A 57,671-nucleotide genomic window follows, 5' to 3' on the forward strand; every position below is an offset into this window, starting at 1 on the left:
TTGGGCCCCCAATCGCAGCGCCGGACGCGGCAAGGTTACCCATTCCGTTCCCGTTATCGACGTTTCCCCCAACAATGACTGGTCACAGGTTCGCGTGTTCTATCGCCCGATCGGCGAATTGGGCACCAAGGTTTATCTGACCCAGGGCTTCGTCTATCGTCCTGGCACGTCGGGAACCGGCCGCAGCATGTTGTCGCAGCCCGCGTCGCACAGCGCCGGCCATGCCGATGCCTCGCCGACCACCGACGCGCTGGTGCAGAATGTGGCCCTGGGCGACACCGCCACCCCGGCGATGATGCGAATCGAAACGACCCCGACCCAGCCGAAGAGTGAGCCGCCCGCCGCCGCCCCGGTCAAGAGCCCCGAGACAGCCGCAATTGTCGCCACCCCGGCCAAGGCGGTCGAGCCTGCTCCCGTCGTCGCCGCTCCGGTCAAGGCGGTTGCCCCCGCCCCTGTCGTCGCTGCCGCTCCGGTCAAGAGTCTCGAACCCAATCAGGTCGTCGCCAGCCCGGTTCCGGCGGCGCAGCCGGGTCCGGTCCGTCCGGCCGACCCCGGTCGGGTCGATGTTTCGCGGTGGGCCGAGCAGGCCTGAGCAAACGCGCCCCTCCAATCCTTTTCGCCCAAACCGGGGGATGGATTACCATCCCCCGATTTTATGTCCGATGGCTGTGATTCGGGCGACCTCGGACGAAAAGCTACCATATCCAGCGGTCCCTCCCCGGCCTGTGTCGCTTTGACCCTTTGAGAAATACAGGTTTGGCGTTATCAATACGGCCCAATAGGGTAGGGAAAGAACGACCCGCGGGAGATAGTGTTGTCCATGCCTGGTCCTCAGAGCCGACCGATCGCTGTTGTCATTGCCGAAAAGAACCCGCTGCTGCAAAGCAGTCTGGTGAAATTACTGGGCGGTGACGAGCGATTCACCATTGCCGGGGTTGCCAATGACGGGCAACGTTTCCTCGAACTGCTCGACAAGACCGCCTTTCGGGTCGGCGTGATCGGTTGGGAAATGCCCGTGGTTGACGGTCGCGGCGTGCTGCAATCGTTGCGCGGCCGCACCGACGCCCCCCGTCTGATCGTCTATACCGGCAGCGCCAATCCCGACGTTCCCCGTCAGGCGATGACGCTGGGCGCTGCGGGCTTCTGTTCGAAGCGCGAACCGCCCGAACAATTGGTCGATACCATCCTGGCGGTGGCGACGGGACGGATGGTGTTTCCGTTCATCGACGTCGCCAGTCTGGCCAGCGATCCGCTGGCCGGCCTGACCCCGCGCGAGCGGGAATTGCTGGCTGCCCTGGCCGGTGGCCTGACCAATCAACAGATGGCGACTCAGCTCGACATCTCGCTCAATACCGTCAAATTCCACCTGAAAAACCTCTACGACAAGCTTGCGGTCGGCAACCGCGCCCAGGCCGTCGCTTTCTTCCTCAAAGGGCGCGAGCCGCGCTGACCCCGGTCGGCCGGGGGGCCGACCGCGTCGTTCCGGTTCATCTCGGGTGGCAATCTGCCAATGGAGACACGCCGATGACCTATGACAAAACAACCCGAACCCTGCACCGCTTCCTGGCGGCCGGGATCATCCTGCAAATTCTGCTCAGTCTGGTGATGAGCCATCCCAAGCCCGGCTATACCGGCAACTGGCTGTTCACCCTCCACTCGTGGGCGGGCCTCGCCGTGGGCGTGCTGCTGGTGGTGCACTGGGTCAAGTCGCTGCCGAAATACCGCGCGACCCCGCATTACCTGTTCCCGTGGACGACGAAGGCCGGGATCGACGCCGTGATCGCCGACGCCCGCCTGTACATCCAGGCCGCCAAAGAGCGCAAGATTCCCGAATCCGACGTCCCCACCCCGCTCCCCGGCGCAATCCAGGGGATCGGCCTGATCGTCGCCAGCGCGCTGGCCTTCACCGGCTTCATCATCTATTTCAGCCTGTATCCGAACGGACAGATCAGCGCCTTTGGCTGGCTGGCCAAGGAACTGCACGAACTGCTCGCTTCGGTGCTGTGGACCTTCCTGATCGTCCATGTCGGCGCGGCGGTGCTGCACCAGATCTATGGGCAGCCGTTGATCACCCAGATGTTCCGCCACAAGGAAGACTGAGCCTGACGGCTCGGGACAAGCGCGGGCGTTTCGCCCGCGCTTTTTTTATGGGCTGGCTCTTCAAACATCCCAACCCTCGATCTGCCGGTTATCGGGCTATCGCCCGAACCCATCTGGAGCGGTGCTCCAGACCTCCTTCATTTTCCGGAATCAATCATTGGGAGGTTTGGAGGGAATCCTCCAAGCCGGGCCGGGGCGGCAGCCCCGCAAGGGTGAGTCTTTATGATCGCTCAGGCTCCCGCCCGCATCGCCTGCCAGATCCGCACCGCCTGAACCGTTTCGGCGACGTCGTGGACGCGCAGAATCTGGACCCCGGCATCAAGACCAGCCAGATTGGCGGCCAGCGTGCCAGGCAGACGCTGGCGCGGCGGCTCGCCTTGGCTTAGATGGGCGACAAAGCTTTTGCGCGACACGCCCAGCAGAACCGGGCAGCCGAACCGATGGAGCAGAGCCAGCGACCCCAGAATCTGGGCGTTGTGCTCGGCTGTCTTGCCAAAGCCGATCCCGGGATCGACGCAAAGACGGGCGCGCTCGATCCCGGCCCGCTCCGCCGCCGCGATCCGCTCTTCCATCTGGTCGAGCATATCGAGGGGCGCGCAGGCGTAACGCGGATCGGCCTGCATCGTACGGGGATCGTCGCCCAGCATATGCATCAGACAGACCGCCGCCCCGCTGGCGGCGGCAACGACGAGCGATTGGGGATCACCCGCCAGTCCGGTGACGTCGTTGATAATGCGGGCCCCGGCGGCAACGGCTGCCCCCATCACCCGGGCATGGCGGGTATCAATCGAGACGACGATACCGCGTTCGGCCAGGGCGCGGACCACCGGCACCACCCGGCCTTCCTCGTCCTCGGGCGAGACCGGATCGGCCCCGGGACGGGTGGATTCTCCACCAACATCAATGATCGTCGCTCCGGCCTCGACCAGAGCCAGGGCGCGGGCGATGGCCGGTTCGGTGCCGAACGCCTCGCCCCCGTCGGAAAAGCTGTCGGGAGTAACGTTGACGATCCCCATCACCGACGGGGCATCCATCGCCACGCCGCCCCAGGCGGGACGACGGCGGCCGATCCGATGCAGACAATCCGAGACATGACGGCACAGGTCGGGATGCTCGCGCTCGGCCCAGCCCACCAGTTCGGCAAAGGGGGCAACCGCCAGATCGGCCCCGCCTTCGGGGCGGCGCAGGATCACCGCGACGGCGGTAAAAGCCAGGGCTCCATCACCGATCGGCCAGCCGTGACCGGCGATCACCGCGGCGGCGGCCTGCTCGCCCCCGACGATGGCAGTGGGAAGAAGATAGAGCGAGCGGGCAAGATCGACCCCCTCCAGCGCGAAGCCCCGCGGGAGAGCGGGGCTTCGGTGGAAGGCGGATGCGACCGGGGTAACGGTCGCCACCGGATCAGGCCCGCGGCTCGGGCTCGGGACCAAAGCCCCGACCAGCCGTGGGACCCGAGGTCGGCACCGACGAGCGACGCGGCACGTCGCGCGGGTGATATTCGGTGCCGTCGGGACGGATGATCGGATCGCCCTTGATCAGAGTGTCGATATCATCCTTGGACAAGGTCTCGTATTCCAGCAGGCCCCGGGCGATCGTCTCAAGATCGGCCCGATACTTGGCGAGGATTTCGCGGGCGGTGGTCTCACCCTCCTCGACAAAGCGACGAACCTCGGAATCGATCATGGTCGCGGTGGTCTCCGAGATATTCTTGGTCTGGGTAACCGAGTGGCCGAGGAAGATTTCTTCCTGGTTCTCGTTATAACGGAGCGGCCCCAGCTTTTCCGAGAAACCGTATTCGGTCACCAGCTTGCGGGCCAGTTCGGTCGCACGCTGGATGTCGTTCGAAGCGCCGGTGGTCACCGCATCGAGACCGAAGATCATTTCCTCGGCAACACGGCCGCCGAAGAACGAGGCGATCATCGACTTGATCTGGCGCAGCGACAGAGAATAACGGTCGCGTTCCGGCAAGGACATCGTCAGACCCAACGCCCGGCCGCGCGGAATGATGGTGACCTTGTGCAGCGGCTCGTGCCCCAACACATGCATCATCACCAAAGCGTGCCCGGCTTCGTGATAGGCGGTGAGCTTCTTCTCGTCCTCGCTCATCACCATCGAGCGACGCTCGGCCCCCATCATCACCTTGTCCTTGGCCGCTTCGAAATCGACCATGCCGACCACCCGCTTCCCGGCGCGGGCGGCGAGCAACGCCGCTTCGTTGACCAGATTGGCGAGATCGGCACCAGAGAAACCGGGAGTCCCACGGGCAATGATCCGGGCATCGACGTCAGGCGACAGCGGAACCTTGCGCATATGGACCCGGATGATCTTTTCGCGCCCGGCGATATCGGGATTGGGCACCACGACCTGACGGTCAAAGCGGCCGGGACGCAGCAAGGCGGGATCGAGCACGTCGGGACGGTTGGTCGCGGCGATCAGGATCACGCCTTCGTTGGATTCGAAGCCGTCCATCTCGACCAGCAACTGGTTGAGGGTCTGCTCGCGCTCGTCATTGCCGCCGCCAAGGCCGGCACCGCGATGACGGCCGACCGCATCGATTTCGTCGATGAAGATGATGCACGGCGCGTTCTTCTTGCCCTGTTCGAACATGTCGCGGACGCGGGACGCACCGACACCGACGAACATCTCGACGAAATCCGAGCCGGAAATGGTGAAGAACGGAACGTTGGCTTCACCGGCGATGGCGCGGGCCAGCAGGGTCTTACCCGTACCGGGCGGGCCGACCAGCAGGCAGCCCTTGGGAATCTTGCCACCCAGGCGCTGGAACTTCTGCGGGTCCTTGAGGAATTCGACGATTTCCTCAAGCTCCTGCTTGGCCTCGTCGATTCCCGCGACGTCTTCGAAGGTGACCCGTCCGGTCTTCTCGGTCAGCAGGCGGGCGCGGCTTTTGCCGAATCCCATCGCCTTACCGCCGCCCGATTGCATCTGGCGCATGAAGAAAATCCACACCGCGACCAGCAGCAGCATCGGGAACCACGACACCAGCAGGCTCCACACCGTCGGCGTGTTCTCTGCCGGAGGCTGCGCGGTGATCCGCACATTCTGGGCCCGCAGCTTATCGACGACCTGAGAATTGTCCGGCAGATAGGTCGAGAACGTCCGCCCATCGCCGTAATGACCGTTCAGGGTGTTGCCCTGAATGGTGACGTCGGCAACGCTTCCGCGCTCGACATCGGTGAGGAAGTCGGAGAACGAGACCTGTCCGGTCCCGCGCGGGGGCGACGATGCCTGGAAGAGGTTGAAGAGCATCACCAGCAGCACCGCGATGATGACCCACAACGCCAGGTTCTTGCTGAAATTCAAGGTTGGGTCCTTCCTGGTTTGGCGCAACCGGCGCCGGAAGCCGGATCGCACGCCGAAGACATCCCCCAGGATATGGGGTTTGAACCGAATGGCACAAGCCTAAGCCCCGCTGCGGTCAGGCTTTGCGCCGGGGCCGGTTCCAGTCCGCAGACACCGTATCGTGCGCCCTTTCGGTTATAAACGAGGTGGGGCACCGCGCAAACACCCTGCTGATCGCGCAGGGCGGGAATCGTCGGCCGGGCACAGGCGGGAATGGCAAGGCGGCGCGCCCGCTCGGCCAGATCGCGGCCGGGCGACGGCCCCAGCGCACCAAGCCGCAGTCCGGACGGGGCCGAGGGAGCAAGCGAGACAACAAAGCGGCGGTCCCACACCAGTTTAGCCCCGGGGCAAAGCGCGACCGGCGCGGCCACTCGCGCCGGTTCGCGACAGATGACCCAGCCGCCCGGTTCGGCGACGATCCGACACCCGGCCAGGGTCACCCCACCGCTGGCGGGAGCGGCCAAGGTCGCGGCCAGCCGCTCCAATCGTTCGAGACGGGGCGGCAGAGGCTCGCCGCCGACCACGGCCAGCAGCCGGGCCAGCAGCCGCAACGCCACCTCCTCGGACAGAGACGCCAGCCCCTCCGCCGCCAGTACCGCGAACCCGGCCGGATGCAACTGGACAAGCCGTGCCGCCGCCCGCGCCACCTCCCGCTCCAGACTGGCCCGCGCCCGCCCCAGCCGCGCCGCCGTCGCCGCCAGCCGGGCCGGACTCAACCCCTCGGCGGCCAGGGTCGGGGCAAGCTGGCGCAGCCGCACCCGGGCATAGGCCGGATCGGCGTTGGACGGATCATCGACCCAGGATTGACCGCGTTCGATCAGGGTGGCGCGCAGCCGGGCACGGGGAATATCGAGCAGAGGGCGGAGACTCTGCCCCCACCGCGTCGGCCTCTGAGGAGACATCGCCGCCAGACCGTCCAGCCCCGAGCCCCGCCCCAGCCGCAGCAACAGCGTCTCGGCCTGATCCTCGCGGTGATGTGCCAGCAAAAGGTGAAGGATGCCCGCTTCGGCGCAATATTGGCCGAGCAGATCGTACCGCGCCGCCCGGGCCACCGCCTGGATATCGGCGGCGGGGCGCTCCCCCTCGCGGACCAGAATCTGGTGGGCGATCCCGCGCGCCGCCAGCCATTGACCGACCTTGGCCGCCTCGGCCGCCGAGTCCGGGCGCAAGCGATGATCGACGGTGAGAGCGACCACACTCCCCCCCGTGCCGCTGCCCACGCGGCGGCGAGCAAGGTCAGAGCCAGACTGTCCGGCCCACCGGATACTGCGACGGCAAGACGCGGCCGAGGCTCGAACGGCCCCAGCGACAGCATCAATGCGGCAAAATCCTGGTCGGAGATGGCGTTTTCATCCATCCTTCCAGCATAGCCGCCTCCACGCGCCATGTCTCGACAAGCTGGGGCGACTGGTCAACACTGTTCGCCTTTCCCATCAAGCACGAGGGAGCCTCATGCGCAAGCTCATCATCGGCGCCAGCGTTCTGCTGGCGGTGATCGTCGGCGGGTTGTTCTACCTGTTCTCGTCGATCGACGGCATTGTCAAAACCGTCATTGAACGGGTCGGAACCCAGGTCACCGGGGTCAAGGTCTCGGTCGGGTCGGTCGCGATCCGTCTGTCCGAGGGCAAGGCCGCGATCAAGGGCCTTACAATCGCCAACCCGCCCGGTTTCTCCGCCAATCCGGCGATCAAGTTCGGCGAAGTCGCGGTCACGCTCGACACCGGCACACTGAACCGCAATCCAATCGTGATCTCTGAAATCCTGGTCGCCACCCCGGCGGTCGCGCTCGAAGTGTCGCCCACCAGCGGCAGCAACCTCGACGTTCTGCGCCGCAATATCGCGGGCGCGGATCAGGCCAAACCGGCGGCCGGTGCCGACCAGCCGGTTCAGAGCGAAGCGGCGAAAACCGAAGCCGCCAAGACCGAACCGGCCAAGGGATCGGACAGAAAGGTCGTGATCGACCGTCTGGCGATCACCGGGGGCGAGGTCGATCTGGCCCTCGGCGGGCTCCCCAGCGTTCCCGGCGCTCCCACCACGGCGGCAAACGCCAAGATCGCCGATATCGTCCTGACCGATATCGGCCGGGCCGAGGGCGGAGCCACCGCCGTTCAGGTCGGTCAGAAGGTGCTGGACGCCCTGATCGGCGGGGCGATCAAATCTTCGGGCAATTCCGATGGCCTGCTGGGCGACATCGGCGAGAAGATCAAGGAAGCGATTCCGGCTGAAAAGCTGAAGGCGCTGCCCGGTCAGGCCGGCGAAGCTCTCAAAGGGCTGCTCGGCAAATAAAGAAGGCGGGTTGGGCGCTGGACGATCCCGGGGGATCTCCAGCGTCCGGCAGTCTGCTTAGAACACCGCGGTAACGACGACGATTGTCGCCACCACCATTGCAATCACGATTCCGGTCACCGCCGCCGTCTGACGGCCGATCTTCTCGGCTTCGACCACATGTTCCTCGGCCTCGAACTGGATACGGCGGACTTCTTCCTCGGCTGCGTGATATTGCGCCTGGGCCCACTGGAACTCTTTCTCGTCCTTGGCCCGCTCCTCGGGATTTTCCAGCAGGTTGTAGAGTTCGACGATCGAGCCCTTGCGGACGATGCGGGGAATTTCCTTTTCCAGTTCCTTGCGCTTGTCGCGACCGTGATAGGCGTCGATCACCGGCTTTAACGATACCGCCATCCACGTCGCCAACCCCGGCAGGGCTTCCGGCCCCAGCCGGTATTGCAGCACCGCGTACAGATTGAGCACCGCCATCATCATCACGGATTCGTTGGGATCGCTGAACAGGTTCAGATTGCGATCGATGTCCGACCGCATCCGCGCCCCCAGAAATCCGGCGATATGGCGATCGATCGGCGGCTGCTTGCTTTCGCCGCGCCGGGTGGCGGCGAGGTTGAGCGCGGGAAGCAGTTCCTTGACCTCGACGACGTAATCCTCGCCGATCAGCGCGCTTTGCAGCGGCAGGGCGTCGTTCATCTCGTACAGGCAGCGTTCGAGACCGAATCCCATTCCGGTCTGGGTCAGATAGCCGCGCAATTCGCGGAAATTCGACTCCATCAGCGAATTGTCGGGCTGATAATCCTCGCCGCGCAGTTCGAACCACAGCTTCGGCACTTCGCGGATGATCATCTCGGTCAGCAGGCGGGTATCGCCCCGGCTGGCCACCACCGCCGCCAGTGCCGAACCGAAGCCGTCCGGCATCGCGTAAAAGCCCTTGTAGCGGATCGGCGCTGATTTATCGAGTGCGATCAATACCTTGCACAGCATCAGATCGGTGGCGCTCTTTTTGTCGGTCGTCGTGTTGAGCGAGAGACGGACGATTTCGGCGACAATCGCCGCCTTATCCTTGTCTTCGACCGCACGGCGCAGCCACAGTTCCAGCTTGCCTTCGATCACCGGCGGGATCGCCTGATCCCAATTCTTCGCCATTGCCTGCGATAATTCGCGGCAATTGTAATATTCCTTGCCCATGAAGGGAAAACCGCGGGCGGCACGCTTTTCGCCGCGCGGCTGCAACGGCGACATCCGCCGCCCCGACATCCACAGGTCAAGATCCTCGGCGGTCCAGCGCTGGTCGCCATCGTCGCACAGCAGGCCGCGCAACACTTCGATCAGCGCCATTGGCAGCCGTTCGTCGCCGATCAGGGTGTTGTAGCTGCCCAATTGGATTTTGGCGCTCAAGATCGCTTCGTCGGACAGGTTGGCGACCGGATTGCGTCCCATCAGCAGGATCGCAACGGTCACCCCCAGCGAGTAGAGATCATCGGCATAGGTGCCGCTGCCACGCGCGATCGGGTTGCACATCCCGGATTCGATCGTCTCGAACAGCACCGGCTGGTCGAAGCCGGGCGGCGCGGCAACGCAATCGCCAAAGGCCAGCCGCTCGCCATTGGCGTCCATCGCGAACAGGTTGGTCGGGCGGACGGCACGATGGGTGATCCCGCGCGAGGTCATCTCGCGGATCGCGCTCGATAGCGGCTCGATCACCTTCTTGGCGATCACGTATTCGTCGAAGCGTTTCACCTCGCCCCGCAGCGAGGTCATGATCCGCCGCCCGGCCGGGCGCTCATAGACCACCGTCATGCAACGGCGACCGGCGGGGGGCCAGTTCATCGCCCCCCATTCGACCAGTTGCTGCATCCCCGGCGAACTGACGCCCTTCAGCGCCCGCATCACGGTGACGCGGGGCGGAAGCTCGGGCTTGCAGATCAGGGCATACATCGGCCGGTTGGGGTCGCGCTTATCCTCGGCGGCAAACGCGTCCGCCGAGGGCGTCGACAAATCAACCAGAGGCTGGGTCGAGCGGATCAGAAAGCGATCGCGCAACAACCCAGGTGGGCCAGCCGGTCGGATTTCCTCGGCCTGAAGGGCCGGATCTTCTCCGACATCGACATCCTCTTCGGCTTCCGCCATCGCCCCCACCCGATTGTCATCGGTTCCTTATAGCACTTTATGGAGGGATGGCTCACCCGGCAATCAGGTCGAAAAGGGATCCTGGACCAGGATGGTGTCCTCGCGCTCGGGGCTGGTCGAGAGCAACGCCACAGGCGCTTCGATCAGTTCCTCGATCCGGCGGATGTACTTGATCGCGCTGGCGGGCAGATCTTTCCACGACCGGGCACCACGGGTGCTTTCGCTCCAGCCCGGCAGGGTCTCGTAGATCGGCTCGACCAGCGGCTGCTCGGCCATCGAGGCGGGCAGATGACGCAGCACCTTGTCGCCCAGGCGATAGCCGATGCAGATCTTCAGTTCTTCGAACCCGTCCAGCACGTCAAGCTTGGTCAGCGCGATGCCGTCGATGCCGCCGACCTTGACCGCCTGACGGACCAGCACCGCATCGAACCAGCCACAGCGGCGACGACGCCCGGTGACGGTGCCGAATTCGTGGCCGCGATCGCCGATCCGCTCGCCGATCGGGTCGAACAGTTCGGTCGGGAACGGCCCGGCACCGACGCGGGTGGTGTAGGCCTTGCAGATGCCCAGCACATAGCCGACCTGCCCCGGACCAACGCCCGAGCCGGTTCCGGCATTGCCCGACACCGTCGAGGACGAGGTGACGAAGGGATAGGTGCCGTGATCGACGTCGAGCATCGCGCCCTGAGCACCTTCGAACAGCACCCGCTTGCGGGTGTGGCGCAATTCGTCAAGACGCTGCCACACCACGTCGGCGAACGGCAGAATGCGCGGCGCGACCGCCAGCAGCTTCTCCAGCAGCTCCTGACCGTCGATCTCGGCGGCACCTAGCCCGCGCAGCAGCGCGTTGTGGTGACGCAGCAGCCCCTCGATCCGGGCTTCCAGCGTGGCACGGCAATTCAGATCGCAGACGCGGATGGCACGACGGCCGACCCGGTCCTCATAGGCGGGGCCGATGCCACGCCCGGTGGTGCCGATCTTGGCCGCGCCGCTGGCTTCCTCGCGGGCCCGGTCGATCTGCGCGTGCAGCGGCAGGATCAGACAGGCATTCTCGGCAATCTTCAGCACGTCGGGGGTAATCACGACGCCCTGCGCGCTGAGCCGGTCGATTTCGTCGAGCAGCGCCCACGGATCGATCACGACACCGTTGCCGATCAGGCTGAGCTTGCCCCGGACCACGCCCGACGGCAGCAGCGACAGCTTGTAGGTGATGCCGTTGATGACCAGGGTATGCCCGGCATTATGGCCGCCCTGGAACCGCACCACCACGTCGGCACGCTCGGACAGCCAGTCGACGACCTTGCCCTTGCCCTCGTCGCCCCACTGGGCGCCGACTACTGCGACGTTCGCCATTCTTGTCCCTGCCTTGCTAAAGTACGTCGATAAGTCCGTCCGGGCCGAGCCGATGGCCACAGCCCAAACGGTGCGCTTCGGCCGCCGCGTCGGCGCCGTCGTCCAACCCGGCGACGGTCACCCATCCCTGGTCATGCAATTGCTGAATCCTGGACCGCGCTGTGCCCGCCGGGACGAACACCCGTCCGGGAGCACGGGGAGCGGGCAGCGTCGCCAGCACCGAATCCATGAACACGGTGGCCCCCACCGCGGGTTCGATCCCACCGGCGAGATAGCGGCCGCCCCGGCCCAGTTCGGCCCCGAGATTGCGGGCATACAGCGTAAAGCCGACGCCGCAATGATATTCGAACCCCCGATTCTCGACCGGATCGACGGTCAGGGGCAGATCGGGCAGAGCGGCGCGAACGCGGGCGACAACCCCGGCCAGCCGTTCGCGCTCGGCGGCGGCGGCGGGCGGCAACGCCAACGCCTGCAACGCGGCCAGGGCGCGGTCAACCGGACCGGCGGCGGCGATCAGCGACTGAAGCAGCCCGGCGGCGGCCCCGCCGATTTCGGCGACCGTCGCGGAATCCTTATGATCAAGGGCAGCGCGGAGAGCGTCGGCCACCTCGCCGTCCAGCCCCAGTTCGGCAAACAAAGCCGGGACCAGGGTCGGCAGCGACAGATCGACGGTAACCCCCTCGACCCCCAGTTCGGACAAAGCGGCCCCGATCAGAACCAGCACCTCGGCATCGGCGGCGGCGGCGTCCGAACCGATCAGTTCGATCCCGGCCTGGGCGAACTGGCGATCGGCGCGCAACTGGCTGCCTTTGACCCGCAGCACCTGCCCGGCATAGGACAGGCGCAGCGGACGGGGCGCGCTCGTCAGCCGGGTGGTAGCGATACGGGCAACCTGCGGCGTCATGTCGGCGCGCAGCCCCATGATCTTCTGGCTCTGCGGGTCCATCACCCGGAAGGTCTGGGCCGAGGCGGCGACGGCGGGGCCGTCGAGCAGGCTTTCCTCGAACTCGATCAACGGCGGCTTGACCCGGTCATACCCCTGGGCGGCGAACAGGCGCATCAGCCGTTCGACCACGCCCGCCTCGTGGGCGGCGTCGGGAGACAACATGTCACGCAAGCCGGCGGGCAACAGGGCCCGGTGGGCAAAATCAGTCATCGGCGGTGTCGCAACCTGGAACAGGGGCAGCCGGACAGGGCCGCCCGGTCACCCGACGGTCGGGTAACAGCGGATGTACCGCGTTTACCCCGGCGCGGCAAACGGAAATGCGGCGGGGACGGCAAATCCGCCCCTGGGATCGCGGGGCCGCGTCTGGCAAAGGGCGCGGAAATGAAGTACCCAGAGAGGGATTCATATTTATAGAGCGATCGGAGGGCTGACGATGACAGGGTCCCAGAGCGGCCGGGTGCTGATCGTGGCCGGGTCGGATTCCGGCGGTGGAGCCGGGATTCAGGCCGACCTGAAGACCGTCACCTGCCTGGGCGGCTATGGTGCCAGCGCCATCACCGCGCTGACGGCGCAGAACACGATGGGCGTCTTTGCCGTCGAAGCGGTGCCGCCCGCCTTTGTCCGCCGCCAGATCGATCTGGTGATCGACGATATCGGCGCCGATTGCATCAAGACCGGGATGCTGGCTTCGGCCGAGATCATCGCGGCGGTGGCCGATTCGCTCGACCGCGTCCCCGACGTTCCGCTGGTGCTCGATCCGGTGATGGTCGCCAAGGGCGGCGCGGCCCTGCTCGACCCGGCGGCGGTCGATACCCTGATCCGCCGCCTGCTGCCGCGCGCCCATGTGCTGACCCCCAATCTGCCCGAGGCCGAGGCTTTGCTGGGCCGCCCGATCCCCGATGCGGCAGCGATGGAGATCGCGGCCCGCGATCTGCTCCGCTTCGGCTCGCGGGCGGTGCTGCTGAAAGGCGGCCATCTCGACGGCGACGATCTGATCGACCTGCTGGCCGATGCCGATGGAGTGCGGGTGTTCTCGGGGCGGCGGCTGCCCGGAACATCGACTCACGGCACCGGTTGCACCCTGGCCTCGGCGATCGCCACCGGACTGGCCCAGGGGCTGGACCTCGTCGCTTCGGTCGAGCGCGGCCGCGCCTATGTCCGCCGCGCCATCGAAACCGCTCCCGGCCTCGGCCATGGCCACGGCCCGCTCAACCACGGCCACACCGTGGCGGCGTTTTAGAATTCGTTCGGGATTAAAGGGAAACAGCTCGCCCGTCGTGGCCGGGCTTGACCCGGCCACCCAGATGGCCCCCCGGGTCAAACCCGGGGGTGACGGTCCCAAAATCTGACGCACGCTGACCCGCCGCGTTGTCAGTCCGCCGCTTCGACCCAGCCATGCAGGCGGACCCGATCGGGGAACGGAGCCTCGCCCCGCGCCCAGGCGGCACCGGAATCGGGATGGTCGAACACCGCTTTAAGCGCCGGAGCAAACTCCAGCGCCGAACAATCCAGCCCGACCCGATACAGCGGCCGGGTCATCCCCTGCCCCACCGCGTCGTAAAGCTGGCGCGGCAGGCTCAGGGCGCGGTGGCGGATTGGCGGACCGCCCTCGGGCGGGTCGATCTTGGCGAAGGTCGCCATGCACCAGCGTGGATCGGGTTGATAGAGCCCCCGGCATTTCAGCGGCCGAACCGGATAGATCGCGCAGGCTCCGTCAGCCAGGAACGGACAGATCCGCCCGCCGGACCACGCGGCCAGCCGCTCGCGCAGAACGTCCGCATCCGGGCGATGGCGCAGATCGGCGGCGATCGCCAGCGCCTCGATGGTCGAAACCTCGACCGGCTGATGGCAGCACCAGCCGCACCCGGCGGCGCAGGCGGCGGACTCGCCGTCAACGGCGGCGCGACGCTCTGCCCACAGACGGTCGGCGGCGCGGTGACAGGCGGGAACGGCGGCCAGCACGGCCTCGACGCCGTCAGCCAAAGCGGCGGCAACGATCTCTTGCGCAAGGTGGTGGGCAGCATCAAGCCAATGCCGCTCAGGATTGATCGGGTCCATCGCCAGATTATACCAAAGGGGAGGCTTCTTCGCCATTTCCCCGCCGGTCCCGCTTGACGGGTGGGGGGCCGCCCCGGCATTCTGCCGCCACGGATTTCATCAGTGGACCGGATCCGATTCGTGCCGCCGCGCGCCGGGTGGGCCGGCCCACCAAACCTCTTGACCTGGGCGGGTGCCGGCCATGTTCCTGCTGATCGATAATTACGATAGCTTCACCTACAACCTTTGGCATTATCTGGGCGAGTTGGGGGCCGATGTCGAAGTGCGGCGCAATGATGCGCTGACCGTCGATCAGGCCCTGGCGCTCCAGCCCCAGGGGATCGTGATCTCGCCCGGTCCGTGCGATCCCGACCGCGCCGGAATCTGTCTCGACCTGATCGCCGCCGCCGCCACGGCGCGGGTGCCGCTGTTCGGGGTCTGCCTCGGCCATCAATCGATCGGCCAGGCCTTCGGCGGCAAGGTGATCCGCGCGCCTCAACCGCTCCACGGCAAGATCAGCGATGTCAGCCATGACGGCACCGGGGTTTTCGCCGGTCTGCCCTCGCCGTTCCGCGCCACCCGCTACCACTCGCTGGTGGTCGAGCGCGAAACCTTCCCCGACTGCCTGCACATCTCGGCCTGGACCGACGACGGTCTGGTGATGGGTCTGGCTCACCGCGAACTGCCGATCTGGGGGGTGCAGTTCCACCCGGAAAGCATCGAGACCGAACACGGTCACCAGATGATCCGCAATTTCCTCGATTCCACCACGGGCCGCCCGGGGCGCGCCCACCTCGACGGGGCCGCCGCCTGATGAGCATTCAGACCATTCCTCCCGCCGCCCCCGTCACGATCAAGGACGTTCTGGGCCGTCTGGGCGCGGGACAGACCCTGTCGGAGTCCGAAGCCGAGGCGGTATTCGAGATCATCATGTCGGGTGACGCCACCCCGGCCCAGATCGGCGGCCTGCTGATGGCGCTCCGGGTCCGGGGCGAAACGGTCGAGGAAATCACCGGCGCCGCCCGCATCATGCGGTCGAAGGCGCTGCATATCGAGGCTCCGCCCGGCGCGATCGACACCTGCGGCACCGGCGGCGATGGGTCGGGCACCTATAACATCTCGACCGCCGCCGCGTTCGTCGTCGCCGCCTGCGGCGTGCCAGTGGCCAAGCATGGCAACCGCGCGCTGTCGTCGAAATCGGGCTCGGCCGACGTCCTGACCGCGCTGGGGATCAAGATCGATGCCGAGATCGATCTGGTGGTGGAATCGCTCAACACCATCAATATCGGCTTCCTGATGGCACCGCGTCATCACAACGCGATGCGCCATGTCGGCGGCCCCCGCGTCGAGCTGGGGACACGTACCATCTTCAATCTGCTCGGGCCGCTGGCCAATCCCGCCGGCACCCGCCGTCAGGTGATGGGCGTGTTCTCCGAACGCTGGGTCGAGCCGCTGGCCCATGTGCTGGGCCGCCTCGGTGCCGACCATGCCTGGGTCGTCCACGGATCGGACGGGCTGGACGAATTGACCACCACCGGCCCCACCACCGTTGCCGAGTTCAAGGATGGCGCGGTTCGGGTCTTCACCGTGACCCCGGAACAGGCCGGGCTGGCCCGCGCCGTGCCCGACGATCTGAAAGGCGGCGATGCTGCAATCAACGCTGCCGCGTTGCGGGCGGTGCTGGCGGGTGAACCCGGCCCCTATCGCGATATCGTCGTGCTGAACGCCGCCGCCGCTTTGGTGGTGGCCGGGCACGCCCCCGATCTTGCCGCCGCCGCCCGGCTGGCCGAACAGGCCATCGACAGCCGCGCCGCCATCACCACGCTCGACCGCATGATCGCCATCTCCAACCGGAATTCCTGACACCATGTCCGATACCCCGACCGTCCTGGACCGCATCTGTGGCGAGAAACGCAAGCAGGTGGCCGAGCTGAAAGGCCGCCGCACCATTCAAGAATTGCTGAAGCGGGCCGAGGATCAGGCCCCGCCGCGCGGCTTTGCCCAGTCGATGCAGACCCAGATCGACAAGATCGGCTTTGGCATCATCGCCGAGATCAAGAAGGCGTCGCCCTCGGCCGGGGTGATCCGCCCCAATTTCCAGCCCGCCCAGTTGGCCCGCGCCTATCAACGCGGTGGTGCCGCCTGTCTGTCGGTGTTAACCGACCAGCGCTTTTTCCAGGGCAGCGACGCCGATCTCGGCGCGGCGCGCTCGGCCTGCGATCTGCCGGTGCTGCGCAAGGATTTCATGGTCGATCCCTATCAGATCGTCGAGGCCCGGGCGTTGGGAGCCGATTGCGTTCTGCTGATCGTCGCCGCCCTGACCGACACCGAACTGGAGCAGATGGAGGGGATCGCCCTTGGCTATGGCATGGACGTCATCCTCGAAGTCCATGACGAAGCCGAACTGGCCCGTGCGGTAAAGCTGAAATCGCCGCTGATCGGCATCAACAACCGCGACCTCAAGATCATGAAGACCGACCTCGCCACCAGCGAACGGCTGGTGCCGCTGCTGCCCGAAGGCAAGATCGCGATCTCGGAAAGCGGGCTGGAAGGCCCAGGCGACCTGAAGCGGATGGCCGCGCTGGGCGTCCGTCGTTTCCTAATCGGCGAGGCGCTGATGCGTCGCACCGATGTCGAGCAGGCGCTGAAGGTGATGCTGGCCGGAGCCGGGGCAACCCTGTCGGCCTGAGGCCCTGACGCCCCCGCCCGGGGGCGCAGAACCTGCTTGACGCAAAAAGAGAACGGGGATAGAACGAAACCGGGACCGTTTGGTCTTTGTTCCGGCTTCGGCCGCTGCGAAAGGATGCCCGGCATGCTGACCCGCAAGCAGTACGAACTGTTGATGTTTATCGACCAGCGCTTGCGCGCGACCGGCGTGTCGCCGTCCTTCGACGAAATGAAGGACGCGCTTGATCTGAAGTCGAAATCGGGCATCCACCGTCTGATTACCGGGCTGGAGGAACGCGGCTTCATCCGCCGCCTCGCCCACCGCGCCCGCGCCCTCGAGGTGCTGCGGATGCCCGACAACGCCGCCGATCAGCCTTTGCCGCCGCCGACGCGGGCGTTCTCTCCGACCGTGATCAAGGGCAGCTTCTCGCAGGTGCTGCCCGGCGCGGCGGTGGCCGGTCCCTCCGACGCGATCACCCTTCCGCTTTACGGCAAGATCGCCGCCGGAACCCCGATCGAGGCGTTGCGCGACCATTCCAGCAGCATCGACGTTCCCGGCCTGATGCTGGGCAACGGCAATCACTACGCCCTGACCGTCGAGGGCGATTCGATGATTGATGCCGGTATCCTTGACGGTGACGTCGTGGTGGTGCGCAGTTGCGAAATTGCCGATGCCGGAACCATCGTCGTCGCGCTGGTCGATGATGTCGAGGTGACCTTGAAGCGTCTGCGCCGCAAGGGGGCGTCGATCGCACTCGAACCCGCCAACAAGAAATACGAGACCCGAATCTTTCCCCCTGATCGGGTCAAGGTTCAGGGCCGATTAGTCGGCCTGCTGCGGAGGTACTGACCATGGCCTCCCGTCGTCCCCTGCGCTTCGGCTTCACTGTCGACGGGCAGCCGTCGACGGGAGACAGTGCCGATATGCGCGTAACCTATCACGGCCGTTTCAATCGAAAAGCCGCCGAAGCCGACGCCCGTCGCCGGTTCGAGGAATGGCGTAATATCGGCAATCCACTGATCCGTCGCTGGTCCGCCGATCAGATTGTGCTCACCTAGAAGGCTGACTGATTTTTTTGCAAAAAGAACGGGCAGACCAAAACTCGGGCTTGCTGGGGCGGCCTTTTGTAATATAATTTCGCGCACCCATGGGTTTTGGAGTTTCTTTATGCAGCGGGTCAAGCTCGACCGCATTGATCGTCGAATTCTCGCCGATCTGCAAGCCGACGGCCGGATGACCAATGTCGAACTGGCGCGACGATCAGGAATATCGGCCCCGCCCTGCTTAAGGCGGGTGCGGGCCTTGGAAGAAGCGGGGTATGTCCGGGGCTACCACGCCGATATTGATCCGGCGGCGCTGGGCTACAATGTCACGATTTTCGCCCATGTCGGCCTCAGCTCTCAGGCCGAAAGCGACCTGAAGGCGTTTGAGGATCTCGCCAACACCTGGCCCGAAGTGCGCGAATGCCACATGCTGGCGGGCGAGATGGATTTCCTGCTGAAAATCGTCGCCCACGATTGGGACGATTATCAGCGGTTCCTGACCACCCGCCTGACCGCCGCCCCCAATATCAGCCACGTCAAAAGCGCGCTGGCGATCCGCAGCGCCAAGGTCCAGCCCGGCGTGCCGATCGAACTCGACGCCCCTGGCGATTTCGACCCGATCGCCGAGGACGAGTAAGACCAACCGGCCAAATCGAGGGTTGGCCGGTATAACCCGACCGCTTCCGTCATGCCCCTGCCCGACAACATGGGCATGACGGATCGGTCCTGATCGCGCTTACTTCCCCCGCGCGGCCGCCCTCACCCGGCGCAGACGGTCGAGATCGACCGAACCGAGATCGGGATAGACCGCCAAGGCCCCGGTGAAATCATCGCCCCCGGTATAGACGCTTTCGGTCACCACCACGTCCAACCCGGCGGTACGGGCGGCCTGAACCCCGTGCGCGGAATCCTCGATCACCAGACATTGCCGCGCCGGGACCCCCAACCGATCCAGCACCATGTGATAGACCGAGGGATCGGGCTTCTTCTTCGGGGTATCCTCGCCGCTGACGACGACATCGAACCAGTCGCACCGCTTGGGCCCCAGCAGCGCGACAATATTGGCGCGGCTGGTGGTGGTGGCCAACGCCAGCTTCAGCCCCTCGGCCCGAGCCTGCGCGATCAGCGGCAGGATTCCCGGCCGGAGCGACAGCGCGCCTTCGGACGCCATCCGGGTGTAATGGGCGGTTTTGGCGGCATGCAGGGTCGCGACCAATTCATCGGAGACATCGGGCGCAAACGCCCGCAAACGCTCGCGTCCGCCCGCAACCTTCAGCAGGTCGCGGTACAGCGGACGATCCCAATGCCAGTCGAGACCGTTTTCGATAAAGGCATGATTGAAGGAGTCGCGGTGGACTTCCTCGGTTTCGGCGAGGGTACCGTCAACGTCGAAGATCAGGGCAGCCAGGCTCATGAAGGGGGGTTCCAGTCCGGTGGGGCCAGTTCGAAACCGGCGAAGGAGAAAGCGGGGGAAACGGTGCAGCCAACCAGGCTCCACGCCCCAAGCGGCACAGCGGCCTGCCATACGCCTGGAGCGACGATGCCTTGGGGAAGGTGGCCCTGGGCCAGATCGGGACCGAGGATCAGCGAATGCTCGGCCCGGCCGTCGTCGGACAGACGCAGCCGCAACGGCGCTCCGGCATGGAAATGCCAGATCTCGGTGGCGTCGATCCGATGCCAGTGCGACCGCTCACCCTCGCGCAGCAGATACAAAATCGCGGTTCCAGCCCCGCGCTGGTCGGGCGCATCGGGACTGTGCCGCCACGTTTCGGCATAATGACCGCCTTCGGGATGAGGCTTCAGCCCCAGGCGGGCAATGATTTCTTCGGCCGAACTCATGCGACGGGAACCGTTGCCGCGACCGACGGGCGCTGCGACAGCACGGCATACCACGCCGCCAGGGCGGGATAGCGCGCGCGCCAGTCCAGGTCGGGGAAGCGGAAATCGAGATAGCCCAGCACGGCGACCACCGCGATCTGGCCGATCAGGAAGGTATCCCCCCAACCGGCGACCTCGTCTTCCAACTGGGCCAGCCCGCGCGCGGCGGCGGCCTCCTGCCGTTCGATCCAGACCGGCCAACGCTTGTCCTCGGGGCGCATCATCGTCTCGACCCGCTTTGCCAGCAGGGCGTCGAGAATACCGTCGCCCAGCGCCTCCAGCCGCTTTTGCGTCCAGCGGGCACCACCTGCGGGCGGAACCAGCTTCTGTCCGTCATGAAGCGAATCGAGATATTCGCAGATCACCGGCGAATCGTAGATCGCCTCGCCCCCGTCAGCGATCAAAGCGGGCACCTTACCCAGCGGATTGTCGTGAATGACGTCGGTGGCGGGGTCCCAGACATTGGTCGGAACCGCCTCGATCCGGTCGGCCAGCCCAGTCTCAAAGGCGACAATCCAGACCTTGCGAGCATAAGGCGAGGTGGCGGAGGTGCGCAGCTTCATCGGTGCCTCGTTCGGCCAAAGGGGGAGATACAGGTTTGGCCGCCCCGCTCCGGGTGTCAAGGCCCCCATCTGAACTGTCATCAGTTTAGGCCCTAGGCACAGTGCCCGGCATGGGTCACAATCGGCACCGCTTGAAGGCCAGCCCGGCGACGACGTTCTAAGGAGACCCCACCATGACCACCGCGACATCCCCCCGCGCCGCTGTCTTGCGCGAGGTGGTCGGCACCTTTGCCGACCGAGCCCATTTCGAGTCGGCGGTGGATGCCCTGATCCGCGCGGGGTTCGAGCGACACCGCCTGTCGGTACTGGCCTCGCATGAATCGCTTGAGGTCGCCGAGACCGGAGAACGCTCGTGGCGCGACGGTCTGGTCGCCCTGGTCGGCGAGTTGAAGTATGAAGGCCCGCTGGTCGCCGCCGGAATGATCGCGATCGCCGCCGGTCCGGTCGGAGCCGCGATCGCCGGGCTGATCGCCGCCGGTGTCGGCGGGGCCGCGATCAAGGAAGTCCTGGACGAAGTGTCGTCCCTGCCGGATTCCGCCGATTTCGCCCGCGCGCTTGCCGCCGGAAGCGTCATCTTGTGGGTCGGCATCGAGTCGAGCCAGGAAGAAGAATCCGCCTCCCACCTGCTGCGCGCGGCGGGCGGGGCCAATGTCCATCTGTTCGAACGATCCGGTACCCTTCCGGCCTGACCTCCGGCTGAGTCCCCCCTGACGGAGCAAAAACAAGAATGAGCACGACTTTTAACACCTCCAGCGCCAGCGAAGAGCAGACCACCGGCACCTCCGCGCTGGAACGCGATACGCTGCTGATGCACGCCTCGGGGCGCCCCGGCAAGATCGAGATCGTTCCGACCAAGCCGATGGCGACCCAGCGCGATCTGTCGCTCGCCTATTCCCCCGGCGTCGCCTTTCCCTGTCTGCACATCGCCCGCGACCCGTCGCTGGCCTACGATTACACCGCGAAGGGCAATCTGGTCGCGGTGATCTCGAACGGCACCGCCGTTCTTGGCCTGGGCGACCTTGGGGCGCTGGCCAGCAAGCCGGTGATGGAAGGCAAGGCGGTTCTGTTCAAGCGCTTTGCCGATGTCGATTCGATCGACCTTGAGGTCGATACCCACGATGTCGACGAGTTCATCAATTGCGTCCGCTACCTGGCCCCCAGCTTCGGCGGCATCAACCTTGAAGACATCAAGGCCCCGGAATGCTTCATCATCGAGCAGCGCCTGCGCGAGTTGATGCCGATTCCGGTGTTCCATGACGATCAGCACGGCACCGCGATCATCTCGTCGGCGGGCCTGATCAACGCGCTGGACCTGACCGGCCGCACCATGGCCGAAACCAAGGTGGTGGTGAACGGCGCGGGCGCGGCGGGCATCGCCTGCCTTGAACTGATCAAGAGCCTGGGCATCCGCCACGAGAACGTGACCCTGTGCGACACCAAGGGGGTGATCTATCAGGGCCGGTCCGAGGGGATGAACCAGTGGAAGTCGGCCCATGCCATCGACACCCCGGCCCGCACCCTGGCCGAGGCCCTGGAAGGTGCCGACGTGTTCTTCGGCCTGTCGGTCAAGGGCGCGGTGACCCAGGACATGATCAAGACGATGGCCCCCCGCCCGATCATCTTCGCGATGGCCAACCCCGATCCGGAAATCACCCCGGAAGAGGTCAAGGCGGTGTGCCCTGATGCGATCGTCGCCACCGGACGCTCGGATTATCCCAACCAGATCAACAACGTGTTGGGCTTTCCCTATATCTTCCGCGGCGCGCTTGACGTCCGCGCCTCGACCATCAACGAGGCGATGAAGGTTGCCGCCGCCAAGGCGATCGCCGCCCTGGCCCGCGAGGATGTGCCCGACGAGGTCGATGCCGCCTATTCCGGCCGCCGCCTCCGCTACGGATCCGATTACATCATCCCGGTGCCGTTCGATCCCCGCCTGATCTCCGCCGTCCCCCCCGCCGTCGCCAAGGCGGCGATGGATAGCGGCGTTGCCCGTCGCCCGATTATCGACATGCCCGGCTACAGCCGCGACCTGTCGGCCCGGCTCGACCCGGTCGCCGCCGGAATGCAGACGATCACCGAGGCGGTTCGCGCCAATCCGAGACGGGTGGTGTTCGCCGAGGGCGAAGAGGAAAAGCAGATCCGCGCCGCCGTCGCCTTCAGCAATGCCGGTCTCGGCCACCCGATCCTGATCGGGCGCGAGGACCGCATCCGCGAGACGATGCGCTCGATCGGCCTGCCCGCCGCCGAATCGCTTGAAATCGTCAATGCCCGTCTGTCGCCGCGGACCAAGGACTATACCGACCTGCTGTACCGCCGCCTTCAGCGCAAGGGCGCGCTGTATCGCGACGCCCAGCGTCTGGTCAACCAGGAGCGCAACATCTTCGGCGCGCTGATGGTCGAATCCGGCGATGCCGACGCGATGGTCACCGGCCTGACCCGCAATTACTGGCAGGCGTTCGACGAGATCAAGCGGGTGATCGACCCCGCGCCGGGCGAATTGATGTTCGGCATGACGATCTTCGTTGCCAAGGGACGGGTGGTGTTCGTCGCCGATACCACCGTGCTGGAACGCCCGACCCCGGTTCAGTTGGCCGATATCGCGGTGCAGACCGCGCACAAGGCCCGCCAGATGGGCCACGAGCCGCGCGTCGCGATGATCAGCTACTCGACCTTCGGCAATCCCAGCAACAACCGGGCCGAGCGCGTCCGCGAGGCGGTCGATATCCTCGACGCCCGCAAGGTCGATTTCGTCTATGACGGCGAGATGAGCCCCGACGTCGCCCTCGACCCCGAATTGCTCAGCCACTACCCGTTCTCGCGGCTGAAGGAACCGGCCAACGTGCTGGTGATGCCCGGTCTCTATTCGGCCACGATCAGCTCGAAGCTGTTGCAGAAGCTGGGGGCGGTGCCGGTGATCGGTCCGATCCTGGTCGGTCTGTCGCGGCCGATTCAGGTCACGTCGATGGATGCCAGCGCCAACGACATCGTTACCATGGCGGTGCTGGCCTGCCACGACGCCCTGAAGCGTGAAACGGTGAAATAGGGCGACGATGATCAACCGCAATCCCGCCGCCGTCGGCCGACTGCTGTCGGTGGCGGTATTGCTGTCCAGCCCGACCGGAATCGTCCTTTTGGTTCTGGCCGCCCAGGGATCGGTCCATGTCGCCTGGGCCGTCCTGGTCTGGCTGGGGGTCACCCTGATTCTGGCGTTGCTGGTGCGGGCTCATCTGACCCGGCTGGCGGCGCTGGCCGAGTGGGTCCGTTCGATGGCGATGGGGGCCGAACCCGGCCCCCCGCCCGGCCGTGACGATGTCACCCTGGCCGGAACCGCGATCGCCGTCGGCGGGCTGCGCCGGGTATGGCAGCAAAAAACCGCCGAGTTGACCAGCACCGCCCGCTGGAACGAAAGTCTGCTCGACAATCTGCCCGATCCGCTGCTGCTGCTTGATCCCACCCGCCGGGTGGTCCGCGCCAACAAAGCGGCGCGGCTGCTGTTCGGCCGTGAATTGGGCGGGCGTGACATCACCTCGTTCCTGCGTCATCCCTCGGTGCTGGAAGCGATCGAGGCAGTCCTGGCCGGGGCGTCCGGCCGGGAATGCGAGTTCACCCAGCCGGTGCCGCTGGAGCGGGTGTTCCTCGCCCGCGTCGTCCTCCCCGTCGGCTTGCCCCCCGACGGTGCCGCTGCGATGTTGACCCTGCACGATCTGACCGATCTGAAGCGGATCGAGCGGATGCGGGCCGATTTCGTCGCCAATGCCAGCCACGAATTGCGTACGCCCTTGGCCGCCGTCGCCGGGTTCATCGAGACGTTGCGCGGTCCCGCTCGCGATGATGAAGAGGCGCGCGACCGCTTTCTGGCCATCATGGCCGAACAGGCCCAGCGGATGAGCCGCCTGATCGCCGATCTGTTATCGCTGTCGCGGATCGAACTGAACGAACACACCCCTCCCAGCGAGAAGGTCGATCTTGGGCGGCTGCTGATCACCGCCGCCGAGGTGCTGCGCCCGCTGGCGCAAGGGCGCGGGATGGAAATCGTGCTGGAGATCGCCCCCGATCTCGACGACATCGTTGGACAGCCGGACGAACTGGCCCAGCTTTTCCAGAACCTGCTCGACAACGCCCTCAAATACGGCCGGGAAAACAGCGCGGTCCGGGTCGTGGCGTGTGCCGCCGCCCCGGCCGATCTGCCGGTCAATGCCGGTCCCGCGCTGAAATCCGGCCCGGCGGTCAAGGTTTCGGTGCGCGATCAGGGCGAAGGCATCGCCCGCGAGCACCTGCCCCGCCTGACCGAACGCTTTTACCGCGCCGATACCGCCCGCTCGCGCCGGATGGGCGGCACCGGACTCGGCCTCGCCATCGTCAAGCACATCGTCAACCGCCATCGCGGCCTGTTGACAATCGACAGCGTCGTCGGCCAGGGCTCGACCTTCACCGTCTGGCTCCCCGCCGCCGAACGCTAAGGAGCGCCTGCACCGGACAGGCCATCTGCGGAAGACATCGTTTCGGGGGCTTGCGCCTCCGAACGGGTCAGGACGGTGGCCCGGCCGCGCAGCGGAACCCGGTTAAGCCTCGGCGACGACCGGGTTGCGCAGGATGCCGATTCCCTCGATCTCGATTTCGCTGACATCGCCCGGGCGCAGGAACAGCTGCGGGGTCCGCGCCACGCCGACCCCGGACGGCGTGCCCGAGACGATGATGTCGCCGGGCTCCAACGTCATCACTTCGCTTAAGAACACGATCAGAGTGGCGATATCGAAGATCATGTCATCGGTGGTCGAATCCTGCACCGTCTGACCGTTGAGCCGGGACTGAATCCGCAAGCCCCGCCCACCCGGCGGCAAGTCGTCGGGGGTGACGAACACCGGACCGAATGCCCCGGTGGCGTCGAAATTCTTCCCCATCGTCCATTGGGTCGATTTGCCCTGATAATCGCGCACCGAGCCATCATTGAAGGCCGAATAGCCCGCGACGTGACCAAGCGCGTCGGCCTGGGCGATATGCCGCCCGCCAGTGCCGATCACCGCGACCAGTTCGGCTTCGTAATCGAGCTTTTCCGAGACGCGCGGACGCACCAGCGCCGCCCCGTCCCCGATCAGGGTCGAGGGAAAACGGACGAAGATGGTCGGGTAGGTCGGCAGCGGGTTGCCGGTCTCGCGGGCATGGGCGGCATAATTAAGCCCGACGCAGAGAATCTTGCCCGGCCGCGCCAGCGGCGGGGCAAGCGTCACCGTTGCGAGATCGACCACGGGAGCCGATTCCAGCAGCGCCGCGCCGACCGCCACCAGATCGGCCCCGGCCTTGATCAGGCTTTCCAGACTGCCGGGATAACCGGGCGCGCCCTCGCTCAGGCCATGAAACACCCCGTCCGCCGCCGCGGCGGCCAGTCCCGCCCGGCCATCCGTGCTGTACACCGCAAAGCGCATCGTTTTCGTCTCCCTCGATCAACCCGGCCCAGCATAACACTTGGGCCCGGTCCGGTTCAGCCGATCCGGTGCAAAGCGGGTCCGTGCCGTTTCAGCCAGTCGCGCGCCGGGCGGTGATCGCCGTTCAGCCGCTCGACCACGGCCCAGAAGGCCGGGCCGTGATTCATCTCGACCAGATGGGCGACTTCGTGGGCGGCGACATAGGTCAGCACCCAATCCGGGGCCAGCACCAGCCGCCAGGAAAAGGATAGCGCCCCCGCAGCCGAGCAACTGCCCCAGCGCGATTTGGTATCACGCACCGTGACACGGCCGACCGGGCGCCCCACTTGGGCGGCAAGGGTCCGGGCACGATGGGCCAGCAGCAACGCCGCCTCGGCGCGGAGGAACGCCCCAACCCGCCGGGGCACCTGATCGAGCGGACCGCCCAGGCGGATGTCCCCAGCTTCGGCGCGGACCTTGCGCGGCGCGGCCGGATCGTGGCGGATCAGATGCGGCACCCCCAGCAGCGGCACCACCGCGCCGGGCACCAGGGCCAGCGTTGGCGGTGCGGCGACGAGCCGGGCGGCCAGCCAATCGTGTTGCAACCGGGCGAAGCGTTCGGCCTCGCGCACCGGGGCTCCCACCGGCAGCACCAGCACCGCCGCCCCGGCGGGGTCGAGCCGCAGACTGAGCCGCTTCGCCCGCGCCGAACGCCGCACCTGGATGGTGACGGGGCGACCGGCGATGTCGATCACCAACGGCGGATCGTTGGGCGGACTCACCCGGCCGCGACGCCTGTGGGCGCCACCTCCAGATTCAGGGCAGCGGCCATCAAGGCGCGGGTGTAGGCGGTGGAAGGGGCCGAGAACAATTGTTCCGCCGGGCCGGATTCGACCACTTTGCCGTCCTTCATCACCACCAGATGATCGGCCAACGCCCGCACCACCCGCAGATCGTGGCTGATGAACAGATAGGCGATGGAATGGCGGGCCTGAAGCTCGCGCAGCAGGGTGACGATCTGCGACTGGACCGAGACGTCAAGCGCGCTGGTCGGCTCGTCCAGCACGATGAAAGCGGGCTTCAGCACGATCGCCCGCGCAATCGCGATCCGCTGCCGCTGACCGCCGGAAAATTCGTGGGGATAGCGATCGGCAAAGGCGGGATCGAGCCCGACCTCGTCCAGCGCCTCGTCGATCAGGCGACGACGCTCGGCCCGGGTGGCGGCGAGGCGGTGAACCTCCAGCCCCTCGCCGACGATCTCCTCGACCGACAGACGAGGCGACAGCGAGCCATAGGGGTCCTGGAACACCATCTGCATTCCGCGCCGCAAGGGACGCAAATCGGCGGCGCTCATCCGCTCGATCGGGCAGCCCTCGAAGCGGATCGCGCCTTCGGATTTCAGCAGCCGCAGCAAGGCGAGCCCCAGCGTGGTCTTGCCCGAGCCGGATTCCCCAACGATGCCGACGGTCTGGCCGCGCCGTACCCGAACCGACACCCCGTCCACCGCTTTCAGATAGCCGGTGGTGCGGCCGAACAGCCCACCCTTGCGCGGGAACCACACCTTGATGTCGTCGGCGGCGATCACGTCGGGCGCGTCGGCGGCAGGAATCAGCGGATGGCCGCCCGGCTCGGCCGCCAGCAGCTTGCGGGTATAGGGATGAACCGGCGCGGTAAAGACCTGCTCGACCGGGCCGGTCTCGACGATCTCGCCCCCGGTCATCACGCAGACGCGATCGGCGATTTTCCGCACGATGCCAAGATCATGGGTGATGAACAGCATCGCCATCCCGAACCGGGCCTGAAGCTCCTTCAGCAGCGTCAGAATCTGGGCCTGGATGGTGACATCAAGCGCGGTGGTCGGTTCGTCGGCGATCAGCAGATCGGGCTGGTTGGCCAGCGCCATCGCGATCATCACCCGCTGGCGCTGCCCGCCCGACAATTCATGCGGCAACGCCCCCAGACGGCTTTCAGCGTCGGGAATGCCGACCAGCGCCAGCATCTCCAGCACCCGGCCGCGTAACACCTCGCCGCGCAGCCCCTGATGCAGTTCCAGCACCTCGGCGACCTGCTTGCCGATCGTATGGAGCGGGTTCAGCGAGGTCATCGGCTCCTGGAACACCATCGACACCTTGGCCCCGCGCACGGCCCGCAACACCGGCTCGGGCGCGCCGACCAGCTCGGTCCCGTCCAGGCGGATGCTGCCGCTGGGATGGTGGGCACGGGGATAGGGCAGCAATTGCAGGATCGACAGCGCCGTCACCGACTTACCCGAACCGGACTCGCCGACCAGCGCCAGGGTCTCGCCCTTGGCCAGGGTGAAGGAAACGCCGCGCACCGCTTCGACCGCCTCGGCACCGCTGCCAAAGGTCACCGACAGGGTATCGACGGCAAGAATCGGGGCAGAAGCACTCATCAGCGGGTCTTCCTCGGGTCAAAGGCATCGCGCACCGCTTCGCCGACGAACACCAGCAGCGACAGCAACGCCGCCACCACCACGAATCCGGTCAGGCCGAGCCACGGCGCCTGGAGGTTCTCCTTGCCCTGGCGCAGCAGATCGCCCAGCGAGGCCGAGCCGGGCGGCAGCCCCAGCCCGAGGAAATCGAGCGCGGTCAGCGACACGATCGACGAACTGAGGATGAAGGGCAGAAAGGTCAGGGTCGCCACCATCGCATTGGGCAGAACGTGGCGGATCATGATCCGGGCATCGGACACGCCGAGCGCGCGGGCGGCACGGACATAATCGAAATTGCGGGCACGCAGGAACTCGGCGCGGACCACCCCGACCAGACTGGTCCAGGAGAACAGCACCAGCACCAGCAGCAAGGTCCAGAAGCCCGGAGTGATGATCGAGGCGACGATGATCAGCACCAGCAATTCGGGCAGCCCGCCCCAGATTTCGAGAAAACGCTGGAACAACAGATCGGTCCAGCCGCCGAAATAGCCTTGCACCGCCCCGGCGGCAACGCCGATCGCGGCGCTGACCCCTGTCAGCGCCAGCCCGAACAGAATCGACAGCCGCAATCCATAGATCAGCCGGGCCAGCACGTCGCGGCCCTGATCGTCGGTGCCCAGCCAATTGCCCTGTCCGGGCGGAGCCGGATGGGTGCCGCCTCGGTCGAAATTGATCGAACCGTTGTTGAAGCGGATCGGCGGCCACACCGCCCAGCCATGGTCGGCGATATTGGCGGCGATCATCGGATCACGGTAATCGGCAAAGGTGGCGAAATCGCCCCCGAACGTCGTTTCGGGGTAATCGCGGGCGACCGGGACATAGAATGCGCCGTCATAGACCACCAGGATCGGGCGGTCGTTGGCGACCAGTTCGGCGGCCAGGGTGACGGCGAACACGGCCAGAAAGATCCACAAGGACCAGAAGCCACGCCGGTTGCGGCGAAACGCGGCGAGACGGCGGCGGTCGAGCGGCGACAGTCTCATCTGGCGTCAGCCCTCCCTGGTTTCGAAATCGATGCGGGGATCGACCCAATGCAGGGTCAGGTCGCCGGCGAGATTGAGCAGCAGCCCGAGCAGGCTGAAGGCGTACAAGGTGCCGAACATCACCGGATAATCGCGGTTGCTGACCGCCTCGAACCCCAACAGGCCGATTCCGTCGAGCGAGAAGATGATCTCGACCAGCAGCGAGCCGGTAAACAGGATCGCGACCAGGGCGCGGGGAAAGCCCGCGACGATCAGCAGCATCGCGTTGCGGAAGACATGGCCGTACAGCACGCCCCGCTCGGTCAGGCCCTTGGCCCGGGCGGTAATGACATATTGCTTCCCGATTTCTTCGAGGAAGGCGTTCTTGGTCAGCATCGTCAGACCGGCAAAGCCGCCGACGACCAGCGCCGTCACCGGCAAAGCGAGGTGGTGGAGATAATCGAGCAGACGGGCGACGAACCCGGCCCCCTCCATCCCCGGGGAGGTCAGACCGCGCAGCGGGAACCACGACAGATAGCTGCCGCCCGCGAACAGCACGATCAGCAGGATCGCGAACAGAAAGCCCGGCACGGCATAGCCGATGATCACCGCCCACGAGGTGGCGATATCAAAACGCGAGCCGTCGCGGGTGGCCTTGGCGATCCCCAGCGGAATCGACACCAGATAGATAATCAGGGTGCTCCACAGACCGAGCGAGACCGATACCGGCATCTTCTCGATCACCAATTGGGTGACCGGCACGTCGCGATAGAAGCTGTTGCCGAAATCGAACCGGGCGAAATTGCCGATCATCAGCCAGAAGCGTTCAAGCGGCGGCTTATCAAAACCGAATTGGCGCTCGATTTCCTTGACGAAGGCGGGGTCCAACCCCTGGGCACCGCGATAGGCTCCCGAGCCGCCCTCCTGCCCGGCCCAGGCCTGCGGCCGACTGCCTCCGCTTTCGGCCCCGCCCGCCCCCGAGACGCGGGCGGCGGCATCGACCGCCGTGCCCTGAATCTTCGCCAGCATCAGTTCGACCGGCCCGCCGGGAGCGAATTGCGCCACCGCGAAATTGACCAGGATGATGCCGAACAGAGTCAGCGGGATCAGCAGCAGGCGACGCAGCGTATAAGCGATCATTTCTTCGCCGCATCCTTGGCCCACCACGCCATCGGACGCACCCCAGAAGCGGGAGTGATCGCGGGACGACCGAACTTGTCCCACCACGCCACCCGGTCAACCCCCAGATGCCATTGCGGGATCACGTAATGGTTCCACAGCAGGACGCGGTCGAGTGCCCTGGCCCGCGCCACCAGGGTTTCGCGATCGGGCGCGGCGATCAGCGCGGCAACCAGGGCATCGATTGCCGGATTCTTGATTCCGGCCAGATTCTGTCCGCCGACCGCGTCAGCGGCGGCGCTACCCCAAAAGCTCGCCTGCTCGTTGCCGGGCGATTGCGACTGACCCCACACCTGGACCACCATGTCGTAATCGTACTGATCGACCCGGTTCTTGTACTGGGCGGTATCGACAACGCGGACGTTGGCCTCGATCCCCAGGCGTTCGAGATTGCGGGCGAAGGGAAGCGCGATCCGCTCCCACACCGGCTGAACCAGCAGGATTTCGAACACGAAGGGACGGCCATCCTTGACCAGCTTGCCGTTCTGGACCGTCCAGCCCGCCTCTTCCAACAACCGCATCGCCGCGCGCAGATTGGCGCGGATGTTGCCGTCGCCCTCGGTCTCCGGCGGCTTGTAGACGCTGGTAAAGACCTGGGGCGGCACCTTGTCGCGCAACGGCTCCAGCACCTCCAGTTCCTTCGGCCCCGGCAGGCCGGTCGCAGCCATGTCGGAATTGGCGAAGAAGCTGGTGGTGCGCTTGTACTGGCCATAGAACAGGGTCTTGTTGGTCCATTCGAAATCGAAGGCGTAGGCCAGCGCCTCGCGGACCTTGGCATCCTGGAACAGGGGACGGCGCAGGTTATAGACATAGGCCTGCATCCCGGCCGGACGCTGGTTGGGGAAGGCTTCCTTTAAGCCCCGCCCGTCCTTCAGCCCCGACCAATCCTGATAGCCGGTGGCCCATTTCTTGGCCTCCATCTCCAGCCGCCAATCGTACTCGCCCGCCTTGAACGCTTCGAGCGCCACCGTGGTATCGCGATAGCTGTCATAGCGGATACGGTCGAAATTGTACTGGCCCCGGCGCACCGGCAAATCGGCCCCCCAGTAATCCTTGACCCGGACCCAGGTGACGGTCCGCCCGGTCTCGAACGGCCCGGCCTTGTAAGGACCGCTGCCCAGCGGCGGTTCCAGGGTGGTGGCGGCGAAGTCGCGTCCCTTCCAGTAATGCTTGGGCAGCACCGGCAACTGGCCCAGAATCAGTGGCAATTCACGATTGTCGCCCGGCTTGAAGGTAAAGCGGACCTTGCGCTCGCCCACCTTCTCGACCTTATCGACGGCGGCATAATAGAAGCGATAGCGGGGATGGCCCTTGGTCTTCAGGATGTCGAACGAGAAGACGACATCGTCGGCGGTGATCGGCTTGCCGTCGTGCCAGCGCGCCTTGGGCCGCAGGGTGAACGCCACCCACGAACGGTCGGCGGGAAACTCGATCGATTCGGCCAGCAGACCGTATTCGGAAAACGGCTCGTCGGCGGATTCGATCATCAACGTCTCGAACGGCAGATCGGATCCGCCTGCCGCCTCGCCCTTGACGGTGAAGGGGTTGAGGGTATCCCACCCCCCCGTTTCAGCCAGCCGGATTTCGCCGCCCTTGGGGGCGTTGGGATTGACATAGTCGAACTGGGAAAAAGCCCGCCGGATATTTCGGTGCACCATGCATCGCCGCGCCGTGCACCGGGACCGGAACCTCGGCGGCAAGGGTGACGGGGGAACCGAACAGGGCAAGGCTGACGACAAGGCAAAGAGCGACAACAAGACGCATGCGATCACCGGATCGGTCAGGAGGGGGCGGCCAAGTGTGGCCGGATTAATCGTCGAGGGCAAGCAGAGGTGATAGAGCAGCGTTGACGCAACGCCATTCGGCTGCGACGATATATATCGGGAGGAAGAGACGTACAGCCCTATGACCGCCGAAGCCGAGAAGACCCCCCCGCCACCACCCGAATCGAACGTCTTCGCCACCTTGCGCGGAGGCGGACGGATTTGGGCGATCGGTGCCATTCGCGGCGAGGTCGCCCGTCTCCATGCGCTGCACACCCGCCTGGCCGCCGAGTGCAAACCGGGCGATCAGCTGGTCTATCTCGGCGATTATCTCGGCCACAGCCCCTCGGTGGTGCAAACCGTCGATGAAATCCTGCTGTTCCGCCGCGCTTATATCGCCCGGCCCGGTGTCGGGCTTGACGATGTCGTCTATCTGCGCGGCTCTCAGGAAGAGATGTGGCAAAAGCTGCTGCAATTGCAGTTTGCCCCCAATCCGGGCGAGGTGCTGCGCTGGATGCTCAATCACGGCGTCGGCCCGACCATCGCCGCCTATGGCGGCAATCTGGACGAGGGGCTGCTCTGCGTGCGCGAGGGGATTTTGGCGATGACCCGCTGGACCGGCCAGTTGCGCCAGGCGATGCGGGCCTATGACGGCCATACCGCGCTGATGAGCGTGTTGAAGCACGCCGCCTTCACCGACGACACCACTTTGCTGTTCACCCATGCCGGGCTTGATCCGTCGCGCCCGCCCTCGGCCCAGGGGGATTCGTTCTGGTGGGGGGCGTCGTCGTTCGTGACCCTGGCCGAGCCCTATTACGGCTTCAAGCTGGTGGTGCGCGGCGCCGATCATCGCGGCGGCGGCATCGTGCTCGGTCCCCATATCGCGACGCTGGATTCCGGCTCGGGCCGGGGTGGACCGCTGACCGCCGCCTGCTTCGGCTCGGACGGCAATATTCTTCAATTGATCGAGGCCTGACCCGCGATGCGCACGCCGTTTTTCCTGTTTGGAGCCGCCGCCCTGGTGCTGGCAACCCCCGTGTCGGTGTCGGCCCAAAGCTGGTCCGACCTGGGCAAGGATTTGCTGAAGCAGCAATTGGAGCGCCAGCAGCCGAGCGGTACCACGACCGCACCGGCGACGACCTCCAGCGCGGCCTCTCCGGCCGCCATCACCACCACCGCCTCGACCGCCGAAATCGGCTCGGGCCTGACCGCGGCGCTGAAGCAGGCGGTGACCCAGGTCACCGGGCGGCTGGGCCGCACCGACGGCTTCAACGCCGATCCCGTGGCCCATATTCCCCTGCCCGCCAAGCTGGCCACGCTCCGCTCGGGTCTGGCCCTGGCCGGTCAGTCCGGTTTGCTGGACGATCTGGAGGTGCGGCTGAACCGCGCCGCCGAGGCGGCGACGCCCGAGGCCCAGAAAATCTTCCTCGCCTCGCTCGACAAGATGAGCCTGGACGACGCCCGCGCCATCCTGAGCGGCCCCAAGGATTCCGCCACCCAATATTTCAAGCGGACGATGACCCCCGATCTGACCGCCGCGATGCGCCCGGTGATCGAGTCCGAATTGTCCCAGACCGGGGCGATGGCCTCGTATCAGGTGCTGACCGCCGCCGCCGGAAGCTTGCCGCTGGTCGGACAGGCGCTGTCGGGCGGGCCGGAGCTGCTGACCGATCACGTCCTCTCCCGCGCGATCGGGACGATCTTTACCGGGATCGGCCAGGAAGAGGCGGCGATCCGCACTGATCCGGCCAAACGCTCGACCGACTTGCTGAAAAAGGTGTTCGGCGGCTGAGGGACAAACCCCTCATATATCTTTGTTTTTCGTCATCGGCCAACAAGGGTAGTTGACGGCGGAGCCACATCGGACTATTCGTTCCGGTTCGGTAAGGATTTCCGCCGCCCTCCCCTCCGTCGATTGCGCCATGCGAGATACCGTAGACAGCCCTGCCCCCGTCAAGCACTCCTATACCGTGCCCTGCCCCAGCGCGTTCCGCGATCGGGTCGAGGCGCTGGCGGCAAGGCGTCGGGTCAATGTCGCCGATATTGCCCGCTCGATCCTGCTGGTCCTGCCGGTCGAAGCGATCGCCACCTTCCCCGATCCGGGCGAGCCGCCGGTCCACGACCGCGAGACGGTGGTGCTGAAATCCGGCCCGGCCGAAGGTCGTCCGTGGCGACGCAAGCCGCGTCTGCAAATCCGGATGGCTCCCGGTTTCGATGTCGAAACGATTCGCCGCGCCCTGGGGCTGGCCCTGACGCTGGACGAGGGCACGCTGGCCTTGCGACTGGACGATCCCGCCGCCCCGCCGCCGCCCCCTCCTCCTCCCCCCGAACCGGAAGAAGAGACCTTCCCCAAGGTCGAACGGCGGCGCGGCGTCAGCGAGCAAAGCAAGGCCCTGGCCGCCGCCAGCGAAGAGATCGAACGGCTAAAGGCGATCATCAACGTTCTGTCGTTCGAAGTGCTGCCGGGCGGGGTTCAGACCCGTGAAGAGGCGTTGCATATTCTGGGCTTCCCCCCCGGCCTCAACCCCGACCGCCGGATGATCAAGGCGAAGTTCCGGATGCTGGCCACCATCCATCACCCCGACAGCAGCCACGGCAACCATCTGCGGATGAGCCAGTTGAACGCCGCGATCGACCTGCTGCGCAACGGCTGACCGCGCTCTTCGGCGTCCTGCCCCGCCTCATCATGCCCTGTCTGGAAATTCCCTATACCGATCCGGTTGCCGCCTTCGCCCCCTGGGCCGAAAGCCCGTGGTCGATGCTGCTCGACAGCGGCGGCAACGATCCCAGGCTGGGCCGCTACGCCTATATCGCGGTCAGCCCCTATCGCACCCTGCGCGCCGATGGCGATGGGGTGCGGATCGACGGCCAGCCCGCCGGAACCGATCCGTTTGCCGCGCTTGCCGCCGCGTTGGCCGCCTTTGGCCAAAGCGACGAGGCGATGCCACTGCCCTTCGCGGGCGGGGCCGTCGGCCTGTTCGGCTATGAACTGGGCCGCCACATCGAACGCGTTCCCGCCCGCCATGTCGCCGGGCAGACCGAGATGGCGGTCGGATTCTATGACGTCATTGCCGGGTTCGACCGCGAGGCACGGCGGGCCTGGGTGATCGCGGCCCGGCCCGAAGCGATGCCCCGTGCCGAAGCGATGGCGGCCACGATCACCGCCACGCCACGCCTGGTCGCCCCGGCACCGGGTCCAGGTCTTCGTCTGATGCCGGAGCTTGACCGCGACACGTATCTGGATCGGGTGCGGCAGATCGTTGACAAGATCGCGGCCGGAGAGGTGTTTCAGGTCAATTTCACCCAACGCTTCCTGTCGCCCCGCCCGGCGGGATTGCGCCCCTTCGACCTGTATCGTCGGCTCAAAGCCCGCAATCCCGCTCCGTTCGCCGCCTTTATCCATATCGGCGACGATTTGACCCTGGTCAGCGCCTCGCCGGAACGGTTTCTGTCGCTCGATCGCAGTGGCCGGATCGAAGCCCGTCCGATCAAGGGAACGCGGCGGCGCAGCCACGATTCCGCCGAGGATGCCGCCCTGGCCGCCGAATTGGCGGCGTGCGAAAAGGACCGGGCGGAAAATTTGATGATCGCCGACCTGCTGCGCAACGATATCGGCCGGGTCGCCACCATTGGCAGCGTCAAGGTTCCGACCTTGCGCGCTTTGGAAAGCCATGCCACCGTTCACCATCTGGTTTCGGTGGTCGAAGGACGCTTGCGCACCGGGCTGGGTCCGGCCGATCTGTTGCGGGCGACCTTTCCCGGCGGGTCGATCACCGGAGCCCCGAAGGTGAAGGCGATGGAGATCATCGACGCACTTGAGCCTGGTCCACGCGGCCTCTATTGCGGCGCGGTCGGCTGGATCGGCTTTGACGGAGCGATGGATACCAGCATTGTCATCCGCGCCGTGACGCTGACCCGTGACCACGTGATCGCCCAGGCGGGCGGCGGGATCGTGGCCGATTCCGATCCCGAAACCGAATATGCCGAGATGATGACCAAGGTGGCCCCGGCCTTGGCGGCCTTGGCGGAGGAGTAACGGCGACATGGTGGTCTGGCTGAATGGAACCCTGGTGGCCGAACCGGCGCTCGACCCAACGGATCGCGGCTTTACCCTGGGCGACGGGCTATTCGAGACGATCCGGGTCACGCAGGGTCAGCCCCGCCACCTCGACCGTCATCTTGCCCGGCTAACCGAGGGCTGCCGGGTGCTGCGGCTGCCGCTACCCCATGATGAGGCGGCGATCGGGCAGGCGATCGCCGATCTGCTGGAAGCCGCCGCTCTGACCGAGGCGACCTTGCGGCTGACCCTGACCCGGGGTCCGGCCCCACGGGGGGTGCTGCCCCCGGCCCGGCCCACGCCGACCCTGCTGATCAGCATTGCCCCGGCCCCGCCGCCCCCCGGCCCCGCTCGCCTGATCGTCGCCACCGTGACACGCCGCAACGAACACTCGCCGCTGTCGCGGCTGAAAAGCCTCAACTATCTCGACAACATTCTGGCCCGGCAGGAAGCGGCCGACCGGGGAGCCGACGATTCCGTGCTGCTGAACAGCCAGGGCCGCGTCGCCGACACCACGATCGCCTGCCTGTTTGCCCAGATCGGCGGAACAATCGTGACTCCGCCGGTGGCCGAAGGGGCTTTGCCCGGCATTGGCCGGTCCCTTGCCCTGGCGGCGGGGGTCGGGATCGAACGCCCGATTTTGCCCGACGAGCTACGCCGGGCCCGGGCCATCGTTCTCGTCAACAGTCTGGGGGTGCGTCCGGTGATCGCGCTCGACGAGACCAACATCGCCCCCTGCGACGCCCTGACCGCCGCGGTGCGGCGCGGGCTGGAGGGGGAATAAATAGCCCAGGTATCACTGGCAGGCTTTATAGGCCTGGACCACTTCGTTTTTGATGATCTTGGTCTGGGCGGAAAAGCCGCCATAGCCCCGCTTGGTGATCGTCGTCAGCAACTCGCCGATATTTTCGCAGAACCCTTCGGTCAGCGGAATGTTGCGGGCATAGGTGACGATGCTGCCATCGGCGTGGTTCTGCTTGGCCTGCCAGTCGGCGGGAAACTCGCGCTGCCATGCCTTGAGACGGCGGGCGACGGCGGCACGGAACTTCGCCCCGTTGGCCTCTTCGAACGTATCCCAGGTCTTGACCGAATCCGGCAGAAAACGGCCCTGGCAGCGCCGCGACGCCTCGCGCAGATAGATGCCGTGGCGGACTTCACGCTCCGAGGTCAGTTCGGGCAGGGTAAAGCATTTCTTCGGCTTGGGCGCCGCCGCGACCGGCGCGGCCAGCACCGCCAGACAGAGCACGACAGGGACGAGAACGCGGATCATGACCGCTCCGATCCGGGGGACGAGACCGCCACTATGCCACAGCCCGATCCGGCCCGACACTCTCTGGGGCGAGGCGGTTCGCCGTGCTAGAGTGGGTCTCATCCGGCTTCTCCAGGGAGATTTCGATGAGTTCGTTCCCCGCTTTGATGCTGAACGAGGAAGATGGCTCGGTTCGGGCTTCGATCCGCACCCTGACCCTGGCCGATCTGCCCGCAGGCGAGGTGACCCTGCGCATCGCCTATTCCACCCTGAACTACAAGGACGGAATGATCCTGAACGGCCTGGGGCGGCTGGTGAAATCCTATCCTCATGTTCCTGGCGTCGATTTCGTGGGCACGGTCGAATCCTCCGATTCCCCCGCCTTTCGCCCCGGCGACAACGTGATCTGCGGCGGCTGGCGGGTCGGTGAACTCTTTTGGGGCGGGTATGCCGGGATGGCCCGGGTCAAGGCCGACTGGCTGGTCCCGTTGCCTCCGGGGCTGACGCCCCGCCGGGCGATGGCGATCGGCACCGCCGGACTAACCGCGATGCTGGCGGTGATGGCGCTGGAAGAAACCGGTCTGTCGCCCGCCAGCGATGGCGAGGTGCTGGTCACCGGCGCGGCGGGAGGATTGGGCAGCATCGCGGTGCTGCTGCTGTCGCGGCTGGGCTATCGCGTCGTCGCCTCGACCGGGCGGGCCAACCAGCGCGATTACCTGCTGTCGCTGGGGGCGACGTCGATTATCGACCGCGCCGAGATCGCGACCCTGCCGGCCAAGCCGCTGCTTTCCGAGCGCTGGGCAGGCGTGATCGACGGGGTCGGCGGCTCGACCCTCTCGCACGTTCTCTCCACCCTCCGGGCACGGGGCGCGGTCGCCGCCTGCGGCAATGTCGGCGGAGTGCGCTTTGACGGCAACGTCCTGCCCTTCCTGCTGCGCGGCATCTCGCTGCTGGGGATCGATGCGGTGATGTGTCCGACCCCACGCCGGATCACGGCGTGGACACGGCTGACCGAATTGCTGCCGCTCGACCGGCTCGACGCCCTGACCTCCGAAGCCGGTCTCGCCGATCTGCCCAGCCTGGGCGCGGGCATCCTGAAGGGACAGGTGCGCGGCCGCGTCGTGATCGACCCCCATGCCGTCTGATCGCCAGATCCTGACCCGCCGGGCGGTGCTGCTGGGCGGCCTGCTTGCCGCCGCCCTCCCCGTGTCATCCCTCGCGGCGGCGGCCACCAATGCCGGTCTTTACCTTCACCCCGCCCCGATCCCGCTGCCGCCCCTTGGGATGCTGGACGGCGACGGCAAGCCGGTCGGGCTCGAATCCCTGCATGGCCGGGCGGTGCTGCTGAACCTGTGGGCGAGCTGGTGCGCACCCTGCGTCGCCGAATTGCCCGCACTCGACCGGATGAAGCCGCTGTTGGCCCGTAACGGAATCGCCGTGGTGGCGCTGGCACTCGATCGCGGCGGAGCAGAAACCAGTCGTGCCACCTTTGCCCGGCTCGGCATCCAGTCGCTCGACATCCGCACCGGCGATCCCCGCAGCCTGACCGAGATGCTGGGGGCCCGCGTGCTGCCGATCACCCTGTTGATCGACCGGAGCGGTGCCGAAATCGGCCGGGTGGTCGGGGCCGCCGATTGGGAGGGCGCGAGCGCGGCCCGCCTGCTCGCCGCCCTGGCCGAGGGCCGCCCCCTCACCGCCGACATGGCCCCGACGGTGGCCGGGGCCAAACGGTAAGGCACGCCCCCGTCACCGCGAACAGCGGCGCTTTTCGGCCTGCGCGACGTCCAACCCGATCGAGGTGCCCTCGCGCACGACGAAGGCGCCGTCCCAGATCGCGGCGGCGGCGGTGGCGATCCCGGCCAGGGTCGAATCGTCATGGTTGGGATCGTGGTGAAACAGGGCCAGCCGTTTCACCCCGGCGGCGCGGGCCAGGCGCACTCCCTCCTGCCAGGTCGAATGACCCCAGCCCTGCCGGGCCGGAAAGATTTCGTCGGTATAGGTGCTGTCATAGATCGCTAGATCGGCCCCGGCGATCAGGCCCAGCACCGCCGGATCGGGATGGCCGGGGCGATGCTCGGTATCGGTGATGATGGCGATGACCCGCCCGCCGCATTCGATCCGATAGCCGCAGGCCCCGCCGGGATGGGACAAGGGCGCGGTTCGCACCGTCACCTCGGGCAACGGAGACAACACATCGCCGATCGAAAAGCCGGTGATCGAATCGATACCGCGCATCAACGAGAGCGGGATCGGGAAACTGGGCGGCTGCATCTGCCGGTCCAGCGCCAAGGCGGGACCAACCCCACCTTCGAGACGTGGCCCGTAAATGCGCAGACGAAACGACGGATCGAAGCCGGGGGCAAAGAACGGCACCCCGCAAATATGGTCCCAATGATAATGGGTCAGGAACAGATCGGCCTCGGCCAATCCGTCGTGGCGGATCGCACCGCCCAGTCGCCGCAAGCCGGTTCCTGCATCGAAAATCAGGTGATGCCCATCGACCTCAACGCCGACGCAGGTGGTATTGCCGCCATACAGGCTATTTTCCGGTGCAGGGCTGGCAATGCAGCCCCGCACTCCCCAGAACGTCACTCGCACGTCCATCGCGCTTTTCTCCGTCCCGGCCCGAGCCCCCCGAGACGCTAGCGCGGATCGCTCTTGGCCTGAATGGATTGGATCACATCAGCACCCGTAAAAATGTAACTAATTCATACAAAACGAATCAATAAGGGCATGGAATACGAAAAACCCGCCGCCTCCTTGCCGGAGACGGCGGGTTTTGTATCGTGACGGACGGCCCGATCAGACCTGGGGCAGTTCGCTCGATCCCATCAGATAGGCATCGACGGCCCGCGCCGCCTGACGGCCTTCGCGGATCGCCCACACCACCAGGCTCTGGCCGCGGCGGATGTCACCGGCGGCGAACACCTTGGGGTTCGAGGTGCGATAGCCGACGGTATCGGCCTTGACGTTGCCGCGCTGGTCCTTGTCCAGCCCCAGACCGTCGATCAGACCCTCATGGACCGGATGGACGAAGCCCATCGCCAGCAGGACCAGATCGGCCTCGAGATGGAACTCGGTGCCGGGGATCGGCTGGAACTTCGCATCGACTTCGGTGCAATCCAGCCCGGTCAGGCGACCGTCGGTTCCGGTAAAGCGGACGGTGGACACCGACCAGCGACGATCGCAACCCTCGTCATGCGAGGACGAGGTGCGCAGCTTATTCGGCCATTTCGGCCACGTCACCGCCTTGTTTTCCTTCTCGGGCGGACGGGGCATGATCTCGATCTGAGTGACCGAGGCCGCACCCTGGCGGTTCGAGGTGCCAACGCAATCGGCACCGGTATCGCCGCCGCCGATCACCACCACCTTCTTACCGGTGGCAAGGATGTCGGTCGCACCGACCGGCTCGCCGCCGTTGCGGCGGTTCTGCTGGGTCAGGAATTCCATCGCGAAATGGACCCCACCCAGGTCACGGCCGGGAGCAGGCAGATCGCGCGGACGTTCCGATCCGCCGGTCAGCACGACGGCATCGAAGCCATCGAGCAGAGCCTGAGGCGACAGATCGCGGCCGACCTGGGTGTTGGTACGGATCTCAACCCCTTCGGCCACCATCTGCTCGACGCGACGGTCGATCACCGCCTTGTCGAGCTTGAAGTCGGGGATGCCATAGCGGAGCAGACCGCCGACCTTGGCGTTCTTTTCGAACAGCACGACGTCGTGACCGGCCCGCGCCAATTGCTGCGCCGCCGCCAGACCCGAGGGACCGGCACCGACCACGGCAACCTTCTTGCCCGACCGCTTCTGGGCGATCTCGGGAACGATCCAGCCTTCGGACCAGCCACGCTCGACGATCGCATGTTCGATCGTCTTGATCGCCACCGGCGCGTCGGTGAGGTTCAAGGTGCACGACGCCTCGCACGGCGCCGGGCAGATGCGGCCGGTGAATTCCGGGAAGTTGTTGGTGGAGTGGAGAACCTCCAACGCTTCCTTCCAGCGGTTGCGGTAAACCAGATCGTTCCAGTCCGGAATGATATTGTTGACCGGGCAGCCCTGATGGCAGAACGGCACGCCGCAATCCATGCAGCGGGCGCCCTGCCGGGTCAGTTCGTCCTGATCCAGCGGCACGGTGAATTCGTGATAATTCCGCACGCGATCGGCCACCGGCCGATAAGCGGGGGTCTTACGCTCGAATTCCTTAAATCCCGTCGGCTTTCCCATTTCAGCGTCCCCCCGCCACGGCCAATTTCTTCTCCTGGACCTTTTGCATTTCGAGCAGGGCGTTCCGGTAATCGACCGGCATCACCTTGACGAACTTGGGCATGTAAGCCTCCCAATTCTGCAGAATGTCCTGGGCGCGGGCGCTGCCCGTAGCCGTTACGTGGTTCTGCAACAAAGCCTGGATACGGGCGGCATCGTCACGGGTCATGTCGCGCATCAGCTCGACCAGCCCATGGCTTTCAAGATCGCCACACTGGCCTTCGATCCGGCAGTTGACGTCTTCCTCGGCGGTGACCGGCTCAAGTTCGACCATCGCCAGATTGCACCGCTTGGCGAAATCGCCGGTCTCGTCCAGCACATAGGCGACACCGCCCGACATGCCGGCGGCGAAGTTGCGGCCGGTGGCACCGATCACCAGGACGCAGCCGCCGGTCATGTATTCGCAACCATGATCGCCGACGCCTTCGACCACCGCGATCGCGCCGGAATTACGAACGGCAAAGCGTTCGCCCGCGACGCCACGCAAATAGGCCTCACCCTCGATCGCACCGTACAGAACGGTGTTGCCGACGATGATGTTGTCCTCGGCGACGATCGTCGAAACCTTGGGCGGGAAGATCGCGATCTTGCCACCCGACAGGCCCTTGCCGACGTAATCGTTGGCTTCGCCTTCCAGCCGCAGCGACACGCCCTTGGCCAGGAACGCGCCGAAGCTCTGACCGGCAGTGCCGGACAGGTGGATGTTGAGCGGAGCGGACTCAGGCAGACCGGCATGGCCGAAACGCTTGGCCACCGCGCCCGACAGCATCGCGCCGACGCTGCGGTTATAATTGTGCACCGGCTTTTCGATCGTGACCGGAGCCTTGCCCGCCAAAGCCGGTTCAGCCGCCGCGATCAGTTCGCGGTCGAGCACGTCGACGATGTCGTGCTCCTGGGTCTCGACATGGCGGGTGGCAATGCCGGGGCCAGCCGGAACCTGATGGAACAGCTTGGCGAAATCGAGGCCCTTGGCCTTCCAATGATCGATCGCGGCGCGGGCGTCGAGCAGATCGGACCGGCCGGTCAGCTCTTCCAGCTTGCGAACGCCCAGGCTGGCCATCAGCTCGCGCACTTCCTCGGCAACGAAGAAGAAGTAGTTGATGACATGCTCGGGCTGGCCGACGAAACGCTTGCGCAGTTCGGGGTCCTGGGTGGCGACGCCGACCGGGCAGGTGTTGAGGTGACACTTGCGCATCATGATGCAGCCAGCTGCGATCAACGGGGCGGTGGCGAAGCCGAATTCATCGGCACCCAACAGGGCGGCGATGACGACGTCACGACCGGTCCGCAGGCCGCCGTCGCACTGGACCGAGACGCGGCCACGCAGGCGGTTGAGCACCAGGGTCTGATGGGTCTCGGCCAAGCCGATTTCCCACGGGCTGCCCGCATGCTTGATCGAGGTCAGCGGCGACGCGCCGGTGCCGCCGTCGAAGCCGGAAATGGTGATGTGGTCGGCCTTGGCCTTGGCCACACCGGCGGCGACGGTGCCGACGCCGATTTCCGAAACCAGCTTCACCGAAATCCGGGCGCCGGGATTGACGTTCTTCAGGTCGAAGATCAGCTGGGCCAGATCCTCGATCGAATAGATGTCATGGTGCGGCGGCGGGCTGATCAGGCCGACGCCGGGGGTCGAGTGACGCACCTTGGCGATGATCTTGTTGACCTTGTGGCCGGGCAACTGCCCGCCCTCGCCGGGCTTCGCGCCCTGAGCCATCTTGATCTGGATGTCGTCGGCGTTGGTCAGGTAATCGGCGGACACGCCGAACCGGCCCGAAGCCACCTGCTTGATCGAGGAGCGCATCGAATCGCCATTGGCGAGCGGCAGGAAGCGTTCCGGCTCCTCGCCGCCTTCGCCGGTGTTCGACTTGCCGCCGATCCGGTTCATCGCGATCGCCAGCGTGGTGTGCGCCTCGTAAGAGATCGAGCCGAACGACATCGCGCCGGTGGCGAAGCGCTTGACGATCTCCTTGGCGGGCTCGACTTCGTCGAGCGGCACCGGAGCGCCCGCGGGCTTCAGGTCGAACAGGCCGCGCAGATGGAGCAGGCGACGGCTCTGGTCGTTCACGATATCGCTGAACTGGCGGAAGCTTTCGGCCGAATTCGCCCGCACCGCGTGCTGCATCGCCCCGATCGTCTCGCTGGTCCAGACGTGCTCTTCACCGCGCAAGCGCACGGCATATTCGCCGCCGACATCCAGCGCATTGCGATAAATCGGCGCGTCGGAATAGGCCTCGCGGTGACGACGGATCGTCTCCTCGGCGACCTCGGCCAGACCGATGCCGCCGATGCGGCTGGCGGTACCGGCGAAGTACTTCGCGACGAAACCGTCGGACAGGCCGATCGCGTCGAAGATCTGACCGCCGCAATAGGACTGATAGGTCGAGATGCCCATCTTCGCCATCACCTTGAGGATGGCCTTGTCGAGCGCCTTGATATAGCGCTTCTGCACCTCATAGGCGCTGACCGGCTCGGCCAGGGTCGGGCGCATCGCCTCCAGCGTCTCGAACGCCAGATAGGGGTTGATCGCCTCGGCACCGTACCCGGCCAGCACGCACATGTGGTGGATTTCGCGGGCTTCGCCGGTTTCCAGCACCAGACCGGCGCGGGTGCGCAGACCTTCGCGGATCAGGAAGTGGTGCACCGCCGAGACCGACAGCAGCGACGGCATCGCCACCCGGTCGGGACCAATGGCGCGGTCGGACAGCACCAGGATGTTGTAGCCTTCCTCGACCAGGGCCTTGGCCTTGGCGCACAGGGCGTCAATCGCGGGCTCCAGCCCGGCCGCGCCGGTTTCAGCGGCCCAGGTGGTGTCGAGGGTGACGCTGCGGAAGCCCGAGCCGGGCAACGCCTCGATCCGGCGGATCTTGTCCATGTCCTCGTTGCTGAGGATCGGCTGACGCACCTCAAGCCGCTTGCCCTGCGCACCGGCATCGCCGAGACCGAGCAGGTTCGGACGGGGGCCGATCAGCGACACCAGGCTCATCACCGATTCTTCGCGGATCGAATCGATCGGCGGATTGGTGACCTGGGCGAAACATTGCTTGAAGTAGTTGAACAAAAGCTTCGACTTCGACGACAGCACCGCAATCGGGGTGTCGGTGCCCATCGAGCCGACCGCTTCCTGGCCGGTGGTGGCCATCGGCTGCAACAGGAACTTGACGTCTTCCTGGGTGTAGCCGAACGCCTGCTGGCGATCGAGCAGGGTCTCGGGCGAAGCGGGGATCGGCTCGACCGGAATGTCGAGGTCTTCCAGCACGATCTGCGACCGCTCCAGCCACTCGGCATAGGGCTTCTCGGAGGCAAGCTGGGCCTTGATCTCGGAATCGTCGATGATCCGGCCCTGCTCCAGATCGATCAGCAGCATCTTGCCGGGCTGGAGACGCCACTTGCGGCTGATCGATTCCTCGGGGATCGGCAGAACGCCCATCTCCGACGCCATCAGCAGCTTGTCGTCCTTGGTCACGATATAACGGGCCGGACGCAGACCATTGCGGTCGAGCGTCGCGCCGATCTGGCGGCCGTCGGTGAAGCACACCGCCGCCGGGCCGTCCCACGGCTCCATCAGCGCGGCATGGTATTCATAGAAAGCGCGGCGCTTCTCGTCCATCAGCGGGTTGCCCGACCACGCTTCCGGGACCAGCATCATCATCGCATGGGCGAGCGGGTAGCCGCCCATCACCAGCAATTCCAGCGCATTGTCGAAGCAGGCGGAATCGGACTGCCCCTCGGGGATCAGCGGCCACAGCTTGGCCAGATCGTCACCCAGGATCGTGGACGACATCGTCTGGCGCCGCGCGTTCATCCAGTTGAGGTTGCCGCGCAGGGTGTTGATTTCGCCGTTATGGCTGATCATCCGGAACGGATGGGCCAGACGCCAGCTGGGGAACGTGTTGGTCGAGAAGCGCTGATGGACCATCGCCAGGGCGCTGACCATCCGCTCGTCGGCGAGATCCTTGTAGAAGGCACCGACCTGATCGGCCAGCAACATGCCCTTATAGATCAGGGTGCGGGTCGACAAAGACGGGATATAGAAGTCGCGCTCGGAACCGGCGGGGGCGTTGTTGAACACCAGCTTGCGGATCACGAACAGCTTGCGTTCCAGGGTGTTCTGATCGGTGATGCCCGGCCCCATACCGATGAACACCATGCGGACGACGGGAACGGTCGGCAGCACGGATTCGCCCAGCAGCGAGGAATCGGTCGGCACGTCGCGCCAGCCGAGCAGAACCTGCCCCTCTTCCTTGATCTTGCTTTCGAAATGAGCTTCGCAAGCATGACGCAGCGCTTCATCCTGGGGCAGGAAGACGCAGCCGGCGCCATAGGAGCCCTCGGGCGGGAGAGTGATTCCCAGCGCAGCCGCCTCGGCGCGCAGGAAAGCATCGGGCAACTGAATCAGGATGCCGGCGCCGTCACCGGCCTTGGGATCGGCACCAACCGCGCCACGATGGGTGAGATTTACCAATATCTCAAGCCCGTCGCGGATAATATCGTGCGACTTGCGGTTTTTAATGTCGGCGATGAAGCCGACGCCGCAGGCGTCGTGTTCGTGGCGCGGGTCGTACAGCCCCTGGGCCTCAGGCAATCCGCTCATCTTTACTTCACTTCCTTATTCCCCACCGCACGGACCAAAGGGGTGCGTCGGCGTTATCCACCACAGCGTCGATCGCGCGGGCACGACCGATCCCTGCCCGCGCGCATCCTCGCGACCGGGCAAAGTGGACTACATAAGCCATTCCGTCGGCTTCGCCAAGTGTCGGCTGTAGGTCCGCCTCCAGTTCGCGTTGCCGAGACGCCGATCCGGGCAAAAAAAGTGGCCGGACGTTGCCGCCCGGCCGTCAGTCTGGGGGGACCTCGGAGGGAACGGGGATCAGATCACCTGACGCAGTTCGGTCATGAAGGAACCGACGGCGCTGCCCAGTTGTTCGGACTGCCGCGACAATTGCCCGGCGGCAAGCAGAACGTTGGCGGCGGCGTGGCCGGTTTCCTCGGCTCCCTGCGACAGGCGGTGAACGTTGGCGCTGACCTCGGTGGTGCCGACCGCAGCGCGTTCGACATTGATGGCGATCTCGCGGGTCGAGGCCCCTTGCTGCTCGACCGCGGCGGCGATGATCGCGGCATATTCGCCGACCTTTCCGATGGTGGCGGCAATCGAGCGGATCGCCTCGGCGGAATTGACCGTCGCCGACTGGACGGCGGAAATCTGCGAGCCGATCTCGCTGGTGGCGCGCGAGGTCTGGGTGGCCAGCACCTTGACCTCGCCCGCGACGACGGCAAAGCCCTTGCCCGCCTCACCCGCCCGCGCCGCTTCGATCGTCGCGTTCAAGGCCAGCAGATTGGTCTGGGCCGCAATATCGGTGATCAGGTTGACCACTTCGCCGATCCGGGTCGAGGCCTCCGACAGCCCCATCACCAGATCGTTGGTGCGCCCGGCCTGACTGACGGCATCGGCCGAGATCGTCGAGGATTGGGTCACCTGGGTATTGATCTCGCGCACTGCGGTCGCCAGTTGGTCGGCGGCGGCGGCAACGGTCTGAACGTTGCTCGAAGCCTCTTCGGCAGCAGCGGCAACGGCGGCGGCGGTCGAACAGGTGGTGGCGGCGGTCTGCTCCATCCCCTCGGCGGTGGCGTGAAGTTCGGCAGCGGCGGCGGCGGTCAGTCGCACCACCTCGCCCACCGTCTCTTCGAACTTGCGGGTCACCGCCCCGAAATTGTGGACCTTATGTTCAATCGCGGCGGTGGCGGAATTGATCATCCGCGCGCCGACCAGAAAGTTGCCCAGCATTCCCCGCTCGACGATACGGCGGTAATAATTGCCCCGGCTGACCGATCCCATCGAGGCGGTCGCTTCGCGGACAAACGAATCGGTGCGGTCGATCAATTCGTTGATCGAGTTGGTCAGGTCGCCAACCGCTCCAACCTCCTCGATCCCGACCAGACGAGCCTCGAAATCGCCGCGGGCGACCGCCTTGACCGTCGTGGCCGCAGCCACCAGCACCTGACGGACCTGCCGCAGCATATAGAGCGTCAAAAGCGACAGGACAAAGGCCGACATCGAGATCGACAGCGACAGCACCGAAAGCTCGCCGACCAGGGCATCCTCGGCCACGATGGCAAAGGCGGTCAGCATCGTTCCGATCGCGGCGACCCGGGCCTTGTAGAGGGAGGAGCGGCGGTTAAATAGAGAAAATAAACTGGTCATAGCCGATCCCCTTTTCCTGAAGCATCTTCCGGAGATAGCTGTCGGCCACCGTGATCCCGGTGTCGAGATCGGGCACCTCCCGCTCCAGCGCGCTCAGCTTTTGATAGAGTGGCACGATCACCTCGGTCAGCGAGGTACGATCGGGGACCCGGCGGTTGGAATGAAATCCAACGATCTGCTGCTCGGTGTTGAAGCTGGGGGTAACGTGGGCCAGAACCCAGTAATGATTACCAAGCTTGGTCCTATTTACAACATAAGCAAATATCTCCTTGCCTGATTTTATCCGGCTCCACATTTTTCTAAAAATACAATGCGGCATATCAGGGTGACGTATCATGTTGTGCGGCTTACCAACTACGTCTTTTTCAAAATATTCACTAACTTCCAAAAAAGTCTTGTTCGCATATGTTATGACACCGCGCTGATCTGTCTTGGTAACGATGACCGAATCTTCATCGAAGAATTTTTCTATTCCGGTAAGGCGGATCGCATTCGGCATCGGAAGTCCCCTTCCTCGTCTACTGAGTCGCGGGATTGCCCCACTACTCTTCCTTTAACTTCCGAGGCGGGAGGACCGGTATGCTCAGACCGCCCCGGCAATACAAGACCAATGGCACAAGCCGATAGTGCACCATCACCACACCTTCGGGCTATCAGGTATATACCCTATATCGGTGTATTTTTTGCGCGCGTTTATTTACATTCATTTACATATGCAAGATATATACTAGTGTATAGGCACCCAAAAACACAAAATACTTATAATAATAAATAATAACCTATTTTTATTAGGGTAAAGAAAGACCGCGACGGAGCGACCACAACACGGCGAACGCGCCTACTATCCACAACAATAAAACCATTAAGATTGCACATCCGCTTAAAGCACGGACACGGCGCAAGGAGTCTTGGGACTTAAGCAAAATTTGCGCGGCGTGCGGCGCACAATCAGAGGGAGTCGGCCTCACCTTGTTCGCCAAAGGCGCACTCCCACCCCAGACCGGGAGAGGGATCGAACCAGGCCGGACGGGTCAGGGCATCGGACAACAGACGACGGTAGTCCTGGCGAGGTATCTCGATCGCCCCAAACTGGCTCAGATGGGCGGTAACGAACTGGGTGTCGAGCAGGCGGAACCCGCCCGCCTTCAGCCGCGCCACCAGATGAACCAGCGCCACTTTCGACGCGTCGGTCTGGCGCGAGAACATGCTTTCGCCAAAGAACGCGGCTCCCAGGGCCAGCCCATAGAGACCGCCGACCAGAGTGCCGTCCTGCCACGCCTCGACCGAGTGGGCCAGCCCACGGTCGTGGAGATCGACGAACAGGCGGACGATCGGTTCGTTGATCCAGGTTTCGGGGCGGTCGGGCGTCGGCTCGCCGCAGGCACGCATCACCGCCTCGAACGCACTGTCGCACCGAATCTCAAAGCCGCCCCGCCGCAGCGTCCGGCGCAACCGATGCGGAACATGAAACGTCTCTAACGGCAAAATCCCCCGCTGCTCGGGATCGACCCAGTACATCCGGGGATCGCTGCGACTGCGCGCCATCGGAAAAATCCCGGCGGCATAGGCATGCAGCAGCAGGTCGGGGGTCAGCGCCCGCATCGACCCCACCCCAACGGATGGGTAACGCTAGCAGTTGCCCACCCCGATCGCATCGTCCATATTTCAGGCACAAACCCCTCCTGCACAAACAATGATCGGAACCGCACGCCATGGGGGCCGAGTACAACCCGATTTTGGCCGTCGACAGCTACAAAGCCAGCCATAAATGGCAATATCCCGACGGAACCGAGCATGTGTCCTCCTATATCGAGGCCCGCAGCGACAACAGCGGACTGCACGTCCCGGGAACATTGGTGTTCGGACTGCTGCCCCACCTGCGGCGGCTGGCCGAAAATCCGGTCACCGAGGCTGCGATCGATCAGGCCAAGACGCTGTTTTCCGCCCATGGCGTCCCCTTCTTCGAAGAGGGCTGGCGGCGCATCCTCGACCGCCATCGCGGCCATCTGCCGATCGAAATCCGTGCCGTCGCCGAAGGGTCAATGGTGCCCTTCTCGAATGCGCTGGTCCAGGTGGTCAACACCGACCCCGAGGCGTTCTGGCTGACCTCCTATCTGGAAACCGGGCTGCAACGGGCGTTGTGGTACCCCTCGACAGTGGCAACGGTGTCGTGGGCGGTCAAACGAATCCTGCTCGAATTCTGGCGCGCCACCTCGGACGCGCCGGTCGAAAGCCTGGATTTCAAGCTGCACGATTTCGGCGCGCGCGGAGCCTCCTCGGCCGAATCCGCTGCGTTGGGGGGCATGGCCCATCTGGTCAATTTCAAGGGAACCGACACCGTCGAGGCGCTGCTGGCCGCCGCCGATTATTACGGCGAGCCGATGGCCGGGTTCTCGATCCCCGCCGCCGAACATTCGACCATCACCTGCTGGGGCCGCGACGGCGAAGCCGACGCCTATGCCAACATGCTGCGCCAGTTCGGCGGGCCGGGCCGCCTGGTCGCGGTGGTGTCGGATTCCTATGACGTGTTCCACGCGGTCGAAGCGCTGTGGGGCGGCAAGCTGCGCCAGCAGGTGCTCGATATGGGGGGAACCCTGGTAATCCGCCCGGATTCCGGCGACCCGGTCGAAGTGGTCTCGCTGGTGCTGAGACTGGCGGCGACCGCGTTCGGCACCGAGCGCAATGCCAAGGGCTATGACGTGCTGAACCCGGCGGTGCGGGTGATCCAGGGCGACGGCATCACCCCCCACACCATCCGCGCCATCCTGAACCGGATGAAGGATGAGCATTTCGCGATCGACAACATCGCCTTCGGGATGGGCGGCGCGCTGTTGCAAAAGGTCAATCGCGACACCTTTTCCTGGGCGATGAAAGCCTCGGCGGTCGAAGGCGGCGGATTGTGGCGCGACGTCTACAAAGACCCGGTGACCGACCAGAGCAAGGGATCGAAGCGCGGCCGCCTTGCCCTCACCCGTGACGAACGCGGCGGCTGGCACACCGTCCCGGTCGAAAGCTGTCCCGAGGCCGATAATGTGCTGCGCCCGGTGTTCCGCGACGGACGGATTCTGTCCACCCCCAGCTTTGCCGAGATCCGCGCCCGCGCCGAAGCGGCCTTGCTGGAGCAGTAACTCCGCTTCGCGGCAGGGTTACCACCCTGACCCGTTCGGAGGTAAACGCCTTCCGAACCTCCATTTTCTTTTTATTTCAATGTTTTAAAAATATGGAGGGTTCGGGGGCAAACGCCCCCGACGAGACGTTAAAGCGGGCGGGTCGCCACCGCCAGCCACGCGGCGGTGGTGCCATCGAGCAGCGGCCCGATCTCGTCCCTCACCCGGGCATGATAGGCGTTAAGCCACGCCGTCTCGGCGGGATCGAGCAAAGCGGGCTCGATCAAAGCGCGGTCAATCGGCACCAGAGTCAGGGTGTCGAAGCCGAGCAACGGGCGCTCGGTCTCGGGCAGAACCGGCAGGGTGACGACCTGAAGCAAATTCTCGATCCGGATGCCATAGGCCCCGGTCTTGTAATAGCCCGGCTCGTTCGACAGGATCATCCCCGGCTGGAGGGCAACGCTGTTGCCGACCTTGGAAATCCGCTGCGGCCCCTCATGCACCGACAGATAGCTGCCGACGCCGTGGCCGGTGCCGTGATCGTAATCCAGCCCCTCGGCCCACAGCGCCAGCCGCGCCAGCACGTCAAGCTGGCTGCCGGTGGTCCCGACGGGAAAGCGGGCACGGGCGACGGCGATATGGCCCTTCAACACCAGGGTAAAGCGCCGCCGTTCCTCGATCCCGGCCGGACCGATCGCGATGGTGCGGGTAATGTCGGTGGTGCCGTCGAGATATTGCCCGCCGGAATCGACCAGATAGAGATCGCCCGGCATCAGACGCCGGTTGGTCGCGGGTGACGAGCGATAATGAACGATCGCCCCGTTCGGACCCGCGCCGGAAATGGTATCGAACGACAGACCGCGATACAGATCGCCCATCGCCCGGAAGCGTTCCAATTGGGCGGCGGCGCTCAGTTCATCGACATGGCCCGAGGGAGCCTCGGCCGCCAGCCAGCACAAAAAGCGGACCATCGCCACCGCGTCGCGACGATGCGCCGCGCGGGTGCCCTCGCTTTCCGCTGCGTTCTTACAAGCCTTGGGCAATTGGCAGGGATCGGAGCCGCGATCCAGCCGCGCCCCGGCGGCACTCAATCGCTCGACGACATGCAGCGACGCGGCGGCGGCATCGATCCGCACCTGCCGCGCCTCGGCCCCCAACCGATCCAGCGCCGCATCAAGCGCCTCGGGCGGGGCGGTCCGGACCGCCGGACCCAGATGGTCGGCCAGACCGGGAGTGGTCAGCTTGGCCGGGTCGATGAACAGATCAACCGAGGCATCGGCATAAACGATCGCAAAGGACAGCGGAACCGGGGTATGAGCGACGTCGCCACCGCGAATATTCAGCAGCCAAGCGATCGAATCCGGCGCGGTCAGCACCAGGGCATCGTCGCCATCGGCGCGCAAGGCTGCGGCGATCTCGGCCCTTTTGTCCTCAGACCCGCGCCCGGCCAGCGCCAGCGGCTGACTCTCGACCGGGACACGGGGCGGCGCGGGGCGACCCGCCACCCACACCGCATCCAGCGGATTGTCGGCGCAGGCGACCAGTTCGGCCCCGGCGCGGGCACAGGCGCGCCGCAATGGCTCGACCTGATCGGCGGTGTGCAGGCGGGGATCGAATCCCAGCCGGTCGCCGGGACTCAGCACCCGGGCCAGCCAGCGCGACGGCGGCAGATCAAGCAGGTGCAGCGGCTCGAACAGCGACAGATCAATCTCGGCCCGCACCTGAAGGGTATAGCGGCCGTCGCTGAACACCGCCGCCTTGTCGCGCAGCACCACGGCCAGCCCGGCCGAGCCGGTAAAGCCGGTCAGCCACGCCAGACGCTGCGCCGAGGGGGGAACGTATTCGCCAAGATATTCGTCGGCGCGCGGCACGATAAAGCCGGTCAGACCGCGCCGGGTCAGTTCGGCGCGCAACGCCGCCAGCCGGTCACCGCCCCCCTGCCCCGCCGGGGGCTCGGGCCTGTTCGCCGCGAGAGAGGTCACACCAGGATGTCGAGATAGGTGCCGCGCACGGCGTTGCTGTCGAGACTTTCGACCGGGGTGTCAGGCGACAACATCCGCCGCCCACGCGGACCATTGGGCGTTGCACCGCCCGGATTGTTGCCCAGCGACGTAGTATATGTCTGATCGGACGACCGAGGACGGCGGGACACGACCTCCCGCACCCCGGCGATCGAACCGCCCAGGCCGGAAAAAATGTCGCTCGGAGTTTTATCGACCATCACCGCCCAAGTCTGAAAGAGGCTTGACGCTCAAGGCTAACACAGTTCCTCGGCCGGACAAAGCCGACGTGAGGAACTGTGATGACGGCCTGGGCTCAATCGCGGCTGGGCAACATCCGCCGCAGCGTGGCGTCTTTCAGCACGACATGATGGCGCAACGCCGCGCCGATATGGGCCAGCAGCACCAGCGCCAGCACCCAGCCGAGCGATTGGTGGCTGAATTCGAACAATTCATGCAGGGCCGGGTCTTTCGCGACCAGGATCGGCACCTCGAAGCCGAGCGCGGTCACCGAATATCCGGCGCTTTGCGACAGCAAGATCCCGACCAGCGGCAGCGCCAGCATCAAGGCATACAAAGCGGCATGGACCAGCGACGAAACCAGCCGTTCGAAGGCCGGGGTGCCGGGCAGCGACCGGGGCGGACGATGGGTGAAGCGCCAGGCGAGACGGGCCAGCACCAGCACCAGAATCACCACACCCATGACCTTGTGCAGCCCGATCAGTTCGCTCCGCTGCGGTCCGTCAAGCATCGCGGCAATGACGTGACCGGCGCCCCACAGGGCCAGAATGACCAGGGCCATCCCCCAATGAAACGCCATCGTGACCGTATCGAAGCGGTCGACCGATTGTCTGGACATTATCCTTAACTCTCCGGTAACACCAAAATCCATCGCGCACGTTATCAGCCGCCCCGGCCGCGAGCAATCGCCGGGCGGCATCAAGATCGCCCAACCGGCGGTTCGCGTTGACTTTGCCGTCCCAATGCCTAACCTCGTGGCGCGATGCGGGCAACCAGGGAGGACGAGACGATGCGATGCGTTCAGCCCTGCGGGTTTGTCCTGGCGGTTGCGCTGCTGTCCTTGACCGCCTGCGCCGATTCCTTCCGCAATCAACCTCCCCCGCCCGGATCGTGGCCGCCGCCGCCCGCCGCGGCCGCCGCCAAGCCGCTCCCACCGGCCGCCCCGTCCTTCACCCTCGACATTCCCGAAGGAATCGCGGGCGATCACGAGGCCGAACGGTTCCAGGCCCTGCGCGGGCTGGTCGATGCCGGGATCGTCGCTCCCGCCGAAGCCGAGCCGCGCCGCGCCGCCAATCTTGGCGCGCTGCTGCCGTTCGACCAGCCGCCGCCCGCCGCCGGTCTCGACCAAAGCCTACCGCTTTCCGACATCGGAAACCGGCTGGCCCAGATCAGCGGATCGGCCGACGCCGCCGTTGAACGCGACCTGCTGCTGGACCGTCTGCTGCCGCAAGCGCCGCTGCTGCGTGCCGCCCCCGCCCGTCGCGATGCCGAGGGTGCGCGGCTGGGCCGGGCCAGAATCGAGACCCTGGCCTCGGCCGGGCTGGTCAGCCCCGACGAAAAAGATCGTGAAATCAAGGCGATCGACCAGCTCGACCAGACCCTGGCGATGGCGCCGCCCCCCGCGCCGCCCCCGCCGCCGGTCAAAAAGAAGAAAGCGACCCGGCATAAGCCATCGGTCATCGAGACCGGCCAGAAGGTAGGGGACATTCCCGGTGGCGCCATTCCCGCTAGCGGCAAAGGGCCGGTCGGAGTACACCTTTTGTCGATGGCGTCGCCCTCCACCACCGATAAAGCGGTGGAAGCGATGAAAAAAGAGAATCCGGAACTGGCGTCCCTGTCCTTCAAGGCGGTGAAGACCGTGATTCCCGATCTCGGAACCACATACCGGCTGTTGGCCGGGCCGCTTGCGCCCGCCGAGGCCGAAACTTTATGCCGCACCCTCAGGACCAGGGGACAGTCCTGTGTGGTCAGCGGATTCGAGGATCGTTAATGCGCTGTTCCCGGCAGGGGCCGGGAATATCAGGGAGAGGAACCATGACGGACTACAAGGCTCAGGTGCGTGAAGAATACGATGCGGTCAATGGCACCATCGACCGGCTCTATGCCGACGTCTTTCATATCAAAACCGCCGATGGTCGCTCGGTCAGCTTTCACGCCAGCAAGAATATCGACCGGCTGCGCCTGGGTCAGTCGGTCTGTGTGATCTCGCACAAGGGCTCGGACAACGCCGCTCTGGTGCTGAACCGAAACACCCGCAAGACCCTGCGGATCGAGTGCGCGGTCGCCGGAACCGCGATGTCGAAATACGTCGCCGGTCTGATCCTCTATGCGCTGGGCGCGGTGGTGTTCTTCTCCGGGCTGCTCGAGCCGACCCTGGCGACCAAGCTGGGCCTGGGCTTGTTCGCGATCGGTCTGGGCGTGATCGTGTTCACCCCGATCCGCGACGACAACGCCTATGCCGACGCCTTCAACGCCTTCGTCGACGAGCAGTGGAAAGCCAGCCCCACCACCGTGGGAACCGGCTTCACCTCCGGCTCGGCCTACCGCTAAGAGGCTCCCTCATCCCACCCCTCTCCCTTCACCGGGAGAGGGAGGACTGAGCACAAACCCTCTCCCCCGGGAGAGGGGGGCCGCCCACGCCTCACGGCGCGGTGTTGGCCCAGGCGCGGAGCATTTCCGCGACACTCCAGGCCTGAGCGGTACAGCCGCGCGGCCGATGCGGCGCATCGCCGTCGAACACTTCGGCGATAGTGCCGACACAAAAATCATCCAGATGACCAGCCAGACCGGACAGCATCCGCCGTGCTCCGGCGCGGTCGCCGGGATGGACCTTCAGCCAGGCATCGACGAACGGCCCGATCAGCCACGCCCACACCGTGCCGCGATGATAGGCGTAGTCGCGGGAGTGAAGGTCGCCCGCATAAGACGGGCGATAATCCGGCGCGGCGGGATCGAGCGAACGCAGCCCGAACGGGGTCAGCAGACGGCGTTCGACCACGTCGAGCACTGCGGCCCAATGCACGGGCTCCAGCACCGGATGCGGCAAGGACAGCGCCAGTATCTGGTTGCAGCGGCAGGCCGGATCGTCGCCCGCCTCGCCATCGATCAGATCGAACAGAAAGCCGGTGTGGGGATTCCAGAAACGGCGGTTGAAGGACTCGCGCAGCCGCGCCGCCTCGGCTTGCGCCTGGGCGGCTCCGTCCCCGTCACCGACCGTGTCAAGCCACCCCGCCATCACCGTCAGCGCGTTGTACCACAGCGCGTTGATCTCGACCGCCTTGCCCCGGCGCGGCGTCGCCGAATCCATCCAGGTCAGCATGTAGCCCTCGGCCCCCTGGCGCAGCAAGCCGTCGGCGGGATCAACGCCGATGCCGAACCGGGTTCCGGCCCGGTGCGCCGCGACAATCCGGCGCAACACCGGCAGGATCAGGACCAGGGTCTCGGTGTCTCCGGTTGCGACCAGATAGCGGTCGAGGGCATGGAAGAACCACAAACTGGCGTCGGCGGCGTGATAGACCCCCTCGGTACCGCCATCGGGAATGTTGTTGGGGATCAGTCCATCGCGCTCGTAGGCGGCAAAGGTACGCAGGATGCGGCGGGCTTCGTCGGGGCGGCCGGTGACCAGGGTCAGCCCTTCCAGCGCGATCATCGTGTCGCGGCCCCAATCGTTGAACCAGGGATACCCGGCGATGACGCTGCGGACCTCGTCGCCCTGAGCCAGCGAGCGGGCGGCAAGGTCAAAGCGGCCGCGCGGCTCGAACAGAAACGCATCGGCGGCCACCACCAATTGCCGCCCGACCGGATCGCGAACGGCGGGATCGGCATGAGCAATCAGCCGGTCGCGCCGCCCCGTCTCGGCCGCCCATGCCGCGTCGGCACTCTGGGCCAGCGCCGCCCCCCACGGTTCGGCCGAGGCGATCATATCCACCCCGTCCGCCCCCAGCCGCAGCGCAAACCGCCCCGGGCTCCAGACCGGCCCGTGCGCGGTGTAATCGCGCTCGGCCTCGATCGGATAGAACGCGGTTTCGGTCCGCTCGTCGCCCAGGATCAGCGATTGCGCCGCCGCCCGCACCGCCAGACGCAGCGGGGGAAACGTCCCTTGCGTCACCTCGATCCGGCCGCCCTGATGCCAGGACAGCACCGGCGGGTACAAGGGCTGGTCGGCGGGACCGTCATTGCCGCGAAAATGCATCCAGGGCCGGATATCGAGGCCAACCTCCGACCCGCCCGCAAGCAGGCGATAAGACAGCAGCGTCGTGTTCTGCCGCCACGGCATCACCACCCGGCGTTCCAGTTCGAGTCCATCGCGGGCGAAGCGCCAGACCGGCAACCCCCGCTCCAGCCGCACCTCGACCAGGGCATCAAACAGGGCGAAGGGCGGCGTTCCATTGGCGGGGATCACGGTCTCCTCGACCCGATCGAGCAGAATCGTTCGCCCCGAGACCGGCAACGCCGCGACCAGAAGCCCGTCGTGACGGCGGGCGGCGCTGCCGTCGAGCCGCCCCGAGGCATATCCGGCCAACCCGTTGGCAATCATCCATTCGCGATCGCCCACGCCGTCGGGGGCAGAGACGGGTAGGCAGAGATCAAGACTCTCCATCGGGGGCCTCCATTCCTGATGCCTCTGCCAGCCTGACTCCGTCGCCGCGTCCTGTCCAG

The 57,671-nt window shown here is 65.7% G+C and carries 51 protein-coding genes and 1 pseudogene; 25 read left to right on the plus strand and 27 right to left on the minus strand.

Features of this window, described 5'->3' with window-relative positions:
• The 3 genes and pseudogenes from K678_RS18940 to K678_RS03115 form a co-directional block, all read left to right on the plus strand.
• Positions 1–592 (plus strand): annotated as a pseudogene (locus K678_RS18940) (hypothetical protein); the annotation flags it as partial.
• A gap of 228 nt (positions 593–820) precedes the next feature.
• The gene (locus tag K678_RS03110) at positions 821–1,450 is read left to right on the plus strand and encodes a LuxR C-terminal-related transcriptional regulator (protein ID WP_021131003.1); all 630 of its coding nucleotides are present in this window, start codon (positions 821–823) and stop codon (positions 1,448–1,450) included.
• A 74-nt stretch (positions 1,451–1,524) separates the two neighbouring features.
• Positions 1,525–2,100: a cytochrome b/b6 domain-containing protein gene (locus K678_RS03115; protein ID WP_021131004.1), complete on the plus strand. Its 576-nt coding sequence runs from the start codon at positions 1,525–1,527 to the stop codon at positions 2,098–2,100.
• 230 nt (positions 2,101–2,330) lie between these two features.
• On the opposite strand, the gene folP is transcribed toward K678_RS03115, so the two are convergent.
• From folP to tilS, 3 genes are read right to left on the minus strand one after another with little or no spacing between them, the layout of a single operon-like run.
• Positions 2,331–3,497 (minus strand): dihydropteroate synthase, encoded by a 1,167-nt coding sequence (folP, locus tag K678_RS03120; protein ID WP_039851934.1) that lies wholly within the window; start codon positions 3,495–3,497, stop codon positions 2,331–2,333.
• 4 nt (positions 3,498–3,501) lie between these two features.
• Positions 3,502–5,421: an ATP-dependent zinc metalloprotease FtsH gene (ftsH, locus tag K678_RS03125; protein ID WP_021131006.1), complete on the minus strand. Its 1,920-nt coding sequence runs from the start codon at positions 5,419–5,421 to the stop codon at positions 3,502–3,504.
• On the minus strand, positions 5,418–6,656 hold the full coding sequence (gene tilS, locus K678_RS03130) for a tRNA lysidine(34) synthetase TilS (protein ID WP_021131007.1): 1,239 nt from the start codon (positions 6,654–6,656) through the stop codon (positions 5,418–5,420). Before tilS ends, ftsH begins: the two co-directional genes overlap by 4 nt.
• A 256-nt stretch (positions 6,657–6,912) precedes the next feature.
• Between tilS and K678_RS03135 the strand changes: the two genes are divergently transcribed.
• Positions 6,913–7,746 carry an AsmA family protein gene (locus K678_RS03135; RefSeq protein WP_021131008.1) on the plus strand — a complete coding sequence of 278 codons (834 nt, stop codon included), beginning with the start codon at positions 6,913–6,915 and terminating at the stop codon, positions 7,744–7,746.
• A gap of 57 nt (positions 7,747–7,803) precedes the next feature.
• Here the strand turns inward: K678_RS03135 and K678_RS03140 are convergent, their stop codons facing one another.
• The 3 genes from K678_RS03140 to K678_RS03150 all read right to left on the minus strand — a co-directional run bounded on the left by K678_RS03140 (position 7,804) and on the right by K678_RS03150 (position 12,382).
• Positions 7,804–9,873, minus strand: coding sequence for a protein kinase family protein (locus K678_RS03140; protein ID WP_039851935.1), 2,070 nt, complete (start codon positions 9,871–9,873; stop codon positions 7,804–7,806).
• 63 nt (positions 9,874–9,936) lie between these two features.
• A complete protein-coding gene (locus K678_RS03145; protein WP_021131010.1) occupies positions 9,937–11,226 on the minus strand; it encodes an adenylosuccinate synthase in 1,290 nt (429 codons plus the stop codon).
• A 16-nt stretch (positions 11,227–11,242) separates the two neighbouring features.
• On the minus strand, positions 11,243–12,382 hold the full coding sequence (locus tag K678_RS03150) for an ATP phosphoribosyltransferase regulatory subunit (RefSeq protein WP_021131011.1): 1,140 nt from the start codon (positions 12,380–12,382) through the stop codon (positions 11,243–11,245).
• A gap of 223 nt (positions 12,383–12,605) precedes the next feature.
• Between K678_RS03150 and thiD the strand changes: the two genes are divergently transcribed.
• Positions 12,606–13,412 (plus strand): bifunctional hydroxymethylpyrimidine kinase/phosphomethylpyrimidine kinase, encoded by an 807-nt coding sequence (gene thiD, locus K678_RS03155; protein ID WP_021131012.1) that lies wholly within the window; start codon positions 12,606–12,608, stop codon positions 13,410–13,412.
• Between the two features lie 131 nt (positions 13,413–13,543).
• Here the strand turns inward: thiD and K678_RS17550 are convergent, their stop codons facing one another.
• Complete coding sequence (locus K678_RS17550) at positions 13,544–14,266, minus strand: YkgJ family cysteine cluster protein (protein ID WP_021131013.1); 723 nt, start codon at positions 14,264–14,266, stop codon at positions 13,544–13,546.
• Between the two features lie 145 nt (positions 14,267–14,411).
• On the opposite strand from K678_RS17550, the gene K678_RS03165 reads away from it, so the two are divergent.
• From K678_RS03165 to K678_RS03190, 6 genes are all read left to right on the plus strand, one after another.
• A complete protein-coding gene (locus K678_RS03165; RefSeq protein ID WP_021131014.1) occupies positions 14,412–15,023 on the plus strand; it encodes an anthranilate synthase component II in 612 nt (203 codons plus the stop codon).
• Positions 15,023–16,072, plus strand: a complete 1,050-nt coding sequence (trpD, locus tag K678_RS03170; protein ID WP_021131015.1) for an anthranilate phosphoribosyltransferase — start codon at positions 15,023–15,025, stop codon at positions 16,070–16,072. Before K678_RS03165 ends, trpD begins: the two co-directional genes overlap by 1 nt.
• A gap of 4 nt (positions 16,073–16,076) precedes the next feature.
• Positions 16,077–16,898, plus strand: coding sequence for an indole-3-glycerol phosphate synthase TrpC (gene trpC, locus K678_RS03175; protein ID WP_021131016.1), 822 nt, complete (start codon positions 16,077–16,079; stop codon positions 16,896–16,898).
• Positions 16,899–17,021: 123 nt separating this feature from the next.
• Entirely contained in the window at positions 17,022–17,726 is a 705-nt protein-coding gene (gene lexA / locus K678_RS03180) for a transcriptional repressor LexA (protein ID WP_021131017.1), read from the plus strand.
• 2 nt (positions 17,727–17,728) lie between these two features.
• On the plus strand, positions 17,729–17,935 hold the full coding sequence (locus K678_RS03185) for a hypothetical protein (protein WP_021131018.1): 207 nt from the start codon (positions 17,729–17,731) through the stop codon (positions 17,933–17,935).
• A 109-nt stretch (positions 17,936–18,044) separates the two neighbouring features.
• Complete coding sequence (locus tag K678_RS03190) at positions 18,045–18,557, plus strand: Lrp/AsnC family transcriptional regulator (protein WP_021131019.1); 513 nt, start codon at positions 18,045–18,047, stop codon at positions 18,555–18,557.
• A 99-nt stretch (positions 18,558–18,656) separates the two neighbouring features.
• On the opposite strand, the gene K678_RS03195 is transcribed toward K678_RS03190, so the two are convergent.
• From K678_RS03195 to K678_RS03205, 3 genes are read right to left on the minus strand one after another with little or no spacing between them, the layout of a single operon-like run.
• On the minus strand, positions 18,657–19,334 hold the full coding sequence (locus tag K678_RS03195; protein ID WP_021131020.1) for an HAD-IA family hydrolase: 678 nt from the start codon (positions 19,332–19,334) through the stop codon (positions 18,657–18,659).
• A complete protein-coding gene (locus tag K678_RS03200; protein ID WP_021131021.1) occupies positions 19,331–19,759 on the minus strand; it encodes a cupin domain-containing protein in 429 nt (142 codons plus the stop codon). Before K678_RS03200 ends, K678_RS03195 begins: the two co-directional genes overlap by 4 nt.
• A complete protein-coding gene (locus K678_RS03205; RefSeq protein ID WP_021131022.1) occupies positions 19,756–20,361 on the minus strand; it encodes a glutathione S-transferase in 606 nt (201 codons plus the stop codon). Before K678_RS03205 ends, K678_RS03200 begins: the two co-directional genes overlap by 4 nt.
• 173 nt (positions 20,362–20,534) lie before the next feature.
• On the opposite strand from K678_RS03205, the gene K678_RS03210 reads away from it, so the two are divergent.
• The 3 genes from K678_RS03210 (at position 20,535) to K678_RS03220 (ending at position 24,821) form a co-directional block, all read left to right on the plus strand.
• A complete protein-coding gene (locus K678_RS03210) occupies positions 20,535–21,050 on the plus strand; it encodes a hypothetical protein (protein WP_021131023.1) in 516 nt (171 codons plus the stop codon).
• Between the two features lie 119 nt (positions 21,051–21,169).
• A complete protein-coding gene (locus tag K678_RS03215) occupies positions 21,170–23,404 on the plus strand; it encodes an NADP-dependent malic enzyme (RefSeq protein WP_414532619.1) in 2,235 nt (744 codons plus the stop codon).
• 7 nt (positions 23,405–23,411) lie between these two features.
• Positions 23,412–24,821, plus strand: coding sequence for an ATP-binding protein (locus K678_RS03220; RefSeq protein WP_021131025.1), 1,410 nt, complete (start codon positions 23,412–23,414; stop codon positions 24,819–24,821).
• Between the two features lie 102 nt (positions 24,822–24,923).
• Here the strand turns inward: K678_RS03220 and K678_RS03225 are convergent, their stop codons facing one another.
• From K678_RS03225 to K678_RS03250, 6 genes are read right to left on the minus strand one after another with little or no spacing between them, the layout of a single operon-like run.
• On the minus strand, positions 24,924–25,784 hold the full coding sequence (locus K678_RS03225) for a fumarylacetoacetate hydrolase family protein (protein ID WP_021131026.1): 861 nt from the start codon (positions 25,782–25,784) through the stop codon (positions 24,924–24,926).
• A 56-nt stretch (positions 25,785–25,840) separates the two neighbouring features.
• Positions 25,841–26,545, minus strand: a complete 705-nt coding sequence (locus K678_RS03230; RefSeq protein ID WP_021131027.1) for a M48 family metallopeptidase — start codon at positions 26,543–26,545, stop codon at positions 25,841–25,843.
• Positions 26,542–28,176 (minus strand): ABC transporter ATP-binding protein, encoded by a 1,635-nt coding sequence (locus tag K678_RS03235; RefSeq protein ID WP_021131028.1) that lies wholly within the window; start codon positions 28,174–28,176, stop codon positions 26,542–26,544. The genes K678_RS03230 and K678_RS03235 overlap by 4 nt, the downstream gene beginning before the upstream one ends.
• Complete coding sequence (locus K678_RS03240) at positions 28,176–29,198, minus strand: ABC transporter permease (protein WP_021131029.1); 1,023 nt, start codon at positions 29,196–29,198, stop codon at positions 28,176–28,178. The genes K678_RS03235 and K678_RS03240 overlap by 1 nt, the downstream gene beginning before the upstream one ends.
• Positions 29,199–29,204: 6 nt before the next feature.
• A complete protein-coding gene (locus K678_RS03245) occupies positions 29,205–30,317 on the minus strand; it encodes a microcin C ABC transporter permease YejB (protein WP_021131030.1) in 1,113 nt (370 codons plus the stop codon).
• Entirely contained in the window at positions 30,314–32,014 is a 1,701-nt protein-coding gene (locus K678_RS03250; protein ID WP_021131031.1) for an extracellular solute-binding protein, read from the minus strand. The genes K678_RS03245 and K678_RS03250 overlap by 4 nt, the downstream gene beginning before the upstream one ends.
• Here K678_RS03250 and K678_RS19370 point away from each other — a divergent pair.
• The 6 genes from K678_RS19370 (at position 32,013) to K678_RS03275 (ending at position 36,960) form a co-directional block, all read left to right on the plus strand.
• The gene (locus K678_RS19370; RefSeq protein ID WP_231376196.1) at positions 32,013–32,192 is read left to right on the plus strand and encodes a hypothetical protein; all 180 of its coding nucleotides are present in this window, start codon (positions 32,013–32,015) and stop codon (positions 32,190–32,192) included. The two genes, K678_RS03250 and K678_RS19370, sit on opposite strands and share 2 nt — an antisense overlap.
• Before the next feature lie 69 nt (positions 32,193–32,261).
• Positions 32,262–33,095: a hypothetical protein gene (locus K678_RS03255; protein WP_021131032.1), complete on the plus strand. Its 834-nt coding sequence runs from the start codon at positions 32,262–32,264 to the stop codon at positions 33,093–33,095.
• A gap of 6 nt (positions 33,096–33,101) precedes the next feature.
• Entirely contained in the window at positions 33,102–33,911 is an 810-nt protein-coding gene (locus K678_RS03260; protein WP_021131033.1) for a DUF4197 domain-containing protein, read from the plus strand.
• 130 nt (positions 33,912–34,041) lie between these two features.
• Positions 34,042–34,773, plus strand: a complete 732-nt coding sequence (locus tag K678_RS03265; RefSeq protein ID WP_039851937.1) for a J domain-containing protein — start codon at positions 34,042–34,044, stop codon at positions 34,771–34,773.
• A 32-nt stretch (positions 34,774–34,805) separates the two neighbouring features.
• Positions 34,806–36,155: an aminodeoxychorismate synthase component I gene (gene pabB, locus K678_RS03270; RefSeq protein ID WP_021131035.1), complete on the plus strand. Its 1,350-nt coding sequence runs from the start codon at positions 34,806–34,808 to the stop codon at positions 36,153–36,155.
• Positions 36,156–36,162: 7 nt separating this feature from the next.
• The gene (locus tag K678_RS03275) at positions 36,163–36,960 is read left to right on the plus strand and encodes an aminotransferase class IV (protein ID WP_021131036.1); all 798 of its coding nucleotides are present in this window, start codon (positions 36,163–36,165) and stop codon (positions 36,958–36,960) included.
• Positions 36,961–36,972: 12 nt separating this feature from the next.
• On the opposite strand, the gene K678_RS03280 is transcribed toward K678_RS03275, so the two are convergent.
• Entirely contained in the window at positions 36,973–37,548 is a 576-nt protein-coding gene (locus tag K678_RS03280) for a hypothetical protein (RefSeq protein WP_231376192.1), read from the minus strand.
• Between the two features lie 23 nt (positions 37,549–37,571).
• Here K678_RS03280 and K678_RS03285 point away from each other — a divergent pair, with 23 nt between their 5' ends.
• Together K678_RS03285 and K678_RS03290 are read left to right on the plus strand one after the other, a co-directional pair.
• A complete protein-coding gene (locus K678_RS03285) occupies positions 37,572–38,570 on the plus strand; it encodes an MDR family oxidoreductase (RefSeq protein ID WP_021131038.1) in 999 nt (332 codons plus the stop codon).
• Positions 38,560–39,159, plus strand: coding sequence for a TlpA disulfide reductase family protein (locus K678_RS03290; protein WP_021131039.1), 600 nt, complete (start codon positions 38,560–38,562; stop codon positions 39,157–39,159). Before K678_RS03285 ends, K678_RS03290 begins: the two co-directional genes overlap by 11 nt.
• A 12-nt stretch (positions 39,160–39,171) precedes the next feature.
• On the opposite strand, the gene K678_RS03295 is transcribed toward K678_RS03290, so the two are convergent.
• The 6 genes from K678_RS03295 to aat form a co-directional block, all read right to left on the minus strand.
• Positions 39,172–40,029, minus strand: coding sequence for an MBL fold metallo-hydrolase (locus tag K678_RS03295; RefSeq protein WP_021131040.1), 858 nt, complete (start codon positions 40,027–40,029; stop codon positions 39,172–39,174).
• Positions 40,030–40,227: 198 nt separating this feature from the next.
• A complete protein-coding gene (locus tag K678_RS03300) occupies positions 40,228–41,646 on the minus strand; it encodes a glutamate synthase subunit beta (protein WP_021131041.1) in 1,419 nt (472 codons plus the stop codon).
• Position 41,647: 1 nt separating this feature from the next.
• Positions 41,648–46,276: a glutamate synthase large subunit gene (gene gltB, locus K678_RS03305; RefSeq protein ID WP_021131042.1), complete on the minus strand. Its 4,629-nt coding sequence runs from the start codon at positions 46,274–46,276 to the stop codon at positions 41,648–41,650.
• Between the two features lie 276 nt (positions 46,277–46,552).
• Complete coding sequence (locus K678_RS03310) at positions 46,553–47,884, minus strand: methyl-accepting chemotaxis protein (protein WP_039851938.1); 1,332 nt, start codon at positions 47,882–47,884, stop codon at positions 46,553–46,555.
• A complete protein-coding gene (locus K678_RS03315) occupies positions 47,859–48,383 on the minus strand; it encodes a PAS domain-containing protein (RefSeq protein WP_021131044.1) in 525 nt (174 codons plus the stop codon). The genes K678_RS03310 and K678_RS03315 overlap by 26 nt, the downstream gene beginning before the upstream one ends.
• A gap of 449 nt (positions 48,384–48,832) precedes the next feature.
• The gene (gene aat, locus K678_RS03320) at positions 48,833–49,486 is read right to left on the minus strand and encodes a leucyl/phenylalanyl-tRNA--protein transferase (RefSeq protein WP_021131045.1); all 654 of its coding nucleotides are present in this window, start codon (positions 49,484–49,486) and stop codon (positions 48,833–48,835) included.
• A gap of 110 nt (positions 49,487–49,596) precedes the next feature.
• On the opposite strand from aat, the gene K678_RS03325 reads away from it, so the two are divergent.
• Complete coding sequence (locus K678_RS03325; protein WP_021131046.1) at positions 49,597–51,012, plus strand: nicotinate phosphoribosyltransferase; 1,416 nt, start codon at positions 49,597–49,599, stop codon at positions 51,010–51,012.
• A gap of 128 nt (positions 51,013–51,140) precedes the next feature.
• Here K678_RS03325 and K678_RS03330 read toward each other — a convergent pair whose 3' ends face one another.
• The 3 genes from K678_RS03330 to K678_RS03340 all read right to left on the minus strand — a co-directional run bounded on the left by K678_RS03330 (position 51,141) and on the right by K678_RS03340 (position 53,850).
• The gene (locus K678_RS03330; RefSeq protein WP_051185824.1) at positions 51,141–52,973 is read right to left on the minus strand and encodes an aminopeptidase P family protein; all 1,833 of its coding nucleotides are present in this window, start codon (positions 52,971–52,973) and stop codon (positions 51,141–51,143) included.
• The gene (locus tag K678_RS03335; protein ID WP_021131048.1) at positions 52,970–53,212 is read right to left on the minus strand and encodes a hypothetical protein; all 243 of its coding nucleotides are present in this window, start codon (positions 53,210–53,212) and stop codon (positions 52,970–52,972) included. The genes K678_RS03330 and K678_RS03335 overlap by 4 nt, the downstream gene beginning before the upstream one ends.
• Positions 53,213–53,307: 95 nt before the next feature.
• Positions 53,308–53,850 carry a cytochrome b gene (locus K678_RS03340; RefSeq protein WP_021131049.1) on the minus strand — a complete coding sequence of 181 codons (543 nt, stop codon included), beginning with the start codon at positions 53,848–53,850 and terminating at the stop codon, positions 53,308–53,310.
• A 171-nt stretch (positions 53,851–54,021) separates the two neighbouring features.
• Between K678_RS03340 and K678_RS03345 the strand changes: the two genes are divergently transcribed.
• Complete coding sequence (locus K678_RS03345) at positions 54,022–55,002, plus strand: SPOR domain-containing protein (protein ID WP_021131050.1); 981 nt, start codon at positions 54,022–54,024, stop codon at positions 55,000–55,002.
• A 44-nt stretch (positions 55,003–55,046) separates the two neighbouring features.
• A complete protein-coding gene (locus tag K678_RS03350) occupies positions 55,047–55,562 on the plus strand; it encodes a hypothetical protein (protein ID WP_021131051.1) in 516 nt (171 codons plus the stop codon).
• 91 nt (positions 55,563–55,653) lie between these two features.
• Here K678_RS03350 and K678_RS03355 read toward each other — a convergent pair whose 3' ends face one another.
• Complete coding sequence (locus tag K678_RS03355) at positions 55,654–57,612, minus strand: amylo-alpha-1,6-glucosidase (RefSeq protein ID WP_021131052.1); 1,959 nt, start codon at positions 57,610–57,612, stop codon at positions 55,654–55,656.
• Positions 57,613–57,671 lie beyond the last annotated feature (59 nt).

It is taken from the genome of Magnetospirillum fulvum MGU-K5 (assembly GCF_000442515.1).
Taxonomy (GTDB): Bacteria; Pseudomonadota; Alphaproteobacteria; order Rhodospirillales; family Magnetospirillaceae; genus Phaeospirillum; species Phaeospirillum fulvum_B.

Coding starts and splice junctions, on each gene's coding strand:
- K678_RS03235 (WP_021131028.1), bottom strand. CDS start 28,176: ATGAGTGCTTCTGCCCCGATTCTTGCCGTCGATACCCTGTCGGTGACC.
- K678_RS03240 (WP_021131029.1), bottom strand. CDS start 29,198: ATGAGACTGTCGCCGCTCGACCGCCGCCGTCTCGCCGCGTTTCGCCGC.
- K678_RS03280 (WP_231376192.1), bottom strand. CDS start 37,548: ATGAGACCCACTCTAGCACGGCGAACCGCCTCGCCCCAGAGAGTGTCG.
- K678_RS03110 (WP_021131003.1), top strand. CDS start 821: ATGCCTGGTCCTCAGAGCCGACCGATCGCTGTTGTCATTGCCGAAAAG.
- K678_RS03195 (WP_021131020.1), bottom strand. CDS start 19,334: ATGAGCCTGGCTGCCCTGATCTTCGACGTTGACGGTACCCTCGCCGAA.
- K678_RS03315 (WP_021131044.1), bottom strand. CDS start 48,383: ATGCCGAATGCGATCCGCCTTACCGGAATAGAAAAATTCTTCGATGAA.
- K678_RS03265 (WP_039851937.1), top strand. CDS start 34,042: ATGCGAGATACCGTAGACAGCCCTGCCCCCGTCAAGCACTCCTATACC.
- K678_RS03340 (WP_021131049.1), bottom strand. CDS start 53,850: ATGTCCAGACAATCGGTCGACCGCTTCGATACGGTCACGATGGCGTTT.
- K678_RS03355 (WP_021131052.1), bottom strand. CDS start 57,612: ATGGAGAGTCTTGATCTCTGCCTACCCGTCTCTGCCCCCGACGGCGTG.
- trpC (WP_021131016.1), top strand. CDS start 16,077: ATGTCCGATACCCCGACCGTCCTGGACCGCATCTGTGGCGAGAAACGC.
- K678_RS03215 (WP_414532619.1), top strand. CDS start 21,170: ATGCACGCCTCGGGGCGCCCCGGCAAGATCGAGATCGTTCCGACCAAG.
- K678_RS03210 (WP_021131023.1), top strand. CDS start 20,535: ATGACCACCGCGACATCCCCCCGCGCCGCTGTCTTGCGCGAGGTGGTC.
- K678_RS03310 (WP_039851938.1), bottom strand. CDS start 47,884: ATGACCAGTTTATTTTCTCTATTTAACCGCCGCTCCTCCCTCTACAAG.
- K678_RS03285 (WP_021131038.1), top strand. CDS start 37,572: ATGAGTTCGTTCCCCGCTTTGATGCTGAACGAGGAAGATGGCTCGGTT.
- thiD (WP_021131012.1), top strand. CDS start 12,606: ATGACAGGGTCCCAGAGCGGCCGGGTGCTGATCGTGGCCGGGTCGGAT.
- lexA (WP_021131017.1), top strand. CDS start 17,022: ATGCTGACCCGCAAGCAGTACGAACTGTTGATGTTTATCGACCAGCGC.
- K678_RS03190 (WP_021131019.1), top strand. CDS start 18,045: ATGCAGCGGGTCAAGCTCGACCGCATTGATCGTCGAATTCTCGCCGAT.
- gltB (WP_021131042.1), bottom strand. CDS start 46,276: ATGAGCGGATTGCCTGAGGCCCAGGGGCTGTACGACCCGCGCCACGAA.
- K678_RS03300 (WP_021131041.1), bottom strand. CDS start 41,646: ATGGGAAAGCCGACGGGATTTAAGGAATTCGAGCGTAAGACCCCCGCT.
- K678_RS03345 (WP_021131050.1), top strand. CDS start 54,022: ATGCGATGCGTTCAGCCCTGCGGGTTTGTCCTGGCGGTTGCGCTGCTG.
- trpD (WP_021131015.1), top strand. CDS start 15,023: ATGAGCATTCAGACCATTCCTCCCGCCGCCCCCGTCACGATCAAGGAC.
- K678_RS03255 (WP_021131032.1), top strand. CDS start 32,262: ATGACCGCCGAAGCCGAGAAGACCCCCCCGCCACCACCCGAATCGAAC.
- K678_RS03140 (WP_039851935.1), bottom strand. CDS start 9,873: ATGGCGGAAGCCGAAGAGGATGTCGATGTCGGAGAAGATCCGGCCCTT.
- K678_RS03350 (WP_021131051.1), top strand. CDS start 55,047: ATGACGGACTACAAGGCTCAGGTGCGTGAAGAATACGATGCGGTCAAT.
- K678_RS03260 (WP_021131033.1), top strand. CDS start 33,102: ATGCGCACGCCGTTTTTCCTGTTTGGAGCCGCCGCCCTGGTGCTGGCA.
- K678_RS03325 (WP_021131046.1), top strand. CDS start 49,597: ATGGGGGCCGAGTACAACCCGATTTTGGCCGTCGACAGCTACAAAGCC.
- K678_RS03115 (WP_021131004.1), top strand. CDS start 1,525: ATGACCTATGACAAAACAACCCGAACCCTGCACCGCTTCCTGGCGGCC.
- K678_RS03275 (WP_021131036.1), top strand. CDS start 36,163: ATGGTGGTCTGGCTGAATGGAACCCTGGTGGCCGAACCGGCGCTCGAC.
- K678_RS03290 (WP_021131039.1), top strand. CDS start 38,560: ATGCCGTCTGATCGCCAGATCCTGACCCGCCGGGCGGTGCTGCTGGGC.
- K678_RS03220 (WP_021131025.1), top strand. CDS start 23,412: ATGATCAACCGCAATCCCGCCGCCGTCGGCCGACTGCTGTCGGTGGCG.
- K678_RS03135 (WP_021131008.1), top strand. CDS start 6,913: ATGCGCAAGCTCATCATCGGCGCCAGCGTTCTGCTGGCGGTGATCGTC.
- K678_RS03205 (WP_021131022.1), bottom strand. CDS start 20,361: ATGAAGCTGCGCACCTCCGCCACCTCGCCTTATGCTCGCAAGGTCTGG.
- K678_RS03150 (WP_021131011.1), bottom strand. CDS start 12,382: ATGACTGATTTTGCCCACCGGGCCCTGTTGCCCGCCGGCTTGCGTGAC.
- K678_RS03185 (WP_021131018.1), top strand. CDS start 17,729: ATGGCCTCCCGTCGTCCCCTGCGCTTCGGCTTCACTGTCGACGGGCAG.
- K678_RS03145 (WP_021131010.1), bottom strand. CDS start 11,226: ATGGCGAACGTCGCAGTAGTCGGCGCCCAGTGGGGCGACGAGGGCAAG.
- K678_RS03165 (WP_021131014.1), top strand. CDS start 14,412: ATGTTCCTGCTGATCGATAATTACGATAGCTTCACCTACAACCTTTGG.
- aat (WP_021131045.1), bottom strand. CDS start 49,486: ATGCGGGCGCTGACCCCCGACCTGCTGCTGCATGCCTATGCCGCCGGG.
- K678_RS03250 (WP_021131031.1), bottom strand. CDS start 32,014: ATGGTGCACCGAAATATCCGGCGGGCTTTTTCCCAGTTCGACTATGTC.
- K678_RS03245 (WP_021131030.1), bottom strand. CDS start 30,317: ATGATCGCTTATACGCTGCGTCGCCTGCTGCTGATCCCGCTGACTCTG.
- K678_RS03200 (WP_021131021.1), bottom strand. CDS start 19,759: ATGAGTTCGGCCGAAGAAATCATTGCCCGCCTGGGGCTGAAGCCTCAT.
- K678_RS19370 (WP_231376196.1), top strand. CDS start 32,013: ATGCATCGCCGCGCCGTGCACCGGGACCGGAACCTCGGCGGCAAGGGT.
- pabB (WP_021131035.1), top strand. CDS start 34,806: ATGCCCTGTCTGGAAATTCCCTATACCGATCCGGTTGCCGCCTTCGCC.
- K678_RS03225 (WP_021131026.1), bottom strand. CDS start 25,784: ATGCGCTTTGCGGTGTACAGCACGGATGGCCGGGCGGGACTGGCCGCC.
- K678_RS03295 (WP_021131040.1), bottom strand. CDS start 40,029: ATGGACGTGCGAGTGACGTTCTGGGGAGTGCGGGGCTGCATTGCCAGC.
- K678_RS17550 (WP_021131013.1), bottom strand. CDS start 14,266: ATGGCGAAGAAGCCTCCCCTTTGGTATAATCTGGCGATGGACCCGATC.
- K678_RS03335 (WP_021131048.1), bottom strand. CDS start 53,212: ATGGTCGATAAAACTCCGAGCGACATTTTTTCCGGCCTGGGCGGTTCG.